This is a genomic window from Candidatus Bathyarchaeota archaeon (genome assembly GCA_026014725.1).
Taxonomy (GTDB): Archaea; Thermoproteota; Bathyarchaeia; order Bathyarchaeales; family Bathycorpusculaceae; genus Bathycorpusculum.
Genome location: JAOZHV010000059.1, coordinates 57,672 through 115,342 on the forward strand (window position 1 = coordinate 57,672; position 57,671 = coordinate 115,342).

The 57,671-nt window shown below is 44.8% G+C and carries 54 protein-coding genes and 1 tRNA gene (2 of these 55 cut by a window edge); 38 read left to right on the top strand and 17 right to left on the bottom strand.

Annotated features, from left to right (window positions below; translation table 11 throughout):
- The 3 genes from NWE95_12185 to NWE95_12195 form a co-directional block, all read left to right on the top strand.
- Positions 1-15: the 3' end of a radical SAM protein gene (locus tag NWE95_12185; GenBank protein ID MCW4004659.1), read on the top strand. The gene continues 873 nt to the left of window position 1, outside the view; the window shows 15 of its 888 coding nt (coding positions 874-888); its start codon lies beyond the left edge, outside the window; it ends in the stop codon at positions 13-15.
- 2 nt (positions 16-17) lie between these two features.
- Positions 18-1,103 (top strand): DNA polymerase IV, encoded by a 1,086-nt coding sequence (gene dinB, locus NWE95_12190; protein MCW4004660.1) that lies wholly within the window; start codon positions 18-20, stop codon positions 1,101-1,103.
- Between the two features lie 153 nt (positions 1,104-1,256).
- On the top strand, positions 1,257-1,385 hold the full coding sequence (locus NWE95_12195) for a hypothetical protein (protein MCW4004661.1): 129 nt from the start codon (positions 1,257-1,259) through the stop codon (positions 1,383-1,385).
- Between the two features lie 228 nt (positions 1,386-1,613).
- Here NWE95_12195 and NWE95_12200 read toward each other — a convergent pair whose 3' ends face one another.
- The 5 genes from NWE95_12200 to NWE95_12220 are packed head-to-tail and all read right to left on the bottom strand — an operon-like array spanning position 1,614 to position 5,493.
- Positions 1,614-2,384, bottom strand: a complete 771-nt coding sequence (locus NWE95_12200; GenBank protein ID MCW4004662.1) for a GNAT family N-acetyltransferase — start codon at positions 2,382-2,384, stop codon at positions 1,614-1,616.
- A 49-nt stretch (positions 2,385-2,433) separates the two neighbouring features.
- Entirely contained in the window at positions 2,434-3,411 is a 978-nt protein-coding gene (locus tag NWE95_12205; GenBank protein ID MCW4004663.1) for a thiamine pyrophosphate-dependent enzyme, read from the bottom strand.
- The gene (gene porA / locus NWE95_12210; protein ID MCW4004664.1) at positions 3,411-4,643 is read right to left on the bottom strand and encodes a pyruvate ferredoxin oxidoreductase; all 1,233 of its coding nucleotides are present in this window, start codon (positions 4,641-4,643) and stop codon (positions 3,411-3,413) included. The genes NWE95_12205 and porA overlap by 1 nt, the downstream gene beginning before the upstream one ends.
- Before the next feature lie 3 nt (positions 4,644-4,646).
- Positions 4,647-4,907 (bottom strand): 4Fe-4S binding protein, encoded by a 261-nt coding sequence (locus NWE95_12215; protein ID MCW4004665.1) that lies wholly within the window; start codon positions 4,905-4,907, stop codon positions 4,647-4,649.
- Positions 4,908-4,926: 19 nt separating this feature from the next.
- Positions 4,927-5,493, bottom strand: a complete 567-nt coding sequence (locus NWE95_12220) for a 2-oxoacid:acceptor oxidoreductase family protein (protein ID MCW4004666.1) — start codon at positions 5,491-5,493, stop codon at positions 4,927-4,929.
- Positions 5,494-5,765: 272 nt separating this feature from the next.
- Here NWE95_12220 and NWE95_12225 point away from each other — a divergent pair, with 272 nt between their 5' ends.
- The 8 genes from NWE95_12225 (at position 5,766) to NWE95_12260 (ending at position 17,404) form a co-directional block, all read left to right on the top strand.
- On the top strand, positions 5,766-7,229 hold the full coding sequence (locus NWE95_12225; GenBank protein ID MCW4004667.1) for a B12-binding domain-containing radical SAM protein: 1,464 nt from the start codon (positions 5,766-5,768) through the stop codon (positions 7,227-7,229).
- 69 nt (positions 7,230-7,298) lie between these two features.
- Positions 7,299-7,375 (top strand) — tRNA-Asn (locus NWE95_12230).
- A 242-nt stretch (positions 7,376-7,617) separates the two neighbouring features.
- Positions 7,618-9,393 (top strand): glycine--tRNA ligase, encoded by a 1,776-nt coding sequence (glyS, locus tag NWE95_12235; GenBank protein MCW4004668.1) that lies wholly within the window; start codon positions 7,618-7,620, stop codon positions 9,391-9,393.
- Positions 9,394-9,466: 73 nt separating this feature from the next.
- Entirely contained in the window at positions 9,467-10,126 is a 660-nt protein-coding gene (locus NWE95_12240; GenBank protein MCW4004669.1) for a DUF47 family protein, read from the top strand.
- A gap of 22 nt (positions 10,127-10,148) precedes the next feature.
- Positions 10,149-10,694, top strand: coding sequence for a tRNA-intron lyase (endA, locus tag NWE95_12245; protein ID MCW4004670.1), 546 nt, complete (start codon positions 10,149-10,151; stop codon positions 10,692-10,694).
- 186 nt (positions 10,695-10,880) lie between these two features.
- Positions 10,881-13,415, top strand: a complete 2,535-nt coding sequence (locus tag NWE95_12250) for a PQQ-binding-like beta-propeller repeat protein (GenBank protein MCW4004671.1) — start codon at positions 10,881-10,883, stop codon at positions 13,413-13,415.
- Between the two features lie 272 nt (positions 13,416-13,687).
- Positions 13,688-15,712: a right-handed parallel beta-helix repeat-containing protein gene (locus NWE95_12255; GenBank protein ID MCW4004672.1), complete on the top strand. Its 2,025-nt coding sequence runs from the start codon at positions 13,688-13,690 to the stop codon at positions 15,710-15,712.
- A gap of 90 nt (positions 15,713-15,802) precedes the next feature.
- Positions 15,803-17,404 carry a B12-binding domain-containing radical SAM protein gene (locus NWE95_12260; GenBank protein ID MCW4004673.1) on the top strand — a complete coding sequence of 534 codons (1,602 nt, stop codon included), beginning with the start codon at positions 15,803-15,805 and terminating at the stop codon, positions 17,402-17,404.
- Here NWE95_12260 and NWE95_12265 read toward each other — a convergent pair.
- Both NWE95_12265 and NWE95_12270 read right to left on the bottom strand, forming a co-directional pair.
- Positions 17,385-18,278: a tRNA (adenine-N1)-methyltransferase gene (locus NWE95_12265; GenBank protein ID MCW4004674.1), complete on the bottom strand. Its 894-nt coding sequence runs from the start codon at positions 18,276-18,278 to the stop codon at positions 17,385-17,387. The genes NWE95_12260 and NWE95_12265 overlap by 20 nt on opposite strands.
- A 143-nt stretch (positions 18,279-18,421) precedes the next feature.
- Positions 18,422-18,958, bottom strand: coding sequence for an NTPase (locus NWE95_12270; protein ID MCW4004675.1), 537 nt, complete (start codon positions 18,956-18,958; stop codon positions 18,422-18,424).
- A gap of 79 nt (positions 18,959-19,037) precedes the next feature.
- Here NWE95_12270 and NWE95_12275 point away from each other — a divergent pair, with 79 nt between their 5' ends.
- From NWE95_12275 to uvrC, 10 genes are all read left to right on the top strand, one after another.
- Positions 19,038-20,270: a tRNA (guanine(10)-N(2))-dimethyltransferase gene (locus NWE95_12275; GenBank protein ID MCW4004676.1), complete on the top strand. Its 1,233-nt coding sequence runs from the start codon at positions 19,038-19,040 to the stop codon at positions 20,268-20,270.
- Between the two features lie 55 nt (positions 20,271-20,325).
- Complete coding sequence (proC, locus tag NWE95_12280) at positions 20,326-21,132, top strand: pyrroline-5-carboxylate reductase (protein MCW4004677.1); 807 nt, start codon at positions 20,326-20,328, stop codon at positions 21,130-21,132.
- A 12-nt stretch (positions 21,133-21,144) separates the two neighbouring features.
- Complete coding sequence (locus NWE95_12285; protein ID MCW4004678.1) at positions 21,145-21,801, top strand: HAD family phosphatase; 657 nt, start codon at positions 21,145-21,147, stop codon at positions 21,799-21,801.
- Positions 21,802-22,490: 689 nt separating this feature from the next.
- On the top strand, positions 22,491-23,771 hold the full coding sequence (locus tag NWE95_12290; protein ID MCW4004679.1) for a hypothetical protein: 1,281 nt from the start codon (positions 22,491-22,493) through the stop codon (positions 23,769-23,771).
- A 122-nt stretch (positions 23,772-23,893) separates the two neighbouring features.
- Positions 23,894-24,187, top strand: a complete 294-nt coding sequence (locus NWE95_12295) for an OB-fold nucleic acid binding domain-containing protein (protein ID MCW4004680.1) — start codon at positions 23,894-23,896, stop codon at positions 24,185-24,187.
- Between the two features lie 63 nt (positions 24,188-24,250).
- Positions 24,251-24,892 (top strand): hypothetical protein, encoded by a 642-nt coding sequence (locus NWE95_12300; GenBank protein MCW4004681.1) that lies wholly within the window; start codon positions 24,251-24,253, stop codon positions 24,890-24,892.
- 120 nt (positions 24,893-25,012) lie between these two features.
- Positions 25,013-26,950, top strand: coding sequence for an excinuclease ABC subunit UvrB (gene uvrB, locus NWE95_12305; protein MCW4004682.1), 1,938 nt, complete (start codon positions 25,013-25,015; stop codon positions 26,948-26,950).
- A 107-nt stretch (positions 26,951-27,057) separates the two neighbouring features.
- The gene (gene uvrA, locus NWE95_12310) at positions 27,058-29,952 is read left to right on the top strand and encodes an excinuclease ABC subunit UvrA (protein ID MCW4004683.1); all 2,895 of its coding nucleotides are present in this window, start codon (positions 27,058-27,060) and stop codon (positions 29,950-29,952) included.
- 185 nt (positions 29,953-30,137) lie between these two features.
- Entirely contained in the window at positions 30,138-30,659 is a 522-nt protein-coding gene (locus NWE95_12315) for a hypothetical protein (GenBank protein MCW4004684.1), read from the top strand.
- Between the two features lie 164 nt (positions 30,660-30,823).
- Positions 30,824-32,467 (top strand): excinuclease ABC subunit UvrC, encoded by a 1,644-nt coding sequence (gene uvrC / locus NWE95_12320; GenBank protein ID MCW4004685.1) that lies wholly within the window; start codon positions 30,824-30,826, stop codon positions 32,465-32,467.
- Here uvrC and NWE95_12325 read toward each other — a convergent pair.
- From NWE95_12325 to NWE95_12335, 3 genes are all read right to left on the bottom strand, one after another.
- Positions 32,464-33,018, bottom strand: coding sequence for a manganese efflux pump MntP family protein (locus NWE95_12325; protein ID MCW4004686.1), 555 nt, complete (start codon positions 33,016-33,018; stop codon positions 32,464-32,466). The genes uvrC and NWE95_12325 overlap by 4 nt on opposite strands.
- A 91-nt stretch (positions 33,019-33,109) precedes the next feature.
- Complete coding sequence (locus tag NWE95_12330; protein ID MCW4004687.1) at positions 33,110-33,520, bottom strand: nucleoside 2-deoxyribosyltransferase domain-containing protein; 411 nt, start codon at positions 33,518-33,520, stop codon at positions 33,110-33,112.
- Positions 33,521-33,578: 58 nt separating this feature from the next.
- Positions 33,579-34,502: a prenyltransferase gene (locus NWE95_12335; protein MCW4004688.1), complete on the bottom strand. Its 924-nt coding sequence runs from the start codon at positions 34,500-34,502 to the stop codon at positions 33,579-33,581.
- A gap of 77 nt (positions 34,503-34,579) precedes the next feature.
- On the opposite strand from NWE95_12335, the gene NWE95_12340 reads away from it, so the two are divergent.
- Positions 34,580-35,497: a UbiA family prenyltransferase gene (locus NWE95_12340; GenBank protein MCW4004689.1), complete on the top strand. Its 918-nt coding sequence runs from the start codon at positions 34,580-34,582 to the stop codon at positions 35,495-35,497.
- A gap of 14 nt (positions 35,498-35,511) precedes the next feature.
- Here NWE95_12340 and NWE95_12345 read toward each other — a convergent pair whose 3' ends face one another.
- Both NWE95_12345 and NWE95_12350 read right to left on the bottom strand, forming a co-directional pair.
- Complete coding sequence (locus NWE95_12345) at positions 35,512-35,847, bottom strand: hypothetical protein (protein MCW4004690.1); 336 nt, start codon at positions 35,845-35,847, stop codon at positions 35,512-35,514.
- Positions 35,848-35,962: 115 nt separating this feature from the next.
- Positions 35,963-36,184: a hypothetical protein gene (locus NWE95_12350; GenBank protein ID MCW4004691.1), complete on the bottom strand. Its 222-nt coding sequence runs from the start codon at positions 36,182-36,184 to the stop codon at positions 35,963-35,965.
- Positions 36,185-36,387: 203 nt separating this feature from the next.
- On the opposite strand from NWE95_12350, the gene NWE95_12355 reads away from it, so the two are divergent.
- The 4 genes from NWE95_12355 to gatE all read left to right on the top strand — a co-directional run bounded on the left by NWE95_12355 (position 36,388) and on the right by gatE (position 41,889).
- On the top strand, positions 36,388-36,936 hold the full coding sequence (locus tag NWE95_12355) for a GNAT family N-acetyltransferase (GenBank protein MCW4004692.1): 549 nt from the start codon (positions 36,388-36,390) through the stop codon (positions 36,934-36,936).
- Between the two features lie 101 nt (positions 36,937-37,037).
- Positions 37,038-38,636, top strand: coding sequence for a tRNA uridine(34) 5-carboxymethylaminomethyl modification radical SAM/GNAT enzyme Elp3 (locus NWE95_12360; protein MCW4004693.1), 1,599 nt, complete (start codon positions 37,038-37,040; stop codon positions 38,634-38,636).
- Positions 38,633-39,985, top strand: coding sequence for a Glu-tRNA(Gln) amidotransferase subunit GatD (gatD, locus tag NWE95_12365; GenBank protein ID MCW4004694.1), 1,353 nt, complete (start codon positions 38,633-38,635; stop codon positions 39,983-39,985). Before NWE95_12360 ends, gatD begins: the two co-directional genes overlap by 4 nt.
- A 2-nt stretch (positions 39,986-39,987) precedes the next feature.
- Positions 39,988-41,889 (top strand): Glu-tRNA(Gln) amidotransferase subunit GatE, encoded by a 1,902-nt coding sequence (gene gatE / locus NWE95_12370; GenBank protein ID MCW4004695.1) that lies wholly within the window; start codon positions 39,988-39,990, stop codon positions 41,887-41,889.
- Between the two features lie 12 nt (positions 41,890-41,901).
- Here gatE and NWE95_12375 read toward each other — a convergent pair whose 3' ends face one another.
- Complete coding sequence (locus NWE95_12375; protein MCW4004696.1) at positions 41,902-42,861, bottom strand: hypothetical protein; 960 nt, start codon at positions 42,859-42,861, stop codon at positions 41,902-41,904.
- A 159-nt stretch (positions 42,862-43,020) separates the two neighbouring features.
- Here NWE95_12375 and NWE95_12380 point away from each other — a divergent pair, with 159 nt between their 5' ends.
- Entirely contained in the window at positions 43,021-43,314 is a 294-nt protein-coding gene (locus NWE95_12380) for a hypothetical protein (protein MCW4004697.1), read from the top strand.
- A gap of 491 nt (positions 43,315-43,805) precedes the next feature.
- Positions 43,806-45,470, top strand: a complete 1,665-nt coding sequence (locus tag NWE95_12385; GenBank protein ID MCW4004698.1) for a hypothetical protein — start codon at positions 43,806-43,808, stop codon at positions 45,468-45,470.
- Between the two features lie 506 nt (positions 45,471-45,976).
- Here the strand turns inward: NWE95_12385 and NWE95_12390 are convergent.
- The gene (locus tag NWE95_12390) at positions 45,977-46,486 is read right to left on the bottom strand and encodes an Lrp/AsnC family transcriptional regulator (protein MCW4004699.1); all 510 of its coding nucleotides are present in this window, start codon (positions 46,484-46,486) and stop codon (positions 45,977-45,979) included.
- 159 nt (positions 46,487-46,645) lie between these two features.
- Between NWE95_12390 and NWE95_12395 the strand changes: the two genes are divergently transcribed.
- Positions 46,646-48,004 carry a M20/M25/M40 family metallo-hydrolase gene (locus NWE95_12395; GenBank protein MCW4004700.1) on the top strand — a complete coding sequence of 453 codons (1,359 nt, stop codon included), beginning with the start codon at positions 46,646-46,648 and terminating at the stop codon, positions 48,002-48,004.
- Positions 48,005-48,088: 84 nt separating this feature from the next.
- Positions 48,089-48,631: a metallophosphatase family protein gene (locus tag NWE95_12400; protein ID MCW4004701.1), complete on the top strand. Its 543-nt coding sequence runs from the start codon at positions 48,089-48,091 to the stop codon at positions 48,629-48,631.
- A gap of 17 nt (positions 48,632-48,648) precedes the next feature.
- Here the strand turns inward: NWE95_12400 and NWE95_12405 are convergent, their stop codons facing one another.
- Positions 48,649-48,777, bottom strand: a complete 129-nt coding sequence (locus NWE95_12405; protein ID MCW4004702.1) for a hypothetical protein — start codon at positions 48,775-48,777, stop codon at positions 48,649-48,651.
- A 139-nt stretch (positions 48,778-48,916) separates the two neighbouring features.
- On the opposite strand from NWE95_12405, the gene NWE95_12410 reads away from it, so the two are divergent.
- The 8 genes from NWE95_12410 to NWE95_12445 all read left to right on the top strand — a co-directional run bounded on the left by NWE95_12410 (position 48,917) and on the right by NWE95_12445 (position 54,943).
- Positions 48,917-49,054 (top strand): hypothetical protein, encoded by a 138-nt coding sequence (locus tag NWE95_12410; protein ID MCW4004703.1) that lies wholly within the window; start codon positions 48,917-48,919, stop codon positions 49,052-49,054.
- Between the two features lie 7 nt (positions 49,055-49,061).
- On the top strand, positions 49,062-49,301 hold the full coding sequence (locus NWE95_12415; protein MCW4004704.1) for a hypothetical protein: 240 nt from the start codon (positions 49,062-49,064) through the stop codon (positions 49,299-49,301).
- Between the two features lie 15 nt (positions 49,302-49,316).
- A complete protein-coding gene (locus NWE95_12420) occupies positions 49,317-49,976 on the top strand; it encodes a dihydrofolate reductase family protein (GenBank protein MCW4004705.1) in 660 nt (219 codons plus the stop codon).
- Positions 49,977-50,062: 86 nt separating this feature from the next.
- A complete protein-coding gene (locus tag NWE95_12425; protein ID MCW4004706.1) occupies positions 50,063-50,458 on the top strand; it encodes a YkgJ family cysteine cluster protein in 396 nt (131 codons plus the stop codon).
- A gap of 97 nt (positions 50,459-50,555) precedes the next feature.
- Positions 50,556-51,560: an adenylosuccinate synthetase gene (locus NWE95_12430; GenBank protein ID MCW4004707.1), complete on the top strand. Its 1,005-nt coding sequence runs from the start codon at positions 50,556-50,558 to the stop codon at positions 51,558-51,560.
- A 46-nt stretch (positions 51,561-51,606) separates the two neighbouring features.
- The gene (locus NWE95_12435; protein ID MCW4004708.1) at positions 51,607-52,746 is read left to right on the top strand and encodes a trypsin-like peptidase domain-containing protein; all 1,140 of its coding nucleotides are present in this window, start codon (positions 51,607-51,609) and stop codon (positions 52,744-52,746) included.
- A 142-nt stretch (positions 52,747-52,888) separates the two neighbouring features.
- A complete protein-coding gene (gene glgP, locus NWE95_12440; protein ID MCW4004709.1) occupies positions 52,889-54,565 on the top strand; it encodes an alpha-glucan family phosphorylase in 1,677 nt (558 codons plus the stop codon).
- 99 nt (positions 54,566-54,664) lie between these two features.
- Entirely contained in the window at positions 54,665-54,943 is a 279-nt protein-coding gene (locus NWE95_12445; protein MCW4004710.1) for a hypothetical protein, read from the top strand.
- Here NWE95_12445 and NWE95_12450 read toward each other — a convergent pair.
- Positions 54,940-55,428: a hypothetical protein gene (locus tag NWE95_12450; GenBank protein MCW4004711.1), complete on the bottom strand. Its 489-nt coding sequence runs from the start codon at positions 55,426-55,428 to the stop codon at positions 54,940-54,942. The two genes, NWE95_12445 and NWE95_12450, sit on opposite strands and share 4 nt — an antisense overlap.
- Before the next feature lie 204 nt (positions 55,429-55,632).
- On the bottom strand, positions 55,633-57,671 hold the 3' portion of the coding sequence (locus NWE95_12455; GenBank protein MCW4004712.1) for a sodium-translocating pyrophosphatase. 37 nt of this gene lie beyond the right edge of the window; the window shows 2,039 of its 2,076 coding nt (coding positions 38-2,076); the start codon falls outside the window, past its right edge; the stop codon is at positions 55,633-55,635.

Consider the following 57,671-nt stretch of genomic DNA (forward strand, 5'->3'; position numbering starts at 1 on the left):
CGCAGACTCGCGTGATTATGCTGGCAGATTTTGATTACTTCTTTGCGCAATGCGAAGAACTCCGTAACCCAGCCATCAGAGATAAGCCAGTGGTCGTGGGCGTTTACTCAGGACGCACTGAAGACAGCGGAGCCGTAAGCACAAGCAACTACATTGCACGTAAATACGCGGTCAAGTCAGGCATGCCACTGTTCTTGGCGAAGCGTAAACTCGAAGGCACAGATGCGGTTTTCTTCCGCGTTGACCATGAGTACTACAACCAAGTAAGCAACCGTATCATGGATATTTTTCGTACTTACGCCACAAGCGTTGAGCAAGTCAGCGTTGACGAGGCATACTTAGACGTTACAGAACAAGTCGAGGGTAGCTTCGAAAAAGCAAAAGATTACGCCCAGAAGATAAAAGCCGATGTCAAAACGAAAGTCGGCATAACGTTCACAATCGGCGTTGGACCAAACAAACTCATAGCAAAAATAGCCTGCGACGCTCAGAAACCCGACGGTTTAACAATAGTGAAGCCTGAAGAAGCTCAAGCTTTTCTTGCTCCACTCTCGGTTGACCGACTTTTGGGGGTAGGCAAAAAAACTACTGCACGCATGGAGCAGATGGGCATAAAAACTATCGGCGACTTAGCAAAATACGACTGCCAAGTGCTCATCGAAGTTTTCGGCAAGGCACTAGGTATCTACTTTCACAATGCAGCAAACGCTATAGACAACGAACCTGTACAAGAGCAGGGTGAAGCAGAATCCATAAGTCGAATCGGCACCTTAAAACAGGACACACGTGACTTAGCGTTTATTTTGCAGAAAACCGCTGAGTTAACAGAGGACATTTTCAAAGAAGTATCAGACAAAAACTTGAGTTTCAAAACAGTTTCAATTTATGTTGTCATGACAGATTTAAGCAGCAAGAGCAGGTCAATAACGCTTGAACAACCAGCCAAAGACAAAGAAACCATACTGAGAAACACAAAAATGCTTCTCGAGAAATTTTTGAGCGAAACGACACTTCAAATCCGCAGAGTCGGCGTAAGAGTCGCAGGTTTTAGCAAAGAAGAACCACAGCAAAAACAAATAACAAGCTTTTTCTCAACAGCCTAACTGCGCCACGCTACCGACTACCCCGCAACCGTTAACAAAGAGAACTACTTTTCAAATGTCTACTTGTTGAGCGTATTACATTGCATCCTAAAAATACATAATCTTTATTAGTCTACAATGAGACTTCGTTGGACTCTTAAGAGGTCAAATAACATGTCACAGAAAAACAATGCAAACCAAAAAACACACCAGCACATGACGGCCCAATTGGCTGTCTCGGTTTCGCCTTCAAAAAAACGAAAAGAACAAGCCCAACCAACACTCTACATCAACAGAATCTAACATCCTTCCGCAGCTTAGACTTAAGTTGCTTGTGTGATGGATTTTTCAGGCATATTTGGAGCCTATTAGAAACTCGTTGCAGAAACTATAGAGGGGTAGGTCGTATTGGCGGTTTCCAGCGCCAAAAGCCTGCTGGGCAATCGGTGCTTTAAATAGGAGGATAGGGTAGCTGGCAGAGCAACAAACTTGTTTCGCCCATCAATTATCATGGTTAATGAGTAGTTTATGCTATGTTTTTATGAGAATGTATGATTTGTTAGGTTTGAAGCCGACTTTTAAGTAGACGGTTTTTGCTGCTAAATTATTCTCCGCTACGTAGATTATAGCACTTGGTGCTTTTTTTAGGCACTCTCCTAATAGTGCTGATACAATCGATGTGGCATAACCTTTATTGCGCCATTGCGGGTGCGTAGCAATCCATGTTACATGACTAATCTTTGCAGTTAACATTGCGTACCCAAAAGAAACCAGCTTGCCCTGCTGTCGGATTCCAAGCCACAGAGAACCTTCAGAAGGCAGTCTACACTCAACATCTTTTACGGTAATATCACTCCACATTTCAGGATAACACTCATTCATAAGCAAAGCAACCGCTTCAGCGTCGGCACTGCTCAGCACTTCCGGCTTCACCACACTGTCAAGATGCTCTTCACCCTTCGCAACGTTCATTAGAAGAATCTTTTCCTTAAGCGTAAAATTCGGAAATTTCCTGAGAACAACACTTTCACAGTTTTCGGGTGCTTGCACAACAATCTTCTCTAAAACCAGATTATGAAGTAAAAACTCAACTGCCGCAGGTTCACCGCGTAACTGAACAACGCTTTCATCATAAATCAACATTAACCCCAAAAGGGCATCTTCCTCAAATGCTATTAAAACCTTAGTTTTATCTCTCTGGAGCAACCAATCATAAATAAAAAAATAATAGTCGAAAAAATCCTTTGTAACTACATTCCAAAACACGTCTTCTAAATCTTTCGTAAGCACCACTGCTCTCATTCGAACCACTTAGAGCTAAAAAGCAGAGTGTAAAGAAAAAGGTTTAGGCTTATTCACATTTCTGCAAAAGCCGTATCCAAAGCCTATCAGTTTCGCGTTGAATCTCGTCAAGCAAACTCTTGTTCTGCGGCGTAAACAAATGCCTAAACCTGCCTTGACCAGCAAGATAATCTGTAACAGGCTTTTTCTTTTGAGGCGCCAAAGCAATCAGCTTACTTGGCGTTGACAATTGCCTCTTGCCATTAACTGCCTCCCAAAGCGGAAACACACAAGTCTCAACCGCCAACTTTGAATAAGCCATAGTTTTGTCAGGTTCACTGCGCCAACCTCTTGGACACGGAGCAAACAAGTGCAGAAATGCTGGACCCTCAACTTCTAGACCCTTACGAACTTTTGTCAGCATGTCCTTCCAGTAGTAAGGTGTTGCAGTAGCCACGTACTCCATGTCATGCGCCAGCATAATCTCCGTAATCGGCTTCTTCTTCTCCAGTTTACCGGGAAGAACCTTCCCTGCAGGGCTTGTTGTTGTAGCTGCACCAGTCGGCGTGCCACCGCTTCGCTGTATGCCAGTATTCATGTAGCCTTCATTGTCGTAGAGTACAAACAAGAAATCATGGCCGCGCTCAACTGCACCAGACAGCGCCTGCAAACCGATATCATAAGTTCCGCCGTCACCAGCAATAGCGATAACATCGATGTGCTCCTGCTTCACTTTACCTTTTCTCCGCATCGCCTTCAAAGCAGCATCAATACCTGCAGCATTCGCAGCGGCATTCTCAAAAGCAGTATGCAACCACGGCACTGCCCATGACGTATACGGATAAATTGACGAAACAACTTCCATGCAACCCGTTGCCTGAGTCACAATCGTCGGTCCACGTGTCGCCTTCATAATGAGCCTTAGCGCTGATGCTGGACCGCAACCTGCACATGCTCTGTGACCTGAAAGGAACAGGTCTGGTTTTAAAGCGATATCTTTGGCTGTGAACTTCCATTCCTGTATTGTTGCCATTGAGTCTGCCTCCATTACTCCCTCAATCCTAAATAATTAATCATATTCTCAACCTGCCCAGTCTTTGCAATACGTATTAGATCTTCATATATGCTTCTAAGTTCAGATGGTCTTGAATCCCTGCCACCTAAACCGTAAATGTAGTTCACGATTGGTGGATGAGTCTGCAACCCATACAGCGCATGACGTACTTCATGGAAAACTGCGCCTCCGAAACCGCCAAAACTCATGCTTTTATCCATAACAGCAATCGCCTTAGCGTTCTTGAGCGCGTTTTGTAACTCTTCGACAGGTAATGGCCTAAATGTCCTTAACCGTAGAAGCCCAGCTTTAATGCCCTCTTGCCTTAACTCGTCGACGATGACTTTTAATGTTCCAGCTGTTGAGCCAACACAAACCACACCAACCTCGGCGTCATCAAGTTTGTAAGCATCAATTAAACCATTACCGTAGCTTCGGCCGCTGATGCTTGCGTAGCTACTGTTGACTTCTTGGATGCATTTTAGAGCGTTTTTCATTCCCTCTTCCTGTTGCCGCTTGAACTCGAAATAATAATTTTGAAAAGCAATGGGCCCCATGGTCATTGGATTATCTGGGTCAAGCTTGAACGGTACAGTTTTGCCTTCATGCGTAAGCACCATTGGAAGCTGCCTCTCACCAACAAACGCTTTGACAATTTCGTCAGGAAGCACGTTAACATTTTCCAGCGAGTGGCTTAACGTGAAACCGTCTAAACCAACCATAATCGGCAGCGAAACGCCAACATCCTCTGCAATTTTAAAGGCTTGAATAAGGGTGTCATATGCTTCTTGAGCGTTTTCCACATAGATTTGAATCCACCCGCTGTCACGTTCAGCCATGCTGTCAGAGTGGTCGCCATGAATGTTTAACGGCGAAGATAAAGCCCTGTTAGCAATTGCCATCACAACTGGCGCTCGAGAGCCAGAAGTCACAAAAAGAATCTCATGCATCAACGCTAATCCTGCAGAAGCACTTGCGGTGAAGGCTCTTGCTCCAGTTACGGAAGCCGCTAAACAAGCCGTTATAGCGCTATGTTCAGATTCTGTGCAGACGAACTCTGTGTTAACTTCACCGTTTGCTACGTACTCACTGAATTTTTCAACCATGATTGTTTGTGGTGTAATTGGGTAAGCAGCGACCACGTCAACGTCGCACTGTTTAACTGCGTAAGCAACAGCTTCGTCACCGTTTAAAGCCAATGTTTGTTGTTTAACTTGTTGTGTCATTTCTTATGCCTCTTTTTCAGGTATTTTCATCGTAATTGCTTTAGTTGGACATTCGTTGGCGCATATTCCACAGCCCTTGCAGAAGCCGAAATCAAATTCCACCTTACCCTTTTCTGGCTGCCAACTAATCGCGCCCTCAGGACACATCATTACGCAAGTTAGGCATTTGGTACATTTTGCCGATTCATATACAGGCATGAAAGTTTTCCAGTCACCCGTCATGAAACCAGCACTTGACTTTGAACAAATGCCAGCAATCGAAATTTCCTTCCAACCCTTTTCTTTACTCACTAGCTTTTGCCTCCCTATACGCTTCCTTTATAACAGCAAAGTTCTTTTCGGCAAGGTCTGCTCGGAAACGACCCTGCAAGGTCTTATGTATGCCTTCTAATGTTATGATGCCTGTGGCTTTAGCAACGGCCCCAAGCAATGCTGTGTTTGTTATTGGAGCTCCCAAGATTTTTAGGGCTATCTCTGTTGCTGGAACCGTCCAGACTTTGCCTTTTGTTACTTTAAGTCGCTCTTTTAGGGCAGCTGGCTCCTCTGTGGAATTAATAATTAATATGTTATCATCTTGATTTATCCCAGCGGTTACTGGCACCGTTTTCAATAATGTATTATCCAACACCACAACAACATCTGGGTCATAGATTGCGCAATGTAACCTTATCGGTTCGGTGCTTATGCGTGTAAAGGCGGTTACTGGAGCCCCCATGCGCTCAGGTCCAAATTCGGGGAATGATTGAATGTATTTTCCCTCGTCAAGGGCTGTCCTTGCCAACAATTCACTGGCTGTCCAAGCCCCTTGACCGCCTCTACCGTGCCACCTAAATTCAACAAGCTTTTCCAAAGCAGAGTCCCTTCTCCAAAGGTATTTCTGAATAAATTGTTAAATACCTATATACATTTTTCTAGTAAAGTCAAAAACTACATAAACTTAACGTAAAATCACTAATTTGCTAATAAAGCGGGATATCAGAATTTAACCAATCCAAATATTTTCAAGCGTTTCAACGCTCGCTGCTTAAGCATGCAAGCAATACAGTTATATCTTTGTAGAAGTGAATAGATTTTTGCTTCCGAAGTCATTTTAATGGAAGCGTGGGCTCAGGAGGAAGTTGAATGTCTGAGGTGATTTTAACCGCTGATAGAACGTTAATGAGCAACTATCACAACAACGAGTTCTTAGGGTTCGGTACATGTGCACCACCGAACTTTTTCCCCGAATGGCTCTATAGTTACCTCTTCTTTCCGCCTCTAAAAACAGCCAAAGGTCATCCATTGGCAGCGCCATATGGGTTAAGAAAAACTGAGGCTCAACTACTAAAAGAAGGCTTCAAAGTTGACACCGTAAGCCCCCATCACTTAGCAAGTCACCTAAAAGACGCAAAAGTCCTTGGCATTCACGCGATGGACCCGTTTGGGTTAGGTCCAGCTTCAACAACTCTTGCCTCAATTTTCAAAAAGGAGCCCTACCTAGCAAAACACTTTCACTACCTGTTGAAATCCCCAGCAGTTGAAAAGGCAAAACAAAACGGATTAAAAGTTATTGTCGGAGGACCTGGCGCGTGGCAGTTTCGTTACCGAGAAGGCGCGGTTAAGGAGCTAGGTATTGACTGCATTATTGAGGGAGAAGCTGAGAATGTCTTAGGAAAGATTTTTAGAGATGCCCTTGAGGGAAAGGAAATTCCTCAGTATTATGAAGTGGGTGCTGGTGAAATGCCATCTTTGGAGGAGATTCCTGATATTGTTGCGCCTTCTATTAACGGGTTAATCGAGATTGGCAGGGGTTGTTGTCGCGGATGTCAGTTTTGTAATGTTACTCTTCGACCGTTGCGGTGGTATCCTTTAGATAAAGTTGAGCGTGAGTTAAATGTTAACGTTAATTCTGGCAAGACAAAGAATGTGTGCTTGCACGCTGAAGACGTAATGTTGTATGGTTCAAAGACTACTATGCCTGATGAAGAGAAACTGTTGCGGTTACATGATATGGTTTTAAAAAAGACTGAAAGCATTAGCTGGAGCCATTGTTCTTTAGCTGCGGTGGCAGCTAGTCCGAAGGTTTTTGCGAAGTTGTCTGAACGTATTTTGCAAATTCAGAAATGGTGGGGAGCAGAAATTGGAGTAGAAACAGGATCTCCCGATATAGCGAAAAAAATTATGCCAGCTAAGGCGCATCCGTTTAAGGCTGAAAACTGGCACGATGTCGTTGTTGAGGGCATGGGATTGATGCATGATTACAAGTTGGTTCCAGCAGCTACACTGATTGTAGGATTGCCTGATGAGCGTGAGGAGGATATTTTGGCGACGATGGATTTGGTTGATGATTTGAGGGATTGTCGAAGTTTAATCGTGCCTTTGTTTTTTGTGCCGTTGGGTCAGTTGAAAAGTAAGGACTGGTTTACGAACACAAAGTTAAATGAGCGGCATAAGGAGTTGCTGTTTAGGTGCGTTGAGCATGATTTCCATTGGGCTGACAGCTTGGTGAATTGGGCGTTTTCTGACAGGTGGTATCAGCGTTTGTTGCGCCCGTTCTATAAGGGGTTTACTGAAGTGGTGAAGTATAAGGTTAGGCAAATACAATAAAGTGTTTCGAAATGGCTAACCTTAAATACTATATTGAAACTCAAAAGTGGCAGAAACGTGAAATGCTTTGCCGCCGTGGCTCAGCCCGGTAGAGCGGCTGGCTGTTAACCAGTCGGTCAAAGGTTCGAATCCTTTCGGCGGCGCCAACTTCTGTTATTTCAATCTGACACTCTCATCCTTTGATTGACCACTCATTGCTTTTGCGCGTTTTCTTTGCCATGTTGAAACATCATTAAAAAAAGCCCTGTAACCGTTAGGCAATACAAGCTTTTGCCTATGCGGCTATCTTGTTTACACAAGTTGGCGATAAGTTTGATATGATATCGTGATTCTATGGGTAATGTTTTAATTGTTAGTGGCTTCTTAGCAATAAAACAGGTAATCACAATTGAGCAGTAGCGAAGCTAAATGCAGTAAGCCTGAATGTGACAAATTCGTTGCCGTCAACGAGTTAGCCAAACGCAGAGGCTTTTTCTGGCCGTCCTTTGAAATTTACGGTGGAAGCGGCGGCTTTGTAACTTATGGTCCACTGGGCACACGCCTAAAACAGAACATCGAAGCAAAACTAAGAGAACTCTTTGTCAAAAAAATCGGCGTTTACGAGATGGAAGCATCCGTCATTGCGCCTGGCAAGGTGTTTGAGGCTTCCGGTCACGTTGACCATTTTAAGGAACCGATGGTGGAGTGCCAAAATTGCCACGGCAGATTCCGAGCAGACCACCTACTCGAAGAAAAGGGCATCAGTTCGGCTGAAGCAGAAAAAATGACGTTAGAAGAAATCAAGGAAGAGTTGGAGCGGCATGGCGTTTTGTGCCCTGATTGCGGAGGCAAATTCGGCGAACCCCAACGCTACTTAACCATGTTCCAAACCACTATTGGCCCTTACTCGGGCTCGGTTGGTTACGGCAGACCAGAAGCTGCACAGAACATATTTGTGGAATTCAATCGTCTCTACACAACCGCGCGTGAGAGGCTACCGTTCGGAGTTATCCAGATTGGGCACGCGCTACGCAATGAGATTTCGCCGAGGCAGGGCTTGATTCGTCTTCGCGAGTTCACGATTGCTGACTTGGAGTTTTTCTTTGACCCAGAAGAACCCGCCTGCGAATTTATAGGTGAAGTTGAAAACGAAGTTTTGCCTATCCTGCTCTGTGGTACGAGACTTAAAGAGTGCGAAGACACAACCGACTTAACTGTGCGAGAAGCCCTTGACCGCAAAGTCATCACGTCCGAGTGGCAAGCATTCTTTATGGCGATGGCAAAACGCCTCCTCATCGAACTCGGTGTACCTGCAGAAAAACAACGTTTCATCGAAAAACTCACATGGGAAAAAGCCCACTACAGCACGCAGAGCTTTGATCAAGAAGTTTTGGTTGACCGTTGGGGCTGGGTAGAAGTTTCTGGGCACGCTTACCGCACTGACTACGATTTGTCTTGCCACATGAAAGCCAGCGGCGTAGACATGACTGTCTACAAAGAATACACTAATCCTGTGGAGAAGGAGGAACTTGTTGTTAAACCGAACATGGCAAAACTAGGTCCAATCTACAAGGGTGAAGCCGCCAAAGTCGCTGCGTTGCTCGCCAAAGTTCCTGCTCAAGAGGTTGCGGACGCCATGCAAAAACAGGGCAGCATCATGGTTGACAAGTACGAGGTTAAAGCAGATCAAGTTGACATTAGCAAACAGAAAACAATCGTTCGCGGAACACGCTTCATACCACACGTTGTGGAACCAAGTTTCGGCTCAGACCGCCTCTTCTACGTTGCTTTAGAGTACGCTTACGGCATCAAAGACGACCGCGTAGTCATGAGCTTTCCAAGAAGCATTGCGCCTATCCAAGTGGGGGTTTATCCGTTGATGAGCAAAGACGACTTAGACACTAAAGCGTTCGAAGTGCAAAAACTGCTTGCGTGTGAAGGGTTCATGGTTGAGTATGACGAGACAGGTTCCATCGGCAGACGCTACGCAAGGGCAGACGAAGCAGGTGTACAATTAGGCATAACAATCGACTACGACACCTTAAAAGATGAAACCGTTACTATCCGCGACCGTGACTCTTGGCAGCAGGTACGCACCAAAATCGCTGATTTACCAGAGTTACTGCACAGCTACTTCCAAGGAAAAATAAACTTTGAAGAGTTAGGGAAAATAATCAAAAGTTAAGCAGACAGCTTTTTTAATAAACACGTGTTAACTAAATGAATAGAATAAGGGCAGATTATAGCGGGGGAACAGTTTGGTACTTCCATCAGAAACAGAAGAGCGCGTCAAGAGAAGAGCGCTAAATGCTTGCCAAGATAACTTACGTAAGGTTGTTGATGTTTCAAGGAAAATCCCGCAGCTCGTAGAGTACTTTGCAAGCGGCGACAAAGAAAACGCCAGAAAACTCTTCAGCGAAATCCGAGCAGGCGAAGAAGAAGTCATCAAAGCAAGACGCATGGTGTCTCAAGAACTAGCTGAAATTGGTGCCATTCTGATTGCCCGAGAAGACTTTTTACGTTTCACAAACTTATCAAGCGAAATCGCTGACTTCTCAGAGGGCATCGCTTATTATCTTGTTGAGATTATGGAGCACAACTGGGTTATTCCCCCAGACCTGAAAAAAGACCTCATAAAACTCTCCTCAGCTGTTCTTGACTCAGTTCTAAAACTCAGGGAAACCATGATGGTTCTCAATTACGGTTCACAAAAAACCTTAGAACGCGCAAAGGACGTTGAAATTGCTGAGCGCGTAGTTGACGACCAATACCGCACATTAACCATTAAAGTGTTAAGCGGCAAACTAGATGTTCCTGTGCTCTTGCTCTTGAGGGATGTCTTGCAACTCTTAGAGAACTCCGCTGACAAGGCTGAAGATGCCGCTGATGTCGCGCGGATGCTTTCGTTCATCATGTAGAGAGCCGACTGCAATGTCAAAAATAGAGGTTGAATTGATAGAAAACTTTCTAGTCGTTTGGAATCCCACAGATGGCTCTGAACTCTACAAAAACAGCTACTACGGCAAGCCGCTTGGCATTCCCAAGCCGAAGGTGTTCGAGTTTGATGTGCCTTTGATTTTGGATTTGATGGAGGGGTTGTATCTTGCTGAGAAGGGCAAGATTGCGGTTTATGAGTGGGCAAAGCAGACAAAGGTAGGCTTAAGAAAGCTGCGCCAAAAAGCCAAGTTGCTGTATGGTGAGTTTGAAGAAAAATATGCTGTTTACCGTGATTTGCGTGATAGCGGTTTGATTGTTACGCCTGGGATAAAGTTTGGTTGTGATTTTGCTGTTTACAAGTTTGGTCCAGGCGTTGAGCATGCGCCTTTTATGGTTACGGTTAAGCCGTCTGGCGGTGAGGTGTCGGCGACTGAGGTTGTTCGGATTGGGCGGTTGGCGACGACTGTGCGTAAGCGGTTTATTGTCGCGGTTCCTGATTTGGCGAACGGACAGGTTCGGTATTTGATGTTTAAGTGGTTTAAAGCTTAATTTGTTTTGTAAGTATTGGTTTACATGTTAACATGCTTGGAGTTATGTTCCATGGTTTTAATCTGCATGAGAGCCATGCATGTTCGTTTGTTGCCTATTTGAGACCTTAGCAAGTCTTAAATAGCCTATAAGATGCTATAACAGTTTAGCGAGAAAATCTCGCGTAAAAAATTTGGGAGAATAGAGATGTCTAACAAAAAGATATCTGTGCTCGCTTTGACTCTATTGCTCTCAGCGCTTTTACCTATTACCGTGCTTCCTTCTGCTGACGCCCAAGTTGTCGGTAAAATAAAGGCTTACGCTTTTATCGGTGCGACACCTAACCCTGTCGGTGTTGGTCAAGAGACATTGCTACATATGGGTATCACGCAACCCTTGAGAGTAACACTAGACGGCTGGACAGGAATAACCGTTATCATAACCAAACCTGACGGAAAAAAAGAAACATTGGGACCATTTAGAACAGACTCAACAGGAGGTACAGGGACAACATTTGTACCGGATGTGGCAGGTATATACCAGTTGCAAACACACTTTCCTGAGCAATGGTACAACTACAGCATAGGAAATACGCAATATCGCTTATTATATGAGGACACTTACAGTCAAGTGCTAAACCTAACCGTAATCGAAACACTGGTTCCTCTCTATCCAGGTGTACCACTACCAACAGAATACTGGAGCCGCCCAATTGATGCTCAAGCTAGAGAGTGGGCAACAATTGGCGGAAACTGGCTTGGAATAGGACAGTTTGGAGACAACCTAGCAGGGTCAGTAATTCCAAACAACGATTATGCCCCGGAGAGTGCACACGTTTTGTGGACTAAGCCCTTAGAATACGGTGGACTCGTCGGAGACTATGACTACTCAGTATTCGGCGGAGATGCTTATGAAGGCAAATTATCAGGCGGAGTAATCATTAACGGAATCTTTTACTACAATAAATTTAACACTATCGGAACAAGTGGAACTGGGATTACCCCTGTTGAAAACTACGTTGTTGCAGTTGACTTACATACTGGCGAAGAGTTATGGTCAAGAACGCTAAGGGCACCAGACGGAACCAACGTAACGCTATCATTCGGGCAAGTGATGAAATTTACATCCTTTAATGTTCAAGGTGCATTCACTTACTTATGGGGTAGTTCTGGAACCACTTGGTATGCATTTGACCCTGCAAATGGTCGCTGGCTATTCACCATGACTAACGTTCCAAGTGCAAGCACTCTGGTCGGTCCAAACGGAGAATTTCTAAAATATGTACTTGATCAAACACGCGGCTACATGCTCATATGGAATTCCTCAGCAGTTATCGACTGCTACTGGGGAACAAACCCAAACAGTCCTAACTGGGGATCATGGAGACCACAGGGAAAAACCATTAACGCGACAGGACCAACAGCAACCACGTATCAAACACCATTCGGATTAAATGGCTATCAGAAAAACGTAACGATACCTCAAGGCTTACCAGGTTCACCCAGCTATTACGTCGCTGAAGACATAGTCATCGGTTACTATAGAGCCAGTCCAGAAAACATAAACAATCCACCATTTACTATTTGGGCTATAAACTTGAAACCTGGACATGAAGGCGAACTTTTATACAACAAAACCTACGCAGCGCCACCAGGCAACGTGACCTTTGGTTATTCACGTGTGGGAGTAAAGGATAGACTTTTCGTCATATACATGAAAGACCTTGGCACCATGCGCGCCTATAACCTTGACACTGGAGAATACATGTGGGCAACCACAGAGCCTGAGTACTACTTGAGTTACCTTGAAACATGGACTATCATCGCTGATGGAAAAGTCTACACTCATGGCACAAAAGGAATGATCGATTGCTATAATGCAACCAACGGCCAAAAATTATGGAGCTACGCGATGACTGATCCACTTAGCGAAATCTTGTGGAGCAACAATTGGATTGCTCGCATAGACTTCATTGTTGATGGGAAAATCTACGTCCGAACCAGCGCACACTCTGACAACCAACCATTACCCCGAGGCGCACCATATGTTTGTCTTAATGCAACAACAGGTGAAGTTATCTGGAGAGTTAATGGTCTTATGCGTGGCACTGACTGGGGCGGTCGAGGATACATCGGAGATAGCACTCTTGTAAAATTAGACACATATAATTTGCAAATCATCGCCGTAGGCAAAGGCCCAAGCGCTACCTCAGTTGAAGCCTCGCCTGAAGTTTCAACGTTTGGCAGCGGTAGCATACTCGTGAAAGGGCGTGTGACTGACATATCACCAGGCACAAAGAAATACGCTATAACAGCGCGTTTCCCAGATGGTGTTCCAGCAGTTTCTGACGACAGCATGAGTGATTTCATGACATATGTCTACAAACAACTTCCAAAACCAACCAATACAACGGGCGTTGAAGTCGTCATTGAAGTTCTTGACCCCAACAACAACTACTATGAAGTTGGACGCACAACAAGCGATGCAACCGGTTTCTACAAACTATCGTTCACTCCACAAGTGCCGGGCGAATACACGATTGTTGCAAGATTTGAAGGAACAAAATCTTACTATGGCTCTTACTCAGAAACAGCCATCGTAGTGGAAGAAGCACAAGCAACGCCCACACCAATCCAGCAGATTAGTCTACCGCCAACTGAACTTTACGTTGTAGGAACAGGAATAGCGGTAATAATTGCAATAGCACTCGTAGGTCTACTAATACTTAAGAAAAAACCATGATACATTACCCCTCTTTTTTTTGCACGACTTGTTTTTCAGGGTGATTTGGGTACTGCTTTTACATGACACCGTATGTTTGCTTTAGAGGATTTTGCCGTCGCTTGCTTTAATCACAACCTGATAGCCGATAATACGGTACTCGCAAAAAATCTGTTTGAAACTGCTTTTTAGTTTTGTTCATAAATGTAGACTAAAAAAGACTCACTTAGTCCAGAATCTTTGACAAAAATGCTTTTTACAATCCAAAAACCGTGTCTTTTAGCGGGATAATCATGCGTAAAACAATTGCTCTATTGGTCGTTGCTCTCCTAGTTATTTCGTCAACAATAAGTCTTCTGCCTGTTAAAGCTCAAGCCAGAACTATTGTGGTGCCTGATGATTACTCAACCATCAGCATGGCAATAGCAAGGGCGTCTGATGGAGATTCAATTTTTGTGAAGTCAGGAACCTACACGGAAAGACTGGTTATTGACAAGGCTTTGTCCCTGAGAGGAGAGGACAAGGGGGCAACTGTTATAAACGGTGATAACGGGGGCACAGTTATAATAGTAAGCCATGACAATGTTGAGTTTACTGGTTTCTCTGTAATTTACGATGAGACGCCGAACACACCTAAGTCTCTTTGGATGTGGAGCACAAGACTCATCGGAATCCACCTTCTCAACGCTAAAAACTGCAATATATACGGAAACATAATTACCGATTGCGGCGCTGGAATATGGCTCTATAACGCGCATGACAACCGCATTACCGACAACAGCATATCTGGCTGTGATTATGGGATAAGAGTCGAAGTGTCACCAGGCAACCACATATCAGGCAACTCACTCACGGGCAACTGGGGTGGTCTTTGGTTGCTGTCCTCAACTAACAACAAACTTGCAACCAACACTTTAACAAACAATGTCCGCAACTTTGGTGTTTCAGGAAGCGAAATTTCTTCCTACATAAACGATGTTGATACTACAAACACGGTGAATGGTAAACCAATCTATTACTGGATAGGTAAAACAGACCGAACCGTGCCACTGGACGCTGGATGTGTCATTCTGACAAACTGCAAGAACATAATCGTGCAGGACCTAAGCCTCAGTAACGTTAAAGACGCAATATTGCTGGCGCACTGTTATAAAACAACCGTCAAAAGCAACCAGATAAAAGACTGCGACACTGGCATAACACTATACAACTCAACCCTTGATGACATTCTAAGAAACAACATTAACTGCCCAACGGGAATAAGCGCCTCTGGAAACGGTACAAAAATCCTTGGCAACGTGATAAATGCTACTGGCACTGGCATAAACATGGAGGGAAACTATCAAACCGCCAACGGCAACAGAGTCAAAGCAGGAACCTTCGGTGCAGGAAACAAAATTCTCGAGTGCAAAGGCTCCTACAATAATATATCACAAAACACTCTAAACGGAGAAAGCTACGTGGGCGTACTCATGGAGGGCTCTAATAACTTCTTTGTTGAGAACACCGTTTCAATGGGTGGAGCTCGGATAGGAGGTGAATCCAACATAGTCGCTAAGAACACAATAACGCATGAAAGCATAAGCATCTCGGGTGGACCAAACAACATCATCTGCGGAAACAGAATTGTAAACGGTTATGACTTAGGCGTGGGCGGTCAAGGTGATACTTACTATGGTAACAATGTGGAAACGAATGGGCTTGGCGCTCGAATCGGAGGCACTGAAGCTCGCGTACACGGCAATGTTCTCTATCACAACAACTTTATCATCAGCACCCGAAACGGGCCAGTCTGGGGCGACAATAAAGCTAACTTTTGGGACAATGGGCGAGAAGGCAACTACTGGAGTGATTACAACGGGTCTGACTGGAACTTTGATGGAAAAGGCGACACGCCATACGCAATAATGAGCGAAACACTAGGAAATGGCGGCGTAGTGGGCATTGTTATCGGTTATGATAATTTCCCGTTGATGGTACCTTTCGATATTTCCAGCGTTGAAGTGCCAGCATGGGAAATGCCTCCATGGAAACCAGAGGAATTTACAACCTCGGCTGATGGGAATGAAACAGAAGAAACATCCGCTCCAACAGACCCCTCAACAACGCCATCACTTGGACAGAACCACGGAACCAAATCCGACCAAACCGAATCTTTGCCAGAAGCTACCGATGTTGCTGTTTCCGTGACCATAATTGTGGGTACATGCTTGGGCTTACTAGTCTTCTACAAGAGGAGCAAACAAAAAGCGCCTATCACTGTAATAACAAGATGTTCGGCAACATTGGATGATAAACGTAAAAGTGCCATTGCGTAAGTATCCCTTGGTGTGTATGGGAGCAAGCGATAGTAATTCTTAAAAAGGCTGGAAAAGTAATCATTTACTCTCCGCGAGGAATCGAAAGGTTTGTCACCAACATCTGGCAGAAAAATTGTTCTCACAGCGTCAGCCACTGAAATGAGCGACTTTTTGAATAACCCCTTCATAGCTTTCGTAGGAGGCTTCGGCAAAGGACCAATCCCGCTTTCCTACGTTCGAAAAACCCTCTACCCGCATTGTGGACGCAAAGCTGATGGGCAAGCACTCTTTGCACCGTATGGACTCCGCAAGGTAGAATCCATGCTTTTGGAAGGCGGATTTTCACCAAACGACATCGCAGTTGCTCACCCAGAGGATTTGCACTTATTCGTTGGACCCCAAACAAAGGTCGTAGGTATCTCATCCATGGACCCCACCGGCATGGGCTACGTGAGCAAAACTTACTCATCAATTATCGGCGGCGGTGAACCCATGAACGCCGTCGAATTCAAAAAGCTAGTCATGCACCCAACTCTGAAGCGCTACAAGCCTAAAATTATTGTGGGCGGCTTTGGCTCTTGGCAGTTGGAGCGTAAACACATCTCTGATAGTTACGGTGTGGACTGTGTGCTGTTGGGTGGGAGACCAGCGCCGATTGTTGAGGTTTTCAAAAAAGCCGTGAATGATGAGCCGATTCCGCGTGTCGTTAAGGCTGATGAATTCCTAAACACTTGGGATTATAATGCTGAAATGCCTTTGACTAAGAATGTTGCCATTCACGGGGCTGTCGAGATTTCCAAAGGTTGTGGACGTAACTGTCAATTCTGCACGCCTACAATGCAGAATAAGATTGACATTCCATTGGATAAAATCATGGCAGAAGTCGCTTTAACGGTTGCTCAAGGTAGCGACCACGTGACACTCATCACCGAAGACCTGTTCCTCTACGGTGCGAACAATAAACAGTTTATTCCAAACAAGGAAGCAGTAGTGAAACTATTCAAAAGCGTTGCCGATTACCCAGGTGTCAAAAGCATTCAGGCTTCTCACATGTCTTTGGCTCCAGTTTGGCATGACCCGCAGATGATTAAGGAACTCGCTGAAATCCTAATTGAGAAGAGTTGGTACTCGTTTGGCAAAAAAGCCATAATCACCGCTGAAACAGGCATCGAAACAGGTAGCCCGCGATTAATGAAGAAGTACATGGCGGGTAAAATGTTGCCTTTCAAGCCAGAGCAGTGGCAAGATGTCGTCACAAACGCATTCGGCATCTTAAACGATAATGACTGGTACCCACTGGCAACTCTAATCATCGGGCTTCCAGACGAAAAAGAAGAAGACATGCTTCAAACGCTTGAGTTAATGGATAAATTAAAGGATTACAAGGCGTTTTATGTGCCTTTGTTCTTTGTGCCACTTGAAAACTGCGTGCTCATGAACAAGAAAGGCGCGGAGATGGATTCGCTTTCAAAAGCGCGCTGGGACTTCTTTATCAAGTGCTGGGAATACAACATTAAGATTTGGAAGCCAACTTTCCTAGAAAACCGCTTACCTAACCCATTGCTCTACAAGGCATTTGACAACATCATTATTCCGTACTTTGGCAGAATCCTAGGCTTCTACTACGGCTTAACACGTGGTGAACAGTTAAAGCAGGCTTTCTGGACGCTCAGCACACCGATTCCGACGCCTAAGGGGAATAGAAACTAAGATTAGGCAGATATTCTGCCGTTTCTTTTTCACTTTCTTTCCTTTGTAGTGGTTCCTCTTTTTGTGGTGCTTCTTCTTTTGCTGTTTCGGTAGGCTGGGCTTTGAGGATTTTTCTTGCATGTGTAATGTAGCCAGTGTGTCCTGTTATTAGTGTTTGAGGTCTGGTTTTGCCGCGTTCAACCTGCATAGCCCGCATCATACATTCGATTGTCTCTATGAACACAAAGCCGTTTTCTCGTAGTGCTTCGGTGGTTTTTACCACTTGGTCTATGGTTGGACTAAACGAGACTATGATACCTGACGGCTTGAGAGCTTCGTAAGCGTGTGGAACTACAAGCCAAGGAACTGCCAAATCCAAAACTACCGCGTCTAAATTGCGCTCTTCTATGCCTTGTGTAACGTCACCGCTTTTTAGTTCCACACGGTCTATTAGTTTTGAGCGTTGCAGGTTTTTAGCCGCGTTTTTTTGGAACTCGCTACGCAACTCATAGGTGTACACTTTGCCTGTTGGACCAACGTAATGTGCAAGTGCAGTGGTTAGTGCGCCTGTTCCTGTGCCTGACTCGACCACTCGGCTTCCTGGTCCGATGCCGCTGAACATGACGATTAATGCGGCGTCTTTGGGGTAGGTGATTTGGGTGTTGCGGCTGGATTTCATGATGTAGTCGGTTAGTGCTGGTTTTAGCGTGGTGAAGTTTATGCCTAGGCTGCTTTTGATGGGTTCGCCGTATGGTTTGCCGATGATTTCGTCTAGTTTTAAGTAGCCTTTGTGTGTGTGGAAGGTTTTGCCCGCTTCCATTTTAATCATGTAGGTTCTTCGTGCATCCAAGTAGATGAGCACGTGGTCTCCTTCGTTGATGATTTCGTTAGCCAATATGGTCCTCTCTTTGCGAGATTGAAAATGCATTTTGCCCCATTTAAGGCTTTGAACTCAATCACGTTATTTTAGGCGATGTTGCGAAAAAGTTTGTTGCTCTGCCGAGACCCCTATCCCCCTATTTAAAGCAATTAAACTTCTTAATTCCCGATTATTGCTTTGGTTAGTTTTTGAGGCAGGGTTTCGCGGTTTGCGATGGTTACATTGAAAACCTCAGAGTCAGTTCTCTGTTTAGTTTGTAAGATTAGCGGGTCTTGAGCTTTCGCGTGGATAACTGCCAGTAGCGGCTTTTTGCTTTCGACTGCTTGTTTTACAGCGGTCTTAAATTGTGGCGAGTAGAGTTCCATGGGGCCAATCTCGTCTATGGCGATGACTTCGCTTTTTTCGATGGCTTGCGTGATAGCTTTTGCGCCAATGTTGTTTAGGTCGTCTATGTTGACATGGTACTTGCCAACCTGCGGTCCGCTCTTTTGGTTAATGTGTGCCAGCCAGCCTTGTCTGCCGCTGGTTAAGTCGATGATTTCAAAACCAACCCGCACAGTGCCTTCTCTTGCTTCACGGCTTGCAATGCCGCCGACGCTTATTCCCTTGGCTTTTAGAGCGTCAACTGTTTTTATGAGAACGGTTGTTTTTCCAATTCCCGGAGCACCAGTCAAAAGCAGAATGCGCTTTACCAAAGTCTTTTGCACCACTACGACCAATAGTCTAATATGTCGATAAAAATTCTTTTGATAACCACATGTCCTTGGAGCACCCATGATGGCTGAGAAAGAGTATGTTGCAGATTTTCCGTCTGAAATAATCAGGGAAGGCAAAGTGCAAGTGCTGGTGCCCAAGCTTGAAGCGTACGGTGTTGTGCCATCCGATTATGCGCCTTCCAAAGCGCCTGTCTTCTACAATCCTGTGATGGAGTTTAACCGTGACCTGACAGTTTTAGCTTTCAAAACCTACCAGCGTATGGTTAACCATGAAATTAGTATCTGTGAACCTCTAACGAGTCAAGGAATACGGGGGCTTCGTTTTGCAACTGAGATTGAAGGCGTAAAGAAGGTATTGCTCAGTGACATAAATGAGCGAGCTTACAATCTGGCAAAACATAACATCAAACTCAATAAACTTGAGGATAAAATTACGCTTAAGCATAAGGACGCCAACTGCGTCTTAAGTTGCAACGCCTCACCTAAAAAACGCTTCGACATAATAGACATCGACCCTTTTGGCACGCCTGTTCCTTACTTGGATTCGGCGTTTCGTGCCTTAAAAAATAAAGGATTGCTCGCGGCTACAGCTACTGACTTGGCGCCACTTTGCGGCGTACATGCGAAAGCGTGCATCCGCAAGTATGGTGGAAAACCGTTGCGGACTGAGTACTGTCACGAGCTGGCGGTGAGGCTGTTGGCGGGTTGCATGGCGATGCTGGCGGCGAAGCATGACATCGGAATTCGTTTTCTCTTTAGTCACAGTAGTGACCACTACATTCGCGTGTATACTCAAATCGGTTACGGTTGTAACAAAGCAGACGATAGCCTCAAAAACATGGGCTACATCATGCACTGTTTCAAATGTCTGCACCGAGAAGCCACTCGCCAGCCCTTTGGCAACTTGCAATGTCCCGAATGCGGAGCCAAAATGGATTACGCTGGCCCCTTATGGATAGGCACCATTGCTGACGAAGCTTTTCTTGAGCATGTAATTGAGGAAAACCAGAAGACTGCTTTTAGGAACAGCGCCAAAATTACCAAACTCCTCTCAACTGCTAAAAAAGAAGCAGGGATGCCTGCAACTTACTACGTAATTGACAAGTTAAGCGGAAAACTGAACCTGCCCTCTTCGAGTGTGCAATCATTTTTGTCTACGTTGCAAAACAATGGTTTTCGGGCAGTGGCAACCCATTTTAACTCTCGCGGCATAAAAACAGACGCGCCAGCCCTAACCACGCAAAAACTACTCAGAGAAAGCGTGACTGCTAAACAATCAACGGGTGGTTAGGCAACAAAAGTTTAAAGAGCTAATCAACTGTTTCTAAAGAGTAAAGTGAACACTCATGAACGATAAAATCGCAGTTATAGGCGCGGGCATGATGGGTAGCGCCATAATCAAAAGCCTGTTAAAGGGTGGTTACAAGGGCAAAATAATAGCGGTTGATATTGTACACGAAAAACTCAAAGAATTAGAAAACCTCGGCGTTAAAGCGTCAACCGATAACAAAAAAGCCGCTGGCGACGCTGACATCGTTTTTGTCATTGTTAAGCCTGGCGATGTGGAGAAAGTTCTAAAAGAAATCAGCAAAGAAATCAAGAACAAACTGCTTATCTCGGTAGCTGCCACGGTGCCCTTAAAGTTTCTGCGTAAGAACGCTCCTGAAGCGCGGATTGTGCGTATAATGCCTAATCTTGGCGCTTTGGTGCAGGCTTCCTACACCGCCTATTGCTGTGAAGAGAATGTAACGGCAGAAGACAAAGAGAAAGTTAAAATTCTATTGAATATGATGGGCGTCTGCGACGAAGTAGACGAGAAATACATGGATGCAATCACGGCGGTTAGCGGCAGTGGACCAGGCTACATGGCTATAATAATCGAGGCTTTAACGTATGCTGGCTTAAAAGTGGGATTGCCCAGAAACATCGCACTTGCCAGTGCAGCGCAAACAGTTATGGGTACAGGCAAACTTGTTATAGACCTTAAAGAAGACCCAGCTAAAATCAAAGACATGACCACGACGCCTGGCGGAACAACCATTGAAGCCATTTATCAGATTGAGCAAAGCCAAATTCGACCGGCCATAATACGTGCCATCGAAGAAGCCACCAAGAAAAGCCAAGCTATCAGAGAGAAACTAAACCTGAACTAGCTAGACTCAGCCATGTTTGAAACCGTAATTTTCGATTGGGATGGCACACTCGGCGACACAAGACGAGTGATTGTTATTTCTTTCCAGAAAGCTTTAGGTGAAATCAACGTTGAGGTCAGCAAGGACTTTATTGAGCGCAGAATAGGGATTGGCGCAGCAGAAACGATTCGTGAAGTTCTGCGGTCAGCTAAGGTGCAGTTTGATGAGCAGTTAGTTGAGCGTTTGGTTGAGCGGAAGAGCACAATTGAAATCGAGCTGACAAATGGCGACGAGTTGTTTGAGGGTGCAAGAGAACTTCTTGGAGCTTTGCAAGGAAAGGTTAAGATGGGGTTGGCTTCTATGAATAACCGTTCTGTCATTATGCATATGCTAAAAACGAATGGCATCAGCGATTGTTTTAATGTGGTTCTCACAGCTGAGTCAATAAGCCATTCCAAGCCTGACCCTGAAATCTTCCTAAAAACTGCTTCACAACTCAAGAGCAAACCAGAGCGGTGCGTCATTTTGGAAGATTCCATTTTCGGTGTTAAAGCCGCCAAATCTGCAAACATGGCTTGTGTCGCGGTCACGACGGGTGTTTACTCGAAAGAGGAACTTGCAAAGGAAAAACCTGATTTAATCGTTGAAACGCTAAAAGACCCTGAGATTCTGCGTTTTATTTTGTGTTAATATAACCTTGTGGTAGTTGTTTAGCAGTCACATAGCTTTAAGAATTTTTCGAAGAAAATATAGATTGCTCTGAAGGGGAGAAAGATGACACTGCTGGAAAGTAAAAAAAGTAAGCCGTCGGTTTTTCAAGTGCTGCTCCTTGATAACGGTGACAGCCAAGATGTTGAGGTTCAAGAGTCTAAACAGGTTAATTTTTATCATGTAAAGGAGCATCTTAAAAACGGTGGGTCCGTTTTCATTACGAGTAAAGGTTCACAGAAGCTCAAGTATCATAGGACTAAAGCGCAGTTAAATTACAGCAAATCTAGAAGGACTTGTGGTTTTCTTTTTCGTCAATGTGTGAGGAATTAAATGAACGTGTGACGTGCATCCATAAGATTCCCCTTACCCCCTCTCTCTTCCTTATTTTTTGGATGCACGCCACTCTTGGTTATATTTCTTTGTTAGTTGTTGAAAAAAGTGTTTTTCTCGTCTACAACATCAACCTATTGGTTGCTTAAAAAGTTGTTTTTTGTGTTTTGTTTTGGGTTGCTTGTTGGTTGTGGACGTTGCACAAGTGGGGCAGGAGTGTGAGGTTTTGTGTTTTCTTTGGTTTGTTAGAGTTGGTTTGGTTACGTGAGTGCAGTTTGAATGTAACAATGCTTAAATAAACCCCGTGTGACTTTCACTCTGAAAAGGAGCATCGGGAATTGATTATCGACGACATCCTTAAGGTCATTTATGCGCCTAAAAAAGCATTTAAAAATATCATAGCTAATCCAAAATACCTTGGCGCAATTATTGTTTTGGTTTTATTTTTAGCTCTACAAGTGGGGTATGAGTACTCTCAGTTCTCAAAAACTAACATTGAACAGACAGCACCGACAGCTGACCAATTTCCAACTTTCATAAACGCTTCTGCATGGACTGCAAGTCCAGGTGTGACCTTAACCAACCATGATGCTGACTATTTCAACTACAGCGTTTACATAGCTAGCTTTGGTACGACACCTACCGACCCGCTGGGCTATTATAGTCTCTTTGGAAATAGTAGCCTGCAGATTGAAGCCACAAACACAAGTAATCTCACCGTAGCTTTAGGTGGCGTCTTTAACGTTGATTGCAGCGAGATTGGTTTCCAGAATCTTTCCATGACGATAAAGCAGGTAGAGCCCCAGACTGCGCCTCAAACAGCAACTTTAACGTTGTATTCGCTTAGCGATACTGATTTTTACCGATATGACCTCACATCAGAGTTGTCAGCTGCATCCATCATTAACCAGTGGGGCAACTTGACCATCCCGATTGGCAAAACCGCTCAAGGCTGGACCAGCAACGGCACGCCATCTTGGAGTAACATAACTGCTTTAACACTTGACCTCACATATCCAGAAAACTCAAACATAACCCTGCGAGTTGGCGCGTTGTTCTTCCGTGGTCAATACCTGTCGCCAATTGAGTTTAACAGTGCAGCAGTTCTCCTGCAATTCCTCCAAGTTTTCACACTACAATTCATTGCTGGTTGGCTAATTCTTTCAGCAATACTCTACCTCTTCTTTAAAGCCTTCAAGGGCGCTGTTGTTTGGAAGCCACTTTTTGTCGCCGTAGGCTTCGCGTTATTTGTTATGGTAATCCGTGGGCTTGTAAATTTAGTTGGAACATTCACTCTGCCTACGCTTTATATGCCTTTTGACATGACACTTGGTCTTCGATTTAACGCGTTCGGAGTCTTTTATTACCCTGCTGAAGCGGTAAGCACTTTATCTGTTCAGACTCAAACCGCTATCGGCATCTTCGAATCAGCAACGTCGACATTGATGACAATGACGTCGGCGATATTCTTAATTTCGTACGTGTGGCTTGCTGGATTATGCACCATAATTGTCGGCGAGTTAAAACCAGAATTTTCGCTCATAAAACGGATTGCGATGTCAAGCGTAAGCGTTGCCGCAACAATCTTGCTCTTGCTTTTTATAATAGGCATTGCCTAGAGCACAAAAAGTAGGGGTAAAACCCTTTTTTCCATCATTTTCTTTGTTTTATCGCCAAGTTAGCAAGATTTATATGATTGAAAGTGGAAAACGGTTAGCGAACAGTTTAGAAGTGAAGCAAATTGGTAGACATTAAGGATTTACATGATGGCGCCAAACGGGTTGACGTTCAAGCGCAAGTTGTCGAGAAAGGCGACCCGCGGGAAGTACGCTCAAGATTTAAAGATGAAACGTACCGAATAGTTGACGCTGTCATCGCAGATGAGACAGGAAGCATCAAGCTAACACTTTGGAACGAGCAAATCGACATGGTGAACGTTGGCGATAAAATAAAGATTGAAAACGGTTACGTGACCTCATTTAAAGGTGAAATTCAACTTAACGTTGGCAAATTCGGCAAACTAACCGTCGAATAACCATTTTCCTATTTGAAGGAAACGCTAACAAGGTTTTTATTTCTGATTCCATAGTTCTTATGTATGGTTTTAAAAAAAGAAGCAGCATTTTTTACTTTAATAGTTCTTTTCGCAGTTGCTATCTCGCTTCTTGCCGTTAACACCGTCTACAGAAACCCGTTTAACCTATCCGTGCGCTTATTTGGCATCAACGGTTTCATCGCATTAAGCATAGCCACTATAATAACAGCGTTTCTCAAAGAAATCACTATTTACTTGAAAAAACCGTTCCTAAAAGTGCACCACTACCTTGCCGCTGCTGGGCTGGTGCTAATTACACTGCATCCAATTATGCTCGCGATTCAATTTCTCAATCCAGCAGTATTCTTGCCAAATCTGCAGACACTCTACCTTTTCCTGTTTTACGGGGGCAGGCAAGCATTAATCATTATTTACATCGCTATCGCTGCAGTGCTTTTACGCCGAAAAATAGCCGCTTACTGGCGCTGGTTCCACGCATTAATGTACGTTGCGCTATTCTTCGGTATAATTCATGCAAACTTGTCAGGTACAGATTTTATCCTCAACCCCATCGTTATGGTTGCGTTAAACGTTTTGTTTGGAGCTACAATCTTTGCGTTTGCGATTAAACGCTGGCAATTTTACCGAGTAAAAAAACGTAAAAAACAAACTCTCGAAAACACAGGTCAAAACCAAAACGTCTAAAAGTTCAGCAGTTTAACTTCTTGCTCCAAATTAGATTGCATTGTTTGCCGTGATTGCATTAACAAAATTTATTAGACAAACCCTTCATTCAAACAACCCTGTTACTTGTGGGGAAGCAACGTGCAATTCGAGCTTGTCGCACCATACACCATTTCACCGGGGCAGAAAGCAGCCGTAGAGCAGTTAGTGAAGAACTTCTCCACGAAAGAAAAACAAACAATTCTCGGCATCACTGGAAGCGGCAAAACCTTCGTGATGGCAAACGTCATCAACAAACTGCAGAAGCCGACACTGATTTTAGCGCACAACAAGACGCTGGCAGCACAGCTCTACGGTGAATTGAAAGAGCTTTTCCCGCATAACCGCGTGGAATACTTCATCAGCTTCTACGATTACTACCAGCCAGAATCGTACCTGCCAGCGCAAGACATGTACATAGAAAAAGACTCCGAGGTCAACGAGCAAATCGAAAAGATGCGTATGCATGCCGTCTCCAGCATAGTGAGCCGAAACGACACCATAATTGTTGCCAGCATAAGTTGCATCTACAGCTTAGGCAACCCAGACGACTTCAAAACCATGGCTGTGGAACTTGAGATTGGAAAGGAAATGTCACGGCAACAGCTTATTCGCTCGCTTGTGGAGATGCAGTACGAGCGCAATGACATGGTGCTTGAGCCAGGCAGGTTCCGTGTCCGCGGCGACACTGTTGATGTTGTGCCCTCGTATGAAAATGATATTTTGCGGGTTGAACTTGAAGGCAACACTATCAAGAAGATAAAGGAAGTTAACTTGCTTAATGGCGACGTTAAGGTTTCAGTGGATAAACTCACGCTATACCCAGCGCGTCAATACGTGGTTCCTGAAGAGAAACACGCGCTAGCGCTTGAACACATCAAACAGGAACTGGAAGCACGGTTACCTGAACTGCCGCCTCTGGAAGCCCACAGGCTAAAACAGCGCACAAATTACGACCTTGAAATGATAAAAGAAGTCGGCTTCTGCGCTGGCATGGAAAACTACAGCCGCCACTTTGACGGACGCAAACCAGGCGAGCCGCCGTTCACATTGCTGGATTACTTCCCCAAAGATTACTTGCTCATAATCGACGAGAGCCACCAGACTATCCCTCAAGCCAGAGCCATGTACAACGGGGACTACTCAAGAAAAAAGAACCTCGTGGACTTTGGCTTTCGACTTCCAAGCGCACTGGACAATAGGCCGCTGAAGTTTGAGGAGTTTGAGCAGAAAATGGGCAAAGTCCTCTTCGTCTCCGCAACCCCAGCCGAATACGAACTGGAAAAAAGCGGGCCGCCAGTCGAGTTAATCACAAGACCAACAGGGCTCTTAGATCCAGAGGTTGAGCTCCACCCCATCGAAGGGCAAATGCAGCACTTGATGGCAGAAGCAAAGAAAACAATCGAGCGGGGCGACCGCATTCTAATCACCACGCTGACAAAGCGGATGGCTGAAGACTTAGCCGATTATCTTGCAAAAGAAGGCTTCCGTGTGCGTTACATGCACTCGGAAATTGACAGTTTAGACCGCATCGAACTCGTGCGGCAGTTGCGTGTGGGCGAATTTGACATACTCGTCGGGATCAATTTGCTTCGTGAAGGCTTAGACATACCTGAGGTGGCAACCATTTTCATCTTGGATGCTGATAAGGAAGGCTTTCTGCGGGACGAGCGTAGCCTGATTCAAACTATTGGGCGTGCGTCGAGGAATGTTAACGGCAAAGTAATCCTCTACGCGGACATAGAAACTCAGTCGATTAAGCGAGCGATGGAGATAACGCGGTACAGGCGTAACTTCCAGAAACGCTACAACAAGTTACATAACATCACGCCCACGACTATAGTGAAAGGTGTCACGCAGAAAGAAACGGTAATCAAAGGCACTAAGCACTTGCCAAAATCTGACATAAAGCGGCAAATAATTGAGCTAGACGCGGAGATGAGGGCAGCCGCGGAGAAGCTTGATTTTGAACGAGCGATTGAACTCCGTGATGCGATTGCAGAGTTAACTCGTTCACTCTCTAAGAAGGCAGAAAAATGAAGCGGTTAACCCAGAAATTTAGCGGTTTGATGCAAAAAGGTTCTAATCTCTCAAGCTAAAACAGGTAAGAATTCGAGAAGCGGAGAAGGAAAAGACAGGTAACAGTAATGCGCGATAATATTTCGATTAAGGGTGCAAGGGAGCACAACCTTAAAAACATCGATTTAGAGTTGCCCCGCAACAAGTTGATAGTTATAACTGGGCTCTCAGGCTCAGGAAAATCCACTCTTGCGTTTGACACTATCTACGCTGAAGGACAGCGCCGCTACGTCGAGAGTCTCTCCGCTTATGCACGCCAATTCCTCGGCTTAATGGATAAGCCTGATGTGGATTCGATTGAGGGCTTGTCTCCTGCAATCTCGATTGAACAGAAAAGCACCAGCAAGAACCCGCGCTCAACCGTGGGCACAGTCACCGAAATCTACGACTACCTAAGGCTACTTTACGCGCGCATTGGAACGCACCACTGCCCAATATGTGACAGTTCTATTCACCCGCAAAGCCCAGAGAATATCACCAGCCTAATTATGGCTGAAAAAGGAAAAATCCTCATCTTCCTTGCGCCAATCATACGCGGCATCAAAGGCACACACGAGCAAGTGTTCGATGACTTAAAAAAGCAAGGCTACACCAAAATCCGAGCAGACCAACGAATTTACGACGCAGACACCATCAAAGAAGAAGTTAAACTTGAGCGATACGAGAAGCACTGGATTGAAGCCGTCATCGACACAATAAAAATCACTGACGAAGAGCGTTCCCGCATTTCTGAGGCTGTGGAGCAAGCGCTTCAGCTTGGAAAGGGAACAATGATAGTTATTGACGCTGAAAAGGCTAATGGCGAAAAGAAAAAAGAGCTGGAGCGATTCGAGGATGAGACGATGTATAGCACTTTCGGTGCTTGCCCCAACCATCCTGAAATCGTTTTCGAAAGCCTTGAGCCCCGCATGTTCTCTTTCAACTCGCCGTTTGGCGCTTGCAAGACCTGCCACGGTTTGGGAGAAATCACCGAAATCTCCGAAGACAAAGTTATTCCAAACAGGAACCTCTCCATCATGGACGGGGCACTTGCGGTTTATGGCAGAATGGACCTTAGCTGGCGGGCACAGCAATTAGCGATGGTGGGCAAAAAACACGGGTTCGACGTATTCACACCCATTAAGGATTTCTCTGAACACCAACTCCACGTGCTTCTCTACGGTGACCACGAACCAATCAACGGCAACTGGTCAAACGGCGCTAACATGTGGATGCGTGACGGTTGGGAAGGCGTAATTCCGCAGACTGCGCGGCTGTATCGTCAAACCGAGAGCGAGTGGCGTAAAGAAGACATCGAAAAATTCATGACCTCGCGTCCCTGCAACGCATGCAAAGGCAAAAAACTCCAGCCTGTGGTTCTCGCGGTAAAAATTCAGGGCAAAAGCATCATCGATGTAACTGACCTCTCGATTGAGGAGGCAGTGGAATTCTTCCGTAATCTGCCAGAACACTTAACCGATAAGGAAATGGCAATTGCAAAGCAGGTGCTAAAGGAAATCAACGAGCGATTGGGATTTCTAAAGAATGTGGGCTTGGGTTACCTTTCGCTTTCCAGAGCCGCCCGCACGCTCTCAGGCGGGGAAGCTCAAAGAATCCGCTTGGCAACGCAGATTGGCAGCAACCTCATGGGCGTTCTCTACATTCTTGATGAGCCGAGCATTGGCTTGCACCAGAGAGATAACGTGAAACTCATTAGCACCCTCCATCGGCTCCGCGACTTGGGCAACACGCTAATTGTTGTTGAGCATGACGAGGAGACTATACGCAACGCTGATTACATAGTAGACATGGGTCCAGGCGCAGGTGTTCACGGCGGTCACATCGTAGCTGAAGGCTCACCCGCAGAAATCATGCAGAACAAGCGAAGCCTCACAGGCAAGTACCTCTCAGGCGAACTGAAAATTGAAGTGCCTACAAAGAGGCGAAAACCAGTCGGATACATAACTGTTAAAGGCGCGCAAGAAAACAACCTTAAGCATTTGGATTTGCAGTTGCCGCTGGGCGTTTTGTGCGGGGTTACGGGTGTTTCAGGCTCAGGCAAAAGCACACTAATGAACCTCACCGTTATCCCAGCGTTGCGCCAAATGTTTGGCGAACACGTAGACAAAGTCGGCAAGCACGAAGCTATTCATGTGCCCGAAACCGTGCACAACGTCATAGTTATCGACCAAGACCCCATCGGCAGAACACCCAGAAGCAACCCTGCCACGTACACTAAGCTGTTTGATGAGATTAGGCGTATTTTTGCTTCTACTAAAGAAGCCAGAGCACGCGGCTACAAAGAAGGTAGGTTCAGTTTCAATGTGAAGGGTGGCAGGTGCGAAACATGCCAAGGCGACGGCGTCTTACGCATCGAAATGAACTTCCTCCCAGACGTCTACGTCCAGTGTAGCGACTGCAAGGGCAAACGCTACAACAAAGAAACCCTCAGCGTCTACTATAAGGGCAAAAACATTGCTGAAGTGCTGGATATGACTGTTGAGGAAGCAGCGAAATTCTTTGAGAACACGCCGCGAGTCTCACGAAAGCTTCAGACTTTGCTGGATGTAGGGTTAGGATACATTAAACTTGGGCAAAGCTCCACCACGCTCTCGGGCGGCGAGAGCCAACGCATCAAAATCACGCGTGAACTCAGCAAGCACAAGTCTGGACACGTAGTTTACATGCTTGACGAGCCAACCACGGGATTGCATTTTGACGACACCAAACGTCTCATCCGAGTGCTCAACAGGTTGGTGGACAATGGCAACACGGTTTACATAATCGAACACAACATAGACGTCATAAAAAGCTGCGACTACCTCATCGATTTAGGTCCTGAAGGCGGCGCGGCAGGCGGCGAACTCCTTGCAGAGGGCACACCCGAAGAAGTCGCACAAAACAGTCGTAGCTACACAGGCATGTTTCTGGACAAGATATTCAATCATAAACTGGAAAAGGCAATCGCTGTCGCCAATGAGTAATTAATGTCACCTAACTGCGAGCTATCTTTTTCTTTTTAATTCCGTCTTATCTTTCTCCTCAAACGCCTATTGGTTTAGCGGTTTCGTTAGCGTTTAGCCTCTAGTCAAGAAACTTTAACTTAACTAAGTAAAGAGGTTTTATGAAAAATTCTTATAATCAAGTGATCTAAAGACTATTGGACGTTATGAGAAGGATAATTGCCGTAATAATAATCCTGCTAATAGTTATTACTGCATTAATGTTAACTTACGTGTATATTATCCAACCTGGTCAAATTGATAAATCTGTGTATAACTTGGATCCGTTTTATAAATTGGCTTGGGCCCAAAACAATCAAAACAATTCTGTTATACAGGGGGCAGATAGCCTAAACATAACTTTGACTTGGAAAACGGTCTGCATTTATGACTGCTATTACAGCATTGATGTACCAATTATTGAGGACAAATTTGAAGAGAAACCTGATGAAAAGATACCGCTAAACTTAATGCCGCTAAACTTGGCAATAACTTCAGAAAAACCCCTACCCAACAATCTTTTAGAAAAGACATATCAATGCAACATAGAGTTGCAGAACTTGACTGATGGTCAACACTCTATAACTCTATACTATTCTTATTACGACCCAATTATAACAACTTGGAAACATTACAAGCCAGGTTCAACAATTAACTTCTCTATTGACACCTCAACATCACCCCCTTAAGTAATCTGCCTCAACCAACCAACAATCCATAGCAAACGCTAAAACAAAAAAGAAACCGTTCTCAAAGTCTCCAAGAAGAAGATGAATAAGGGCGGTCGTTTCTTCTTCTAATACTAGAAAAAACAAGTACACCCCAAATTTTGTGCGGCTATGGGAAACGCTTAATGCATCCAACGTTTAGTGAGATAGTAGCGGCAAACCTCATGATTAACATATCCAGTCCAGAAGGTTTCACAAGCATCGATATCCCAACTGACCCAGGCGTCTACATCTACCGAGACGAACAGGGCGAAATCCTCTACATAGGTAAAGCAAAAAACTTGCGGTCACGAGTGAAAAGCTATTTTTCAGGTCATGACCATCCAGCCAAAACACGCCAGCTGGTGCTTAGGATTCGCCAAATCGACTGGTTTGTCGTCAACAACGAAGTCGAAGCTCTGCTTCTTGAAAATAAGCTCATCAAACAGCACACGCCCAAATACAACGTCAACCTTAAAGACGCGAAAACCTACGCTTACATTTCACTGTCGAGAGAAAACTTTCCAAGACTGCTAATGAGCCGCAAGGTTTCGCGCAAACTTGAATCTTTTGGACCATACACTGACGGTTTCACGCGTCAAGACCTGCAACGCTTGGTAGTGCGAGTTTTTAAATTACGTACATGCAAAACCATGCCTAAGCGGGCTTGCCTAAACTTTCACATTCATCTTTGCACTGCACCATGCGTCCGTAACGTCACCGTTGAGGAATACGGCGAGCAGGTTAGGCAGGCACGCTCTTTTCTGAGCGGAAACTATCAGCAAACACTCGAGATGCTTAACGCCAAAATGCTGGAAGCCTCTAATGCACAGCAGTATGAGGAGGCGCTGGAGCTTAGAAACCAAATCGCATCCATCAGGCTCTTAACTGAACGCCAGATTGTGGATAACGAACGCCGCTTTGACCAAGACGTTATGGTGTTTAGGCAAGTAGGCGAGAAGATGCTGGTGGTGCAGATGGGCGTTCGAAAAGGCGTGTTGCTTGGCAAAAAAGAATTCAAAGTGGATTTGCAGCCACAGATTGAAGAGGAGTTCTTGAAAGCTTACTACACCACTAACCAGATACCGCGCGAAATACTGCTAAACAAGCCGTGCTGGCAGGGAAACGACGAGAAAAAAGCCCTCGAAGAATTCCTCTCAGCAAAACGCCTCGCGCCTGTGTCGTTAACAATTCCAAGACGCGCCGATAAGCTGGCCCTTGTACGGCTGGCAGAGAAAAACTTGGATGCATCACTTGACGTTGATAGTGCACTGGTTGATTTACAGAACAAACTCAACTTGCCTCTACTTCCACGCATAATCGAATGCTTCGACATCTCCAACTTGGGAACCGAGCACGTGGTTTCAGGCATGGTCACCTTCAGAGATGCTAAGCCTGACAAGAAAAACTACCGCAAATTCAAAATCAAAACCTTCAAAGGACAAGACGACTTCGCAGCAGTCCACGAAGTTGTAACCCGCCGCTACAAGCGCCAATTAGAAGAGAAGAACCAGCTTCCAGACTTGGTAATGATTGATGGTGGACCAGGGCAAGTGAGCGCTGCCAAATCTGCACTGCAAAAGTTGGGGCTGCAGCTTCCGTTGATTGGGTTGGCTAAGGAGCGCGAAGAAATCTACTTGCCAGATGATGCTGTGCCCAAAGTATTTGAGAAGAATAGCCGCATGATGCTGCTGCTTAGAAGAATTCGGGATACCGCCCATGACTTCTCAGTTGGCTACAACCGTAAACGCAGAGAAATGAAAATCCGAGACGAGTTTGCCAAACACTAAACCAAGTGTTCAAGCAATATTCTCAACCCAATAAGTATCAGAACAAGACCACCAACAATCTTAATTCTATGCCCAAAAGCACGACCTAAACCACAGCCGAAAAAGAATCCAGCAAATGAAAGCCCAAAAGTAACTACCCCAATCATAACAATAGGTAGAACAATTGCCGTCTGAAGTAGCGCAAAACTGAAACCAACCATCAAAGCATCAATGCTGGTAGCAACCGACAAAATCAACAACGAATGAAGCCTAAGGGTTGAAGCAGGTTTTTCCTCTTCTTTCTTTACTCCGTCATAAATCATTTTAGCACCAATGAACACTAAAAGCCCAAAAGCCACCCAGTGATCCACTTCTTTAATGATGCTTTCTAGGCTAAGACCAGCAAACCAGCCGATTAGCGGCATCAGCATCTGGAAGCCTGCGAAAAAACCCGCCGTTAACAAAGCAGACCTTCGCCTACTAGCTGTTATAGCCATTCCGTTCGCAATTGAAACAGCAAAAGCATCCATAGCTAAGCCGACAGCAATCACGATGATGGTCAGAGCATCCATCGATTCACCAGTTGGTTAGCTCTTCATGGCTTTTCAACAATATAGGCGTTTTCTAAATAAAAAGCGCTCACCTATTTGGAATGAGCGAACTTCAGAGAAGCTTTTTTAGTGCTTCCTCAAGCTGGCTAAAACTCTTAATTATCACATCAGAATGAACGATAACCCACGGGCTAAGGCACTCCATGTCCGAAACAATCACAACCTTCTTGCCTTTACGCTTCGCGTAAAACATTTCCATGCAAGCTCCTGCTGAAACAATCGGCAAGTACACGACCATTATGTCGCACCTGTCAGCATCGTCTAAGTCTCTTTGAACAAAATCAAACGTGGTGTAAGTGTTCCACCAGCACTCCTCGTTGCCCTTGTAGAGCGCTTTTTCCCTGTTCCAGGGGTCAATCACGTCCAAGCCCAGCTTTGCACAGACATGAATGATGGCTTTTCGGTATTCTTGATTGTTTTCTCTGCCTAAGATGGGACCTGAAATGAACACTGTTTTCTTCAATACGGTGACCTTACAGCAAAGGATTCTTTGAAATTAATATCCTTTGCCAAAGGTTAACCTAAAAGGCTAATGCGACAGCAACCAAGTACACAATCATGAGCAAGTTAAAGATGAAAAGAGCAAAAATATTGGCTGTGCACACGGGCTCAGTCCTCCTCTTCCAGATTGCAACCGCGAAACCCCAAACGCCAGTTGCCAGCGGAACAATTGAAAAAGCAACAACCCACTTCAAGTCAATTGTAGGTATGGCCGTTTGCCAAGCATAAAAAACAAACATCAAAAAAGCAACTAAAGCCACAACCAACACCACGGCAAGAACTATGCGCTCGCCCCTGCGAACAGCCATGTTATTTTTGCCTCCTCTGCGGTCAACCTCAACATCAGGCGTTTCCAAGCTCAAACTCAAAATAAACCCGTACAATATGAACGGCAAAGCAAGAAACAAAAACGCCGAGTCAAACTGCCCTCTAACGGATAAGTAGCCTACTGCCGGAATAGCAAAACCAGTCGCAACCGCAATAGCCAACTCGCCTAGACCTCTTGAAATAAGCCGCAAGGGCGGAGCTGAATATGCCCAGCCCAAAAAGTTTGCGCCTAAAGCCACTGCTAAAAGTTCAATTGGCGCAGCCCAAAAAGTAACGGCTAACAGCGCCAAAACGTTCGAGAGCGCAAAGAATACGATAGCAATTTGTCTAGCTAAAGGCAAAAGCGCTGGGTTATTTACAAGGATTCTGCTTCCAGAAAAAAACTTTCTCTTAGTTATGTTCTTGTCAATGTTTACATCGAAATAGTCGTTGCTGTAATGTGTTGAAAGGTCTCCGAAGAGTACGATTGCATAAAACAAGAGAATTTGCCAAAGGTTGAATACTCCGCCGTTCACAAGCGCCAAGAGTGCGCCAAGCGAGAAAGCCAAGATTCCGCCAATGACTATGTGAAGGCGTACTACTCTGAGAAGGGGCAGAATGGTTCGGCTTAAATCCATGCTTTACTCTCTCAATCATTATTGATGCGAATGCTTATTTATGTAGACAGGTTGAATATGAAGCCTAAGGGGTTTATGTGACCGGGCAGAAGATTAAAGCATACATTGACTTGACACGATTGCACTTCTTTTTTGTTTGGCCAACACTCTTCTGCGCGGGACTTTTTCTTGCCTTCCAATCGCACGACGGCTTTTCCTTACTGTTGGTTTTGAAGGCGGTTTTGATTGGTTTCTTCGGCTTCGATGCAGGACTAATCTTGAACGATATTATAGACGCTAACATAGACAAGAGAGATTTACCCTCAGATAACAGGTTGACCAAATATTGGAGACCATTCGGAGGACGCCCAATTCCTCAAGGCTTAATCTCCAGACGTCAAGCAACCGCACTTTTTGCAGTCTTCGCAGGCATAACAACCGTGCTAATCTTCACGTTGTCACTCCCTCAATCGCTTTATGTCTTTAGCATAATGATAATTTGTTATTGCTTGGAAGTTTTCTATCAGATTAAGAAACGAAAACAAAAAGTTCCCCTTGCCCAAGTTATCGGACGTGTTGATTTTGCTCTTTTCCTTGTAGCTGGTTACCTCTGCATCGGTAACCCAGACTGGACAGCTTTGATGCTTTTCCTGTTCTTCTATCCCTTAGCGCTGGCGCATTTGGGTGTCAACGACCTCATTGATGTTGAGAATGACAAGGCGCGAGGCATGAACACGATTCCTACACTCTACGGCATGAAAGCAACAACGTACTGGATACTGGGTTTTAGCGTATTTCATTTTGTAATGGCAGGGGTTTTCCTGTTTGTGCTTGGAAGCTTTTGGGCGCTGGGAGGTTTTATGGTCAGTCTTATCCTGTTAACTCTTGGAAACGTGATGATACTCAAGAAAAAGAGCACTGAAGTGGGACTCAAGGCACTGCCGCTTTTCCATGTTTCGATGCTGATTTATGCAATCACCATAATAGTGAATTATGCGGTTACAATGTTATTTTAGCGCACAATGCCTCATTAAAAGAAGCCTAGTAATTTCACTATGGCAACTCCTGCTGAAATTGCAGCAACTAAGAAAATCAGCTTTCCCTTCGACAAGGGAAAACTTTTTGCTTCAGCTTCGCCTTGCTGGAACTCGTATTCTTTGATTTCCTTAGTTTTAGAATTAATCTGAACCTTCGCCGTCAACTTTTCAAACATCATCTCAACAACATATAGTTCCCCATCTAACGCGACTTTCATGGGCAACCAGTTCCCTTTGTACCCTAATCTCTTTAAGAAATCAGCCGTAAGGGCAGTTGCATTTTCAGCATCGAACCTCGAGATTTCGGGGGCCGCGGGGGTTGTTGACATGAATCTTCCCTGAGTAATTTGTAACCAACCGTATTAGGATTTATGAATTCACAAACAATATTCCCGATACACCCTAAAGATTTAACATTTGGCAATAACTAAAAGAAGAGGTTGGTCAGGGAAGCGGCGGCGAATCAGGCAATTGCGGCTCTGTTTGATTATATAGACCGTAGGTTTCGTTTAAAAGCCTATTTTGAAGCTCTTTTAGCCGCGCAAGCTCGGGAACATTCTGATTGTTCATAGTTTGCTCAACTATGACTACAGCGTAAGTTACAACCACGCAAGCTATTATTACTGCTGAAGTAACTAAAAGCAAAGTTGCTACGGTCGCCTCCACGATATTTTCCTCCTTTCTCCCAAGATGCTTTTAGCCGCATGTTTCTTTTAAATAAATAGCATGTATCTGGAATATTCTCCGATTGGATATATGTCCAAGAAAAGAAATATCCAATCACAACGCCCTACTTGAATGATGCCGTGAACAACCATAAATACACAGTTACCTGTTAAGAATTCTTACGTATATTTGAGGTACACGCTATGTCACACCAGATTGAGTGGGAAACAAAATTCAGGGCAAAAAACGGCAAGCCCTTACGGTTTCGCCCAGAAAAAGCCAGCGACACCGAAATGCTATGGGCAATGTTCTCAACGTTATCTGAAGCATCCGTTTCAAATTTGATTCCGCCCTTTACACGTGAAAGAATAAAAGGCTGGACGAGTAACATAGACTTCAGTAAAGTTCTCGCCATCGTCGCAGTAACAGAAGACAAAAATAAACCACGAATTATCGCTTCAGCATCACTAAAGTTCCACCCAGAGGAAGTTTTCAACCACAAAGCTGAACTGGGCATCACGGTGCATGACGACTACCAGAACTTGGGCATTGGGACAGCCCTGTTAAGCCACCTCTTAGGCATCGCTAGACAAAAAGGGCTCAAAAAAGTGTACCTAATCGTAAACACTGAAAACGCGAAAGCCATCGCTCTGTACAAGAAAGCAGGATTTGAGGTTGAAGGAACCCTTCGAAGAGAAATGCATCTGAATGGCAAATACATAGATGAATATCGAATGGCGCTTTTTCTATAAACAAACATGGAATCAAAAAAGCCTTTGCGGAGTGGATTTTCAGTTTTTTCTTAGTGTAGTTTATTTATTGGTAACATAAATTCTATTTCGGTACTCAAATCTTGACAAAAGAAGTTGCCCTACAAGAAATCATCACTACGCTCCTTTCTATGCAATCAGCCACACGTGACGATGTCAACCGCCTAAAAATCAAAACCGCCGCCAAATATCACCTTCAAGAAGTGCCATCCAACGCGGACATAATTAGCGCTCTCACACCAGCCCAAGCCAAACAGCTTCTGCCACTTCTTAAACGAAAAGCAACCCGAACCATAAGCGGCGTAACAGTCATTGCAGCTATGACCAAGCCCTACCCGTGCCCGCAGCCTGAACCCTGTGCTTACTGCCCAGGAGGACCAACACAGGGTAGCCCGCAAAGCTACACTGGACATGAACCAGCAGCCATGCGCGGAGCACAGAACAACTTTGACCCGTACCTGCAAGTGCAAAGCCGCATCGACCAGCTCACAGTCATCGGGCACAAAGTGGACAAAATCGAACTAATCATTATGGGCGGAACCTTCCCAGCTACGCCGCAGGAGTACCAAACGTGGTTTATCCAGCGTTGCCTAGATGCCATAACGGGCAAAACTAGCGCAGACCTAGAAGAAGCAAAAACCAATGCTGAAACAAGCAAACGCCGAAACGTGGGCATCACCGTCGAAACTCGACCAGACTGGGCAAAACAACCCCACATCGACGCCATGCTGAACATGGGTGTGACACGCATCGAACTGGGCGTACAAAATCCAGACGACCAAATCTACAAGCTCGTCGGCAGAACACACACAGTCGCAGATGTCACTGAAGCAACGCAAATCGCTAAAGACGCGGGACTAAAAATTGTTTACCACATGATGCCTGGGATTCCGGGCTCCACCCCGCAAAAAGACATTCAAGCGTTCAAGCGCATATTCACTGATTCAGCGTTTAAGCCTGACATGGTAAAAATTTACCCGTGCCTCACAATCGCAAACACGAAAGCCTACGAATGGTACCAGCAAGGCACATACCAACCCTACACTACAGAAGAAGCCGCCAGCATAATCGCAGAAATCAAAAAAACCATCCCGCCATGGGTAAGAGTCATGCGGGTGCAAAGAGATATCCCAGCGCGGCTGATTTTGGCAGGTGTAAAAAAAAGCGATTTACGCGAGCTTGCACAGAAAAAGCTCAAAGAACAAGGCGCTCAATGCCAATGCATACGTTGCAGGGAAGTGGGGCACCGATTGGTAGTTGACCACATTAACCCTGACTTAGAAAAAGTCAAAATTTTAACTCACCAACACGAAGCGTCCGAAGGCACTGAAGTTTTCTTGTCCGCTGAAGACCCACAAAACAATGTTCTCTTAGGATATTTGCGGTTGCGTGTTCCCTCACAAAAAGCGCACCGACCAGAAATCACCGCTGTGCCATCTGCGATAGTTAGGGAACTTCACGTTTACGGGCCACTTGTTCCCGTCGGGAAACACACCGCGGGTGCTTGGCAGCACAGAGGCTACGGCAAAGTGCTCCTAAGTGAAGCTGAGTGCATAGCAAGGGAGCAGTTTGGTTTGAAAAAGCTTTTAGTCATAAGTGCAATAGGAACAAGGAGATATTACATGCGTTTGGGTTACGAGCGCGATGGAGTTTACGTTTCAAAAAGGTTGAACCAAACATGAGCCAAATTGAAAAATCAGGTTACAAAGGCAAGGCATTGAGCCTTCTAAAACAAGCCGACTGCGACGTTGGCGATATTCTCAAAATCACCAGTAAAGGCAAAGTCTACGAAGGCATCCTCATTCCGCGCTCAGAACTCGGTGAAGGCACAAGCATCGTTATTAAAATGAAAAGCGGCTACAACATCGGTATCCAAGCCGACACAGACGTAAAGGTGGAAAAAATCGGCAAAGGCACAAAACCAACCTTTGCAGCGCCACCCTTGCCCAAACAGAACCCTGCTTTGCCACATGTGATTATCATGAGTACTGGGGGCACAATCGCCAGTCGCGTGGACTACCGCACAGGAGCAGTCCGCTCAGCCATGTCTGCCAGTGACCTATACGGTGTTGTGCCAGAACTCGCCGATGTTGCGAGAGTGGACACTGAAATCGTGTTTAGTATTTACAGTGAAAACTTGACCCAAAAGCACTGGACTGAACTAGCACAAACCGTAGCCAAACGCATCAAGCAAGGTGTGGACGGCGTGGTTATCGCTCACGGTACAGACACGATGGCTTACACCTCAGCTGCATTAAGTTTTGCCCTCCAAAATTTGCCTGTTCCAGTTATCCTTGTCGGCGCTCAGCGCTCTTCCGACCGCCCCAGCAGTGACGCAGCAACCAACCTCATCGGCGCAGTGAAAGCAGCAGGCGAAGCCCCCTTTGCAGAAGTCGGTTTAGCCATGCATGAAAGCGTCTCAGACAAAGCTATTGTGGTTCACAGGGGCACGAAAGCGCGAAAGTGCCACACCAGCCGCAGAGACACCTTCAAATCCATCAACGGCTTCCCAATCGCCAAACTAGTAGACCAAACAGTAACAATGCAAACTGACGAGTATAAGCGCCGAGACCCCGCCAGAAAGCTGATTCTCAAACCAAGCTTTAGCGAAAAAGTCGCTTTAATCAAATTCTACCCGGGACTAGACCCAAAAGTAATCGACTACTACGTTGACAGCGGCATAAAGGGCATCTTGCTTGAGGGCTCAGGTTTGGGGCACGTTAGCAAATACTGCTTTGAAAGCATCAAAAAAGCCATAGCTAAAGGCGTGGTTGTTGCGTTAGCTTCACAGTGCATCTGGGGACGCGTGAACATGAACGTTTACGATACGGGGCGAGATTTGTTGTCTTTTGGTGTTGTTCCGCTTGATGACATGTTCCCTGAAACAGGGCTCGTGAAGCTTATGTGGGTGCTAGGGCAAACCGATGACCCCAAAGAAGCCGTCAAGTTGCTGAAAACTAACATTGCAGGCGAATTCTCGCTCAGAACGCTTCCGCAAGAAGAAAAACTCCAATTTGAAGGAGGACAATAAAGTTGACAATTGATTACGCAAAAGTGGGCTTGAAAGTTGGCTTAGAAATCCACCAGCAACTCAACGTGAACTCTAAACTGTTCTGCAGTTGCCCACCCGAACTATTCAAAGAAGAACCAGAAATCACATTTCTGCGCAGACTACGACCAACACAGAGCGAACTGGGACAAGTTGACCCAGCAGCCTACTTTGAGTTCCAGAAAGGCGTAAAAATCCTCTACGAAGCAAACCGCAACAGTTCCTGCCTTGTGGAGATGGATGAGGAGCCACCACACCCCATCAACATGGATGCAGTTGAGGTGGTTTTGACTGCCTCGTTGATGATGAATATGCAACCTGTTGATGAAATTCATGTGATGCGCAAAACAGTCATTGACGGCTCAAACACTACTGGCTTCCAGAGAACCAGCGTAATTGCCCTGGACGGTTGGATAAAGGTTGGAGAAAAAACTATTCCGATGCAAGCGGCTAGCCTCGAAGAAGATGCCGCGCGTAAAACGGGAACGATGGATGAGGGGAAAACTATTTGCTACCGCATTGACCGCTTAGGAATCCCGCTTATCGAAGTTGCAACGGCGCCTGTGATTTATTCGCCAATGGAAGCGCAGGAGGTCGCTTTCGCCATCGGCAGGATTCTGCGTGACACAGGCAAAGTCATGCGCGGTTTAGGCACAATAAGGCAGGACCTTAACGTGTCGATTCCGAACGGCGCTTTAATCGAAATTAAAGGCGTCCAAGAGCTTGAGTTAATTTCCACAGTCGTGGAGTATGAGGTTCAACGCCAACTCGGTTTAATCAGCGTCAAAGAAGAACTGGCAAAACGAGGCATAACCCAGCAAGCATTAACAGAGGATTTTGTTGATGTCTCAAGCATATTTAAAGATACAAAATGTAAGGTCATCAAAAAAGCACTGGAGAAAAACCAGAAAGCCATGGCTGTCAAACTGAAAGGCTTCGCAGGGCTGCTTGGAAAAGAGTTGATGCCTAACTTCCGTGTCGGCACCGAGCTTTCTGACCGCGCAAAGTTCTGGGGCAGAGTCGGCGGAATATTCCATACTGATGAAATGCCCAACTACGGCATAACACCCCAAGAGGTTGAAGCATTACGCAAGGCAGTTGGCGCTAAAGAGGATGATGCTGTGGTTTTTGTGGCTGACACCGCAGAGAACGTTGTAGATGCGTTAAAAGCGGTGGTTGAACGCGCCAAAGAAGCCTTGGCGGGTGTTCCCGCAGAAACACGTACCGCAAAAGAGGATGGCACAACAAGATACATGCGTCCAAGACCTGGAGCAGCCAGAATGTATCCTGAAACTGACATTCCACCTCAGCAAATAACACGCGAACTCATGGAAAAAGTGCGTTCAAACCTGCCCGAGGGCGCAGAAAAGAAGCTTGCACGATTAATGAAACAGTACAGTTTAAATGAAAAATTGGCAAAGCAGCTTGCAGATTCAGAATACGGCATCTTGTTTGAGGAGATTGCCAAAGAAAGCGGAGTTCCAGCATCAACAATTGCAGCCTTCTTAACCGAAACGGTCAAGTCGCTTAAGCGTGAAGCCGTTGCCGTAGAAAACGTCAATGAGACCCAAATCAAAGCGCTGTTCGCTACTGTCGGCAGAGGCGAACTGACCAAAGAAGCCATCGCAGACGTGTTTCGCTGGCTCTCACAAAACCAAGAAAAAACAGTAAAAGATGCTACTGCGGCTTTGGGCTTGAAAATGTTTTCGCAAGCAGACCTTGAAGCCATAGTTGACAAAGTAATAACAACAAACAAAGCAGTTATAGAAAAGCAGGGCAAGGGCGCTTTCGGCATGCTGATGGGTGCAGTTATGAAAGAAGTCCGCGGCAAAGCAAACCCCGAAATGGTCACCAAAATAGTAAAACAAAAAATCGATCAACGTTGAGTTATTACTGCGCTATCTATCACTATGGCAGTTTTTCAGGAGATTGTGCTCGAAGAGTAACGGCAAGCCCACCATCGGAATCGACAATAGCCACAAGTTAAAGTTATTCCCCAAGAACCACACATACCAGTTGCTCCAGATTTCATCCCTTCCAAAGAAAATCCACGTGAGGTAATTCCAGAGGTAAATCAAGCCCAACGCAGTAACTATGATGCCGATTTTTTGAATATCAAGTTTATCGAAGCTTTCGGTTCCCATAGAATTTTTCGCGAAATAAGCCGTAAAAACTGTAAGTGCAAGCAACCCAACCGAGGTTAAGGTAAAACTAAAGAGGTTCTCTGGATAAGAAATCAAATACTGGAGACCCTGCCGCATCACAGTTGCTACCCACAACGCAGTGTTAGTAAGCCAAAAAACTAAAATGTACAATGCACCTGCAATCAACCCCCACTTTATCGCTCCCTTCACTGGTTTGTTCGGGTTCAACTCGTAGGATAATTTGAACAAAACAGCAGGGATAGCGATGGATTCTACCAGCAAGGGCACTTCGTATATCAAAATGGAAGTAAAAACTGGCAGTGTCGAAATGTGCCCGTTAACACGCCATATAGTGAAACCAAGCGTGGAAGATAAGGACAAAACACTGGTAGTCAAAAGCCCCAGCCAGTATATGGCTTCCCCAACCAAAACCAACCTAAACAACTTCATCATGGTCTCTGTTGGAAAACCCTTCCTAACAAAGTAGAGAATAGCTCCCCCAAAAGCGATGACGCTGGCTGCAAGTCTGCAAGCAACCCCTATAGCCGCTGAAATGTCTTCAACAAAAACAATCGACTTGAGGGGTTCATTGAAAGCTTCCCACTCGCCAATCCAAGAAAGAGTAAACATCGCATGGAATGTAAATATGAAATATGCTATGGCAACTATGAGGAAACCGATTTTTATCGGTGAATAGAAACTTGGCTTTGACATTGCACTTAACAAACAAATTAGAAGGCAATTGCTTTTATTTTTTTGGCAAATAAAACGCAGAGGAAAAAGTGAACGTATAAAACTGCTATAGAAGGCAATGCACAACCAGGAGCAAAATATTATAATGATAAAGCACCACTATTCTTTTAGGGTTTTTTTATGACTGAACGAGCATATGTTTTAATACAACTTCAACCAGGCAAAGAGGAAGATTTCGCAAAAGAAATCATTTCCAAAGGCGTCATTATTGACCCACAAGTTGAAAGAATAGACTTTGTTCACGGCTCTTTCGATCTCATAATTGTCCTTTCAGGAACCAAACATGAAATAGATAACAGGATACTGGAAATGCGAAAGCTACCTTTCGTTACAAGAACAGAAACACTCATCCCGTTCGACCTCCTAAACTGGGAAGACATAGCCGCAAAGATAAGCGAGCAGCAAAACGCTTAAAATCAAAGATGCACAACCATCCACAACATCCTTTCAGATTAGCTTAGTTTCGATTCCAAATTCAAGTGCTTAATATAGGGGGATAGGGGGTAGCTGCAGAGCAGCACGCTTTTCTCCAACAAAAGAATATCAAACAACCCCTTCAGCGCTGCACTGCTTGTGGCATCGTCCACAACCAGCCAGCTACCCAAAACCCAAATCAGAAAGCAAAACGCAACGTTTTCCACAATCCACTGGTTGATGTTGTACTAAGGACTCCCTTTCAACAACAACTAAAGAAAAAACAAAACACCCAGAGCCATAACAGACCAAAAAAGCCATAACAAAGGCTCCAAAAACATAAACAGCCGTTTGTTAACCAACTTTGCAACATTGCAAAACAAATTTTGCAAGCCAACATTAAAACTTTGCAAAACAGACTAAGCCAATTTTTCAAAAAATCATATTTATCGTTTACACACGCTTGGTTGGTAAGCAATGGAGAGAGAGAAATGAAAAAAACAATAAAAACACTCGTCGCCTTAACCATAATACTGCCTATTATTTTAGGCATATTTGCGACAAACACGCAGGCAGCAGTCAACCAATCCACCAACAGAGTTTTTCTCGGACTCAGCGGCTACCCAACAAGCACCACACAACTTGACAACATAATCAGCACCATGAAAGCTAACGGCTTAAACACATACCGCATGAGCGCAAACCCAGCATGGTCAGGCGGCCCACACCCATACCACGAAAACTTTGTCCAATACTTACTAGACCACAGCGACTTCACCATCATCGTAGACCGTAACCACCTCTATCCACCCACCGAAGAATCAGCGACATCAGCCCGCAATAACTGGGCAACTGTAAGAAACAGCATCTTTGAAGTCTTGGAAGCATATCCAAACAACCCACGTGTAATGGTGGAACTCATCAACGAGTACGTATCATCAGACTTCTACAGCCGCATGCAAAGCTTAGTTACTGAAATTCGAGCCGCAGGATACACAAACCCCATAGTTGTGAACAAATGGAACCAAGCTTGGACAACCATAAACGACCCACTGGATAACACACTCCAAGGCTACCACTTCTACTTCAACAGTTGGAGCCCATCAGGCGCCCTATCGCAGATGCAAACCGCCCAATCTAAAGGTATCAAACTCATCAACACAGAAGTTGGAGCAGACTACAACGAATACAACAGTTACACTTCAGCCACAGTTTCAGAATTGAACCAATTTCTTTCAGAGACAGCAAGCATGGGCATAGGCAACACTGTATGGATGAATGAAAACCTCAACAACATGCCAAGATACCAACAATTGAACCTAGATTTCCCAACAGTGACAGCACCTCAGCAATCAACTAACCCGACGCCTACTCCAACCGCCACCCCCACTCCAACACCAACGGCAACACCCACTCCAAAACCAACTGCTCAACCAACACCATCACCGACACCTAATCCAACCCCAACACCTACACCAAAGCCTTCACCAACGCCCACTCCAACACCAACACCGACGCCAGCAACAACAATTACAAACCAAGATGGCTTCGAAACCGCAGCTTTGACTGGCTGGAGCGGAATAAGCAAAACCTCCGGTGAAACAGTATCAGTCACAAAAAACAGACCACATCACGGCTCTTACAGTGCACTCTTCTACACAAACGGTCTAAGTAACGGACGTGAAAATGCTTTCTTGCGAAAGACCATAAACATGCAAAACGCTTATGCAAGAGGCTACTTTAATATCGCTGGTAGCATAACAGGCTCTTCAATTCTAAAGGACAACGACGACAGATTCTACCTGCTGAGATTTGCGGCAAATCAGGGAGACGTAGCTTGGGCTGGAATAAGACGCGAAAACGGCATTAACAAGTGGACACTTTATGCAGGCGACACCTACAAGACATCATCAACAATACCAATATCAACAGATAGATGGTATAATGTAGAACTACACTGGAACGCAGCCCAACGCTTAGCTGAAATGTTCGTGGACGGCACAAAAATACTGGAAATACGAGCAAACAGTGGAACCAACGCAAATATCACGTCCGTTGACATGGGAATAATATACACCAACAACGTTCAAAACACCTTGTTAGTCTTTGGTGATTGCTTCAGGCTGTCAAATAACTTCAACGGCGCAAGCCATTAGCAAACAAACAAAACACAACAACCTAACCCTCTTTTTTATTAGTTTTTAGAACTCTTTACAAAGTAATTATGTATAAAAAGACTGAATGCTGAATTATTCGAGCCACCACCAATGTAGTGGTTAAACCTCAAGTACTCAAAAATTGTCCTGAAACTACAAATAACGACCTACCCCCTATAGGTTTCAATATAGAACCTCTAATATGCCCCAAATATGTTTAGGCTGTGGCAAATAATCATGGAAAAAGCTTGTTGCATATGTTTCGAAAAAGCTTCCGAGTAACATCTTGCGTTGATTTTATATTGTTTCTAGCGGTATAATTCCATGCTAGTGATTGATTTGACTGCGGATGCAAACAGAGTAAAGAAGCCTAAGCTACCTAAGAAACGATTGCTAAGGAAAATTAAGCGTAGATAAAAGTGGTTTACGGATAATCGTTTAAGGCAAGGTAAAGAAACGGTAGCCTAACAAAATAATAAAAAAAGGCAATTTGGAGTTTTAGTAAGCTACTGTTTGAGAGATGTTAGGTATTTGAGGTGAAACGGTTTAATGATTATGCCGCCTTTTAGGTCAGCATGGAAGGTTTGACTTTCAACAACCCATTCTGACAATTCTGAGTCGTGAGCTCGGATAAACTCTGCAAAATCAGCAAACTTTTCGTGAAGCGAAATGCATACAGCATCCCAACCCATTCCTCTGCCATCCATAACCAAAACTACGTTTGTTTGCTTCATGTACCATTCTTTCATCTTACGCAGAGCTTGGGTTTTTGCTTCGCCTGTTTGATACTTTAGTTTGCTCTTCAAAAATGTTATTGCTGCAATTTCTAATCCTATTTGTCCGAACTTGGGAATAACAGTGTATCCCTCAATGAAGTTTTCTTCCAGCATTGCACGTCTCCGAGTCACTGTAGGTTGAGAAACACCTAAAGCCTTTGCCAGCTGCCTATCACTTCTGTGCGAGTCTTTCATCAGCTCAAAAAGTATCTTATAGTCAATCGGTTTTAACTCTTTCATTGCAATCAAGTTCTCCCATTTACAAATTAATAGAATTTTTTGCCATTATATATAAACATCGTTGTTGAAAAACCAAAAAAACATCCGCGTTCAACAGGGGCACAACAACGATACTCTTAAGAGAAAAAACCGTTTAAAACATACAGGAGCCCACAAAAAATGACCGTACCCCTTCTGACCGAAATAAAACAAGAAATTACACAGTTACTTAGTGATTTGATTCGTATAAACACCACTAACCCACCTGGAAATGAAAGCCAAGCAGCAAACTTTCTAGCACAATACCTCGCAAAGGACGGATTCAATACAGAAATCATAGAATCTGAAACTGGCAGAGGAAGCATAATTACACGCCTCAAAGGCACAGGCGAAAAACCCAACCTTCTGTTACTATCCCATCTAGATGTTGTTGCGGCTAATCCAGCAGAATGGACTGTTGACCCATTTAGTGGAACAGTTAAAGACGGCTACGTTTACGGTAGAGGCGCCATCGACATGAAGGGCATGACCGCCATTGAAGTATTAACCCTCAAACTCTTAAAGAGAAACAAAATTCCGCTAAAAGGGGATGTTGTCTTAGCTGCCACAGCTGACGAAGAAAAAGGCGGAGAAGCAGGAGCAGGCTACCTGATGCGGAATTATAAAGAGAAAATCTGGTGCCCCTATGTGCTAAACGAGGGCGGCGGATTAGCAATCCCACAGAAGAAAGGGTACGTTTTCCCTGTACAAACTGCAGAAAAAGGAATCTTGTGGCTAAAAATAAAAGCTAAAGGAACCCCTGGGCACGGCTCCACTCCGAACATGGCTGATAATGCCATAGAGCGCATAAATAAAATTCTCAGTATACTCAGCAGTTACCAACCTGAAATCGTGTTCGTGCCAACACTCAAAGAGTTCCTCACCGAAGTGGCAAAACTCAACCCTGAATTCAACGAACCGTTCGCTCGTCTGCTGGCAAACCCGCAACAAAGCGATAAGATACTTGATGAAATAGCAAAAAAAGACAAGCCGTTAGCTGAAGAAATCAGGCCAAGAACAAAGATGACCATAACTCCAACCATGATTCACGGCGGAGTAAAAGAGAACATAATACCCTCAGAATGCGAAGCGGTGTTTGACTGCAGAATCCTGCCTGGCCAAAGCATTGATGAAACATTTGCTTTAATCAAAAGCATGCTCAAGGACGTTGGCATGGAAAAATTAACGTTTGAGACCTTGCAAATGCACAATGGTTCAGAGTCTACTACACAAACGCCACTCTACAACGCCATTACAAGTGTTCTAAAGGAGTTTGACCCAACTTGCGGCGTAACCCCAACCTTAACAACTGGCGGAACTGACTCACGCTTCTTTAGGGAAACAGGTAGCGTATGCTATGGTTTTCATCCCATGCGCCCTGATGAACCTAATGACCAGTTGGAAAAGCGTATGCATGGAATAGATGAGCGTATAACGGTGGAGAACCTTGTTTTTGGAACAAGCGTTTTCTACGAAGTGGTCAAAAGATTCATTACTTAATCCCAGTTCCACGGGTTAATTATTAATATGAAAAACTCGTTACTGTATGCAAACCCTTAATCTGGCTGAGGAGCAATTGCGACAATGATTGGTGGACAAACGTTAGTTGGTAAAGAGCAGGCAAACTTCAAAGCCAGCAAAACCATCGGTTTAATTTCTGATACTCATGTACCTAAGCGAGCACGTTGTATACCTCCTAAAGTTTTTGAAATCTTTCAAAACGTTGATTACATCATTCATGCAGGCGATTTGGTGGAGTTTGCTGTAATTGATGAGTTAGAGCAGTTTGCACCCGTTTTAGCGGTTCACGGCAACATGGATGGCTTAGATATTATGGGTGCTCTACCGAGACTTAACTCGCTTAAGGTTTTTGATTGGAAAATCGGTGTTATGCATGATCCAAACGTTCTATACGGTTTGAGCAGAATGCGGGAACTTGCTAGGCATCACGGCTTTAACGTTTTTGTTTATGGGCATACACATATTGCCAGCATTAAGTGGGAAGACAAAATCCTCTACATTAATCCAGGTAGTCCTACGGATCCAGAGTCTTTCAGTAATAAACCTTCAGTTGGATTGTTAAAAGTTACTAAGCAAACGATAACTCCGCAGATAATTGAGATATAATTCTTTTCGGTAGTGAATCAATTTTGTTGCCGAAATTTGTTTTGTTTTTTCAGTGAATAGGCAAACAAAAGCAGACCTAAAATAACAATTTGAATCGCTAAACTCGCTGTAGCGGCAAGCGCATGAGGGGCATCCAAAACAGACATAACAAAACTCCACTTGATTATAAAAGTGATTGTGAGTATAAAGATTTACTTTCACCGATCTCTCCCCTGCCGTCAACAGTAGCTTGAACAAGCGCCTTAAAAGCAAAAACAGCCAAACCGTTGCCCCGAGGAAAGAAAAATGGAACACTGTAAAAACCCTTGGAAAGGAAACTGCAAAAGCGAAAACATCAAACTCTACATCCAGATAAAAGGCGAAAATCTGCCTATATGCCAGCAATGCTGGAACAAAATCGCAGACCAAGAAGAGGAATGGTGAACCAACAATGGAAAGCTTCAGCTCAAACAGCGCCAAATCCTACATCGGAAAAAACGTCAACCTGCACCTAAAAGACGGCGCCGTAATAATAAACGTACACCTAACAAAACTGCACAAAGCAGCAGGAAAAAACAACAACCAAATCGAATATGTGCCCCAAGGAAAAGGCAAAGCAACCCGCATACCACTCAAAATCATTGCGTGGGCAGAAATGCTAAACATTAATCTAATGCAAAAAGCTGCTTAACATATAGGTAATGGCATGTTGCCAAAAATAATAATACACAACTCTATAAGCTTAGATGGCTCTCTCACAAATTTTGAGCCAAACATGGGCTTACACTACCAAATAGCAGGAACATACAAGCCTGATGCGCACTTGATTGGTTCAAATACGGCAAAAATAGGCGTTACACTATACAGTAAAGAAATTCCGAAAGAAGAAAAAGTAGACTTCAAAAAACCCAAACGAGACAGCACCTTACCTTATTGGGTAATGATTGACACAAAGGGGGCGCTAAAGGGTATACTTCACATTGCTAGGCGATTCGAGTTCTCCAGAGACATAATCGTGTTAATATCTGAAGATACACCAAAAGAATACATAACATACCTCAAAGAACGAAACTACGACTACCGCAAAGTCGGCAAAGAACATGTGGACATGAAAACTGCACTTGAAACCCTCGCCAAAGATTACGCTATCAAGACAATACTGACTGACACAGGACGTATACTAAATAATCTGCTTTTGAATCAAGGGTTAGTCTCAGAAATCAGCTTACTAATACACCCGCTCATTGTCGGAAAAAACGCTTATCCAATGTTTAGCGAAGTCGATAAAACGCTTAACCTAACACTGCATAAGAAAGAAATCTTCGACAATGGATATGCCTGGTTAGTTTACAAAGTTAACAAGTAAGCGCTACCGCACTTTTTAATTAATTATTATGCAACAAGCTTCAAAATTCCAAAAACCGAATATACCACAAAATAAAAACTACGTTTATGCGTTGCTCACATTGTGGAGTTTGTTGCACACAAACCGAAATGCTACTCTCCAAAAAAGACATTAAACGCTTAGAAAACAAAGGCTACAGCCCTAAAAGCTTCGTTCGATACGATAAACAAGGCTACGCGCAACTAAAAAACCGCGATGGGTACTGTGTCTTCTATGACTGTAAAAAACACCGTTGCATCGTTTACGATGATAGACCCACAGGTTGCAGAGTTTACCCAGTGATCGTCGACGAGGAGAACGGAATTGTTTTAGACACTATTTGCCAATCCAGAAACACCATAACTGAAGAGGAAAAAACCCTCAAAGGCAAAAGAGTTATCCGACTTTTAGAGCGAATTGATGCAGAAGCAATGGAGCGGCGTTCAGGTGTTAAAAAAACTTAGTTTTTGCTTGACCCTGCGCCTGCAACACCAGTTGCCTGAGCAAAAGTCCTACAACTTTAAATAATTCGTAAGCGGACTAACCAGAGGTGAACAAAACATGCCCTGCTCAGTAATAGTTGGTGCCTTCTGGGGAGACGAAGGCAAAGGAAAAATAATTTCATACTTAGCCCTCAAAGACGATATTGATTTCTGTGTTAGAACAGGCTCCGTGAATGCAGCACACACCGTCTGGTTTGAAGGCAAAAAATACGCTCTACATATGGTTCCCGCGGCGTTTCTTAATCCCAAAACACGCCTTCTGCTCGCTGCAGGCGCAAATGTTCATGTTCCCACGTTATTGCAGGAGCAAGAACTCACCCAAGTGCCCACAAGCAGACTAGGCGTAGACCAAAACGCGTCCATCATCGAGCAGAAACACAGCGACCAAGACAAAGCAAGCGCTGTAAACAAAGGCATCGGCACCACAGGCCGCGGCGTTGGACCAGCCGTAGAAGAACGCGCCAGACGCACAGCAAAACTTGCCAAAGACATACCTGAACTCAAACCATACCTTTGCGACCAAATCACTGAGGTAAACGACGGCTTAGATGAAGGCAAAAAAGTCATCCTTGAAGGAACACAGGGCTTCATGTTGTCCCTTTTCCTCAGCGGTGGCTACCCATACGTAACCAGCCGAGACACAGGTGCATCAGCCATCGCCTCAGAAGCAGGCGTTGGACCAACAAGGGTAGATGATGTTTTGATAGTGTACAAGTCGTTTATGACACGTGTAGGCGCTGGACCCCTACCTGGAGAAATAACCAAAGAACAAGCACTAAAGCGAGGTTGGTTCGAAGTAGCGGCGGGAACAGGCAGAGACCGACGCTCGGCACCCTTTGACTTCGACTTGGCAAAAAAGACTGCTAGGATAAACGGTGCCACACAGGCTGCAATGACAAAGCTTGATTGCATCTATCCAAGTTGCAGAAGTGCAAGAAAATATGACGACCTGCCAAAAGAAGCCAAAGACTTCATAAAAGAAGTAGAAAACAGAACAGGCGTACCCATCGTTCTAATCGGCACAGGCCCTGAAGCCTTAGATATCATTGACCGCAGGGTATAGTAACTTTTATTTTCATAAAAGCAAATCCTCTTTTGAGGCACGCGACATGTTAACGACTAAGAGCTACAGTAAAGCTTCAGCAAGCTTTTTCATCCTTATTTTCATCGCAGGATTACTGGTTGGAGGTTTACTCCTCTACTATGCGAATTATCGTCAAATAAGCGGTCTCACCGAGCAACTATCAGAATTACAGAGTAAGGTTTCAGCTCTCCAAGGCAACCAAAACGCAACCTACCAAGACATCACCATAATCCAAAACGGGACATCGCTCGCCGATATCTATTCTAACGTTCGGCAATCGGTTGTTCTAATACAAGGCAAAACCAGTGACGGAGGCGTGCAAGGGTCAGGTTTCGTTTACTATGCTGAAGGCAGAAACGTTATTTTAACAAATTACCACGTAGTTGAAGGCACAACCAGTTTAAGCGTTACCTTTTACGATGGAATGGGCTATTCAGCAACCATTCTCGGCACTGACCCATACTCAGATTTAGCAGTTCTCTCAGTAAATGACGCGCCGCAATCAAAGCTTAAGCCATTAACAATCGTTAGTTCGTCCACATTACGTGAAGGTGAACAAGTCATCGCTATAGGAAACCCCTATGGACTCGTAGGCTCCTTGACCACAGGAGTTGTGAGCGCTCTAGGAAGAACTATAACTGAGGATACAGCTGGAGGCTTTAGTATTGCTAACATTATTCAAACCAGCACTCCGATAAATCCAGGAAACTCTGGTGGTCCACTGCTCAATGCAGTTGGCAGTGTAGTTGGCATTACAACAGCTATAGTTTCTAACTCACAAGGTTTAGGATTTGCAATCCCCTCAAACACAATATTGCGAGAAATCTCTGCGCTTATAAATACAGGTACATATCGTGGTCATTCATATTTAGGCGTCACTGGCAGAGATATGAGCTACAGTTTAGCTCAAGAAGTCGGCGCAAACGTAACTTACGGCTGGCAAATCGCCTCTGTAACGCGGGGAGCACCATCCGATGGTAAACTACGCGTTGGAGACATAGTCATCGCATTAAACGGGCAACGTATAACAAACAACGATGACTTAGCAAGCTACTTAGAAGAACACACAACGCCAGGCGACACCCTCCTCATCACCGTTATGAGGGGAAGCGAACAGGTCGATGTGCCCGTGGTTTTGGGAACACGCCCAGCGCCTACTACATAACATTTTCCCTGTTTTCTTTCAGCATTCTGCTGTTACTATGGAAAGATAGATATTTCAGGCGAGCGCATGAATGATATCATTAACGCTAATGCGGTGGCTCTTTGAGTCGCATCGTTGGAGAGGTTAATTGGAGGGGGTATTAATGGATGACTTGCAGGGTGTCTTGAGAGGGCAGAAGATAGCATATTTCTCCATGGAAGTGGGCTTAACAAACGAAATCCCAACGTATGCCGGCGGTTTAGGCACTCTTGCAGGCGACGCTATTCGTTCAAGTGCAGATTTAAAACTTCCTCTTGTGGCTGTTACGTTAATTAGTAAGAAAAATTATTTTCAGCAAAAGCTTGATTCTGAGGGACGACAAAGCGAGCAACCCAGCGAATGGAACCCTCAACAGTTTATGACCCTTTTGCCCAATGAAGTTACTGTTGAAATTCAGGGCAGACCTGTTAAGGTCAAGGCTTGGCTCTACAAATACAAGGGCGTAACTGGCGGAGTTGTTCCAGTGTTTTTCCTTGACACCGATTTTGACGGCAACCTACCTGAAGATAGAGAAATCAGTTTTTACCTCTATGGCGGCGACGAACGCTACAGACTAAAACAGGAAACTGTTCTGGGTTTTGGCGGCGTTCGAATGCTGGATGCTTTGGGCTTTAAGGTTCGAAAGTACCACATGAATGAAGGACACTCTAGTTTTTTGGCACTGGAACTTCTACATAAGAACGGCATGGACTCATCAAAGGTTTGTGAATTATGCGTGTTCACTACGCATACGCCTGTGGAGTCTGGTCACGACCGATTCAATTATGATTTAGTGCGCGAAGTATTAGGCAACTCTACAGATTTAACGCTACTTCGGCAATACGGAGGCACTGAACGGTTGAACATGACACTTTTGGCTTTGAACCTAAGCAACTACGTTAACGGTGTGGCTAAGCGTCACCAGCAGGTTTCGCAAAAAATGTTCTCCGGCTACACAATTAACGCCATAACAAACGGCGTGCACTCCTACACTTGGACAGGCGAGAGCTATCGACGACTCTATGACAAGTACCTGCCCGGTTGGACGATAGAACCTGCACTTTTGGCGAAGGTTGACCGCATTCCAGACGAAGAAATTTGGCAAGCGCACAAAGAACAAAAGGATGCATTGATTAATTTTGCCAATCAAGCCGTTAATGGCAAGCTACGTAATGATGTGTTTACGATTGGGTTTGCGCGTAGAGCAACAGAATACAAGCGAGCAACTATGCTTTTCTCAGACATTGAACGATTAAGAAAAATTAGTAGGAAGAACAAGGTTCAAGCTATCTACGCTGGGAAGGCACATCCGCGGGATGGCGGAGGTAAACGACTCATAGAACAAATTTATACTTATGCTAAAACGCTAAAGGGTGATGTGGAAATAGTTTATTTGGAAAACTACGACATGAACATCGCAGCTAAGATGGTTGGAGGCGTGGATTTGTGGTTGAATACGCCGCTTCGACCTATGGAGGCTTCAGGTACAAGTGGAATGAAAGCTGCTCACAACGGCGCGGTAAATTTTAGCGTTCTTGATGGTTGGTGGATTGAGGGTTGGATAGAGAACCTTACTGGTTGGTCTATAGGTCCGCATCCTGATGAAGGTTTAGAAGACCAAAGTTGCTTCCTCAAGGAAACCGATGACCTCTACAGCAAGCTTGAGTACATAATCACACCGATGTTTTACAATAACCGTGATGAATGGATAAAGATGATGAAAAACTCGATTGGTAAGATAGCCTACTATTTTAACAGCCACAGAATGATGCACCGCTACGTAACTGAAGCTTACTTATAAGCAAATAGAAAAACGTTTAACCGCAGTTTTTTTCGGCATCAAATTGGAAAAAGAGTTTTAAGGTAACACCGTTAAATCTATTGCGGAGATAAAAAGATAATGACTATTCAAATTAGACGTGTTTTAATTGAAGCCCTAAAAGCTCGAGAGACATCCCTTGTGGATTTGTCTCAGGTGCTTTGTTCTGTGAACGGTGTTGAAGAATGCGACATTGTCGTCACCGACGTGGACGTAAAAACTGAAACCATAAAGCTCACGGTACGTGGCACCAACATTGAATATAGCGGCATCCTGACAATTCTTCAGGATAACGGTGTTTCAGTCAAAGGCGTTGACGAAGTGAACGTGGCAAAAGTAAAGCAACGCCCTGCTTGCTAGATAAGCTGGTCAAGCAAGAAACCAATGATAAAAGCAAGCGCTCCGAAAGCAACCATTCTTAATCCTTTTTTGTAGGGATTTGTTTTTCCAACCCGCCCCATGAAAACTCCTGCGCCAAATAACGTGCCTAACGCCAACGCAACAGACACCCACCCAGCTATTTCTCTTTGAAGTATTCCTATGAAGGCGAGAACGAACGGCGTAACAGTTATGGCACATGAGAATAGTGGTGTTGCAAAGTTGATGGCGGTTGCAAGAAGTATAGTTGATTTTGCAGTTTTCTGGATGCTCGTATCCGTTAGATCGGTAAATAACGCTTTTTCTAGATCAGCGATTTTTCTTTCTTGCTCTAAACTTTCTGCCTCATAAACGCTTACACCTGTTGAAATGCCCAATGCGATACTGGTTGTGAGCATAGTAACAATTATTACGTTTAAACCTGCATGGCCAGCTAAGGCTGAGCCGACGATTATTCCAAGCAGCATAAAAGTTGAATCAAAAAGTGTGTTAATGAAGAATCGGCGAATTATCGGACCAACGTTTTCTTGTTTGAGTATTTTTCGTAAGCTTTTCAGGCTGCGGCACCTTTGCGACTAATCAACGTAAAACGTAATTATAAGTGCTATCCTTCAAAATTTTTTCTTAAAAATGTTAACGCCTAACTAAAAGAGTTTAAAAAGAAAAATGGGTTAGGCACCTATGCCTAGCAAGCCTAGAAGGTTGTACTGCACAATTAATGCTGCAAACAGTGAAGCTACAAGCGACATAACCGTAATCATCGTATTCAACGAAGGACCAGCAGTATCCTTGAATGGGTCACCAACCGTATCACCGACAACCGCTGCTTTGTGCGCTTCTGAACCTTTACCGCCATGAACTCCTGTTTCGATGAGTTTCTTTGCGTTATCCCATAATCCTCCTGCGTTAGACATAAGCAGAGCCAAAAGCAAACTTGACAGTATAGCGCCAGCCAAGAAGCCGCCTAGTGCGTTGATTCCGCCAATGAAGCCGACTAGTAGCGTAGCTACAATGATTACAACGCTGGCAGGCATTAACTCGCGAATTGCACCTACGGTTGCGATGTCGACACATTTGGCATAGTCAGGTTTTACGCCTGGTTTGCCTTCTCTTAGGCCTGGAATTTCGTTGAATTGTCTTCTGATTTCAGCTATCATTCGTTCTGCATTTTTGCCTACACCTAACATAAGCATCGCTGAGAATACAGCAGGGATAGCTACTCCGATAAGCGCTCCAAGCAAAACCATCGGGTTCATGATGTCAAAGACTGCAACGTGACCAGCGCTTGCCGCGATTTCTTGGAAAGCAGCCAGAAGTGAAATCACCGTTAAACCTGCAGCGCCGATAGCGAAGCCTTTCGTTATGGCTTTAGCGGTGTTTCCTGCAGCGTCAAGTTGGTCAGTAATAGCAATAACTTCCTCGCTTAGTCCTGATTGCTCAGCAACTCCTTTAGCATTGTCAACGATTGGACCATACGCATCGTTTGAAACTGTTAAGCCGACGATTGAAAGCATGCCGACTGCCGCCATTGAAATCCCGAAAACTCCGAAGGTGACTCCGCCTAAAGGTTCAAGAAGCAAGTACGAAACTGCCGCTGCGACGCCTATGCCAATCAATGGTAAAATTATGCTTCGTAGACCATACGAGAAGCCTGTGATGATATTTATGGCAGGACCGCTTTTTGAAGCCTCAGCAGTCTTTAGCACTGGCGCTTTATCTTCTGAAGTAAAGTAGTCTGTTGTTACTCCGATTATAACGCCTGCGACCATGCCGATGGTGGCTGCGCCCCAGATTCTCCAGTCGTATGCCAAAACATATGTTGTTATAGCTGTTAAGACTGCAAAGATGGTGCATGTTATGTATGTGCCCATATTTAGGGCGAATCCGGGGTTGCCTTTTTTGCCGATTCTAATGCTCAGTGACCCGATTATGGAAGCGAATATGCCTACAGCTGCAAATACCAGCGGTATCTGAATGTACAAAGTACCACCAGTTAAGGAGAGCGCTGCGCCCAGAATCATGACTGCAACGATGCTTGCGACGTAAGAGTCAAACAGGTCTGCGCCCATTCCAGCAACATCGCCCACGTTGTCGCCAACGTTGTCAGCAATCACGGCAGGGTTTCTTGGGTCGTCTTCTGGCAGGTCAAGTTCTACTTTGCCAACAAGGTCAGCGCTAATGTCTGCAGTTTTAGTGTAGATGCCACCGCCTGCCTTGGCGAATAGCGCGAGAGCACTGGCTCCGAAGCTAAAGCCTAAGACGATTTGTGGGTCGCCTGTTAGGAAATAGACGACGCTTATACCTAGTAATCCTATGCCGACAACTGAGAAACCCATGACTGCGCCACCTCGGAAGCCAATTGGAAACGCCCTGTTTAAGCCTTGTTGGGCGCCGTTGGCGACTTTGGCGTTGGCTTTGGTTGCGATGCTTAAGCCTAGAAAGCCTGCTAGTGCGGAGAATGCTGAGCCGAAGATGTAGGCTAACATGAGTGAAACATTTTCTAGTATGTTGCCTGTCCAGATTGGTTTAGGAAGGAAGAGGAGTAACAGAACAGAAATGACGCCGACGAACATGAATAATACCGTGTATTCTCGCTTTATGAAAGCACGGGCTCCAAGCCTGATTGCATCGGAGATTTCCCGCATTTTTTCGTTTCCGCTGTCTTGTTTGTCTACGTATCTATAGAAGTAAAGTCCGACTACAATTGAAA

Bases quoted from the DNA above. Each gene is read 5' to 3' on its own strand.
- dinB (MCW4004660.1), top strand. From the start codon at position 18: ATGCTGGCAGATTTTGATTACTTCTTTGCGCAATGCGAAGAACTCCGT.
- NWE95_12195 (MCW4004661.1), top strand. From the start codon at position 1,257: ATGTCACAGAAAAACAATGCAAACCAAAAAACACACCAGCACATGACG.
- NWE95_12200 (MCW4004662.1), bottom strand. From the start codon at position 2,384: ATGAGAGCAGTGGTGCTTACGAAAGATTTAGAAGACGTGTTTTGGAAT.
- NWE95_12205 (MCW4004663.1), bottom strand. From the start codon at position 3,411: ATGGAGGCAGACTCAATGGCAACAATACAGGAATGGAAGTTCACAGCC.
- porA (MCW4004664.1), bottom strand. From the start codon at position 4,643: ATGACACAACAAGTTAAACAACAAACATTGGCTTTAAACGGTGACGAA.
- NWE95_12225 (MCW4004667.1), top strand. From the start codon at position 5,766: ATGTCTGAGGTGATTTTAACCGCTGATAGAACGTTAATGAGCAACTAT.
- NWE95_12250 (MCW4004671.1), top strand. From the start codon at position 10,881: ATGTCTAACAAAAAGATATCTGTGCTCGCTTTGACTCTATTGCTCTCA.
- NWE95_12255 (MCW4004672.1), top strand. From the start codon at position 13,688: ATGCGTAAAACAATTGCTCTATTGGTCGTTGCTCTCCTAGTTATTTCG.
- NWE95_12275 (MCW4004676.1), top strand. From the start codon at position 19,038: ATGATGGCTGAGAAAGAGTATGTTGCAGATTTTCCGTCTGAAATAATC.
- proC (MCW4004677.1), top strand. From the start codon at position 20,326: ATGAACGATAAAATCGCAGTTATAGGCGCGGGCATGATGGGTAGCGCC.
- NWE95_12285 (MCW4004678.1), top strand. From the start codon at position 21,145: ATGTTTGAAACCGTAATTTTCGATTGGGATGGCACACTCGGCGACACA.
- NWE95_12300 (MCW4004681.1), top strand. From the start codon at position 24,251: ATGGTTTTAAAAAAAGAAGCAGCATTTTTTACTTTAATAGTTCTTTTC.
- uvrA (MCW4004683.1), top strand. From the start codon at position 27,058: ATGCGCGATAATATTTCGATTAAGGGTGCAAGGGAGCACAACCTTAAA.
- NWE95_12315 (MCW4004684.1), top strand. From the start codon at position 30,138: ATGAGAAGGATAATTGCCGTAATAATAATCCTGCTAATAGTTATTACT.
- uvrC (MCW4004685.1), top strand. From the start codon at position 30,824: ATGCATCCAACGTTTAGTGAGATAGTAGCGGCAAACCTCATGATTAAC.
- NWE95_12325 (MCW4004686.1), bottom strand. From the start codon at position 33,018: ATGGATGCTCTGACCATCATCGTGATTGCTGTCGGCTTAGCTATGGAT.
- NWE95_12335 (MCW4004688.1), bottom strand. From the start codon at position 34,502: ATGGATTTAAGCCGAACCATTCTGCCCCTTCTCAGAGTAGTACGCCTT.
- NWE95_12345 (MCW4004690.1), bottom strand. From the start codon at position 35,847: ATGTCAACAACCCCCGCGGCCCCCGAAATCTCGAGGTTCGATGCTGAA.
- NWE95_12355 (MCW4004692.1), top strand. From the start codon at position 36,388: ATGTCACACCAGATTGAGTGGGAAACAAAATTCAGGGCAAAAAACGGC.
- gatD (MCW4004694.1), top strand. From the start codon at position 38,633: ATGAGCCAAATTGAAAAATCAGGTTACAAAGGCAAGGCATTGAGCCTT.
- NWE95_12375 (MCW4004696.1), bottom strand. From the start codon at position 42,861: ATGTCAAAGCCAAGTTTCTATTCACCGATAAAAATCGGTTTCCTCATA.
- NWE95_12380 (MCW4004697.1), top strand. From the start codon at position 43,021: ATGACTGAACGAGCATATGTTTTAATACAACTTCAACCAGGCAAAGAG.
- NWE95_12385 (MCW4004698.1), top strand. From the start codon at position 43,806: ATGAAAAAAACAATAAAAACACTCGTCGCCTTAACCATAATACTGCCT.
- NWE95_12390 (MCW4004699.1), bottom strand. From the start codon at position 46,486: ATGAAAGAGTTAAAACCGATTGACTATAAGATACTTTTTGAGCTGATG.
- NWE95_12395 (MCW4004700.1), top strand. From the start codon at position 46,646: ATGACCGTACCCCTTCTGACCGAAATAAAACAAGAAATTACACAGTTA.
- NWE95_12400 (MCW4004701.1), top strand. From the start codon at position 48,089: ATGATTGGTGGACAAACGTTAGTTGGTAAAGAGCAGGCAAACTTCAAA.
- NWE95_12405 (MCW4004702.1), bottom strand. From the start codon at position 48,777: ATGTCTGTTTTGGATGCCCCTCATGCGCTTGCCGCTACAGCGAGTTTA.
- NWE95_12410 (MCW4004703.1), top strand. From the start codon at position 48,917: ATGGAACACTGTAAAAACCCTTGGAAAGGAAACTGCAAAAGCGAAAAC.
- NWE95_12415 (MCW4004704.1), top strand. From the start codon at position 49,062: ATGGAAAGCTTCAGCTCAAACAGCGCCAAATCCTACATCGGAAAAAAC.
- NWE95_12420 (MCW4004705.1), top strand. From the start codon at position 49,317: ATGTTGCCAAAAATAATAATACACAACTCTATAAGCTTAGATGGCTCT.
- NWE95_12425 (MCW4004706.1), top strand. From the start codon at position 50,063: ATGCGTTGCTCACATTGTGGAGTTTGTTGCACACAAACCGAAATGCTA.
- NWE95_12430 (MCW4004707.1), top strand. From the start codon at position 50,556: ATGCCCTGCTCAGTAATAGTTGGTGCCTTCTGGGGAGACGAAGGCAAA.
- NWE95_12435 (MCW4004708.1), top strand. From the start codon at position 51,607: ATGTTAACGACTAAGAGCTACAGTAAAGCTTCAGCAAGCTTTTTCATC.
- glgP (MCW4004709.1), top strand. From the start codon at position 52,889: ATGGATGACTTGCAGGGTGTCTTGAGAGGGCAGAAGATAGCATATTTC.
- NWE95_12445 (MCW4004710.1), top strand. From the start codon at position 54,665: ATGACTATTCAAATTAGACGTGTTTTAATTGAAGCCCTAAAAGCTCGA.
- NWE95_12450 (MCW4004711.1), bottom strand. From the start codon at position 55,428: ATGCTGCTTGGAATAATCGTCGGCTCAGCCTTAGCTGGCCATGCAGGT.